Source organism: Streptomyces sp. NPDC001415 (genome assembly GCF_053597395.1).
On the sequence record NZ_JBSFIE010000023.1, the window covers coordinates 54,981 to 112,651 of the forward strand.

Annotated in this window: 48 protein-coding genes and 1 pseudogene (2 of these 49 cut by a window edge); 31 read left to right on the forward strand and 18 right to left on the reverse strand. The window is 71.7% G+C overall.

The window, feature by feature from the left end; all coding sequences use genetic code 11:
* From ACWC2B_RS26515 to ACWC2B_RS26550, 8 genes are all read left to right on the forward strand, one after another.
* Positions 1-3,324, forward strand: the 3' portion of a protein-coding gene (locus ACWC2B_RS26515) for an amino acid adenylation domain-containing protein (protein ID WP_450720731.1). Its footprint begins 1,764 nt before the window's first position; 3,324 of the gene's 5,088 nt are visible here — the last part of the coding sequence; its start codon lies off the left edge, out of view; it ends in the stop codon at positions 3,322-3,324.
* Positions 3,321-7,025, forward strand: coding sequence for a type I polyketide synthase (locus ACWC2B_RS26520; protein WP_450720733.1), 3,705 nt, complete (start codon positions 3,321-3,323; stop codon positions 7,023-7,025). The genes ACWC2B_RS26515 and ACWC2B_RS26520 overlap by 4 nt, the downstream gene beginning before the upstream one ends.
* Entirely contained in the window at positions 7,022-8,323 is a 1,302-nt protein-coding gene (locus ACWC2B_RS26525; protein WP_450720735.1) for an MFS transporter, read from the forward strand. The genes ACWC2B_RS26520 and ACWC2B_RS26525 overlap by 4 nt, the downstream gene beginning before the upstream one ends.
* 67 nt (positions 8,324-8,390) lie before the next feature.
* Positions 8,391-9,677, forward strand: coding sequence for a cytochrome P450 family protein (locus tag ACWC2B_RS26530; RefSeq protein ID WP_450720737.1), 1,287 nt, complete (start codon positions 8,391-8,393; stop codon positions 9,675-9,677).
* Between the two features lie 47 nt (positions 9,678-9,724).
* Positions 9,725-10,441, forward strand: a complete 717-nt coding sequence (locus ACWC2B_RS26535) for an SDR family oxidoreductase (protein WP_450720739.1) — start codon at positions 9,725-9,727, stop codon at positions 10,439-10,441.
* Positions 10,442-10,794: 353 nt separating this feature from the next.
* Positions 10,795-15,669: an amino acid adenylation domain-containing protein gene (locus ACWC2B_RS26540; RefSeq protein ID WP_450720741.1), complete on the forward strand. Its 4,875-nt coding sequence runs from the start codon at positions 10,795-10,797 to the stop codon at positions 15,667-15,669.
* Positions 15,670-15,753: 84 nt separating this feature from the next.
* Positions 15,754-16,590 (forward strand): patatin-like phospholipase family protein, encoded by an 837-nt coding sequence (locus tag ACWC2B_RS26545; RefSeq protein WP_450720743.1) that lies wholly within the window; start codon positions 15,754-15,756, stop codon positions 16,588-16,590.
* A 93-nt stretch (positions 16,591-16,683) separates the two neighbouring features.
* On the forward strand, positions 16,684-17,544 hold the full coding sequence (locus ACWC2B_RS26550) for a spermidine synthase (RefSeq protein WP_450720745.1): 861 nt from the start codon (positions 16,684-16,686) through the stop codon (positions 17,542-17,544).
* Here the strand turns inward: ACWC2B_RS26550 and ACWC2B_RS26555 are convergent.
* Together ACWC2B_RS26555 and ACWC2B_RS26560 are read right to left on the reverse strand one after the other, a co-directional pair.
* Positions 17,506-18,804 (reverse strand): MFS transporter, encoded by a 1,299-nt coding sequence (locus tag ACWC2B_RS26555; protein WP_450720747.1) that lies wholly within the window; start codon positions 18,802-18,804, stop codon positions 17,506-17,508. The two genes, ACWC2B_RS26550 and ACWC2B_RS26555, sit on opposite strands and share 39 nt — an antisense overlap.
* A gap of 105 nt (positions 18,805-18,909) precedes the next feature.
* Positions 18,910-19,956 carry a hypothetical protein gene (locus tag ACWC2B_RS26560; protein ID WP_450720749.1) on the reverse strand — a complete coding sequence of 349 codons (1,047 nt, stop codon included), beginning with the start codon at positions 19,954-19,956 and terminating at the stop codon, positions 18,910-18,912.
* A 110-nt stretch (positions 19,957-20,066) separates the two neighbouring features.
* Here ACWC2B_RS26560 and ACWC2B_RS26565 point away from each other — a divergent pair, with 110 nt between their 5' ends.
* The gene (locus ACWC2B_RS26565) at positions 20,067-20,513 is read left to right on the forward strand and encodes a DUF4442 domain-containing protein (RefSeq protein WP_450720833.1); all 447 of its coding nucleotides are present in this window, start codon (positions 20,067-20,069) and stop codon (positions 20,511-20,513) included.
* A 119-nt stretch (positions 20,514-20,632) separates the two neighbouring features.
* Here the strand turns inward: ACWC2B_RS26565 and ACWC2B_RS26570 are convergent, their stop codons facing one another.
* A complete protein-coding gene (locus tag ACWC2B_RS26570; RefSeq protein ID WP_450720751.1) occupies positions 20,633-21,217 on the reverse strand; it encodes an isochorismatase family protein in 585 nt (194 codons plus the stop codon).
* A gap of 182 nt (positions 21,218-21,399) precedes the next feature.
* Here ACWC2B_RS26570 and ACWC2B_RS26575 point away from each other — a divergent pair, with 182 nt between their 5' ends.
* The 3 genes from ACWC2B_RS26575 (at position 21,400) to ACWC2B_RS26585 (ending at position 25,546) form a co-directional block, all read left to right on the forward strand.
* Positions 21,400-22,068 carry a TetR/AcrR family transcriptional regulator gene (locus ACWC2B_RS26575; protein WP_450720753.1) on the forward strand — a complete coding sequence of 223 codons (669 nt, stop codon included), beginning with the start codon at positions 21,400-21,402 and terminating at the stop codon, positions 22,066-22,068.
* Positions 22,069-22,336: 268 nt separating this feature from the next.
* Positions 22,337-24,817, forward strand: a complete 2,481-nt coding sequence (locus ACWC2B_RS26580; RefSeq protein ID WP_450720755.1) for a beta-glucosidase — start codon at positions 22,337-22,339, stop codon at positions 24,815-24,817.
* A 75-nt stretch (positions 24,818-24,892) separates the two neighbouring features.
* Positions 24,893-25,546: a DedA family protein gene (locus ACWC2B_RS26585; RefSeq protein WP_450720835.1), complete on the forward strand. Its 654-nt coding sequence runs from the start codon at positions 24,893-24,895 to the stop codon at positions 25,544-25,546.
* Between the two features lie 93 nt (positions 25,547-25,639).
* Here the strand turns inward: ACWC2B_RS26585 and ACWC2B_RS26590 are convergent, their stop codons facing one another.
* The gene (locus ACWC2B_RS26590) at positions 25,640-26,083 is read right to left on the reverse strand and encodes an SRPBCC family protein (RefSeq protein WP_450720757.1); all 444 of its coding nucleotides are present in this window, start codon (positions 26,081-26,083) and stop codon (positions 25,640-25,642) included.
* A 106-nt stretch (positions 26,084-26,189) separates the two neighbouring features.
* On the opposite strand from ACWC2B_RS26590, the gene ACWC2B_RS26595 reads away from it, so the two are divergent.
* Positions 26,190-26,720 carry a gamma carbonic anhydrase family protein gene (locus ACWC2B_RS26595; protein ID WP_450720759.1) on the forward strand — a complete coding sequence of 177 codons (531 nt, stop codon included), beginning with the start codon at positions 26,190-26,192 and terminating at the stop codon, positions 26,718-26,720.
* 83 nt (positions 26,721-26,803) lie between these two features.
* Complete coding sequence (locus tag ACWC2B_RS26600; RefSeq protein WP_450720761.1) at positions 26,804-27,547, forward strand: acyltransferase; 744 nt, start codon at positions 26,804-26,806, stop codon at positions 27,545-27,547.
* A gap of 26 nt (positions 27,548-27,573) precedes the next feature.
* Here the strand turns inward: ACWC2B_RS26600 and ACWC2B_RS26605 are convergent, their stop codons facing one another.
* Entirely contained in the window at positions 27,574-28,440 is an 867-nt protein-coding gene (locus ACWC2B_RS26605) for an EamA family transporter (protein ID WP_450720763.1), read from the reverse strand.
* Positions 28,441-28,572: 132 nt separating this feature from the next.
* Here ACWC2B_RS26605 and ACWC2B_RS26610 point away from each other — a divergent pair, with 132 nt between their 5' ends.
* Positions 28,573-29,145 carry a helix-turn-helix domain-containing protein gene (locus tag ACWC2B_RS26610; protein ID WP_450720765.1) on the forward strand — a complete coding sequence of 191 codons (573 nt, stop codon included), beginning with the start codon at positions 28,573-28,575 and terminating at the stop codon, positions 29,143-29,145.
* A gap of 499 nt (positions 29,146-29,644) precedes the next feature.
* Here ACWC2B_RS26610 and ACWC2B_RS26615 read toward each other — a convergent pair whose 3' ends face one another.
* Positions 29,645-29,857 (reverse strand): hypothetical protein, encoded by a 213-nt coding sequence (locus tag ACWC2B_RS26615; RefSeq protein WP_450720767.1) that lies wholly within the window; start codon positions 29,855-29,857, stop codon positions 29,645-29,647.
* A 12-nt stretch (positions 29,858-29,869) separates the two neighbouring features.
* Between ACWC2B_RS26615 and ACWC2B_RS26620 the strand changes: the two genes are divergently transcribed.
* From ACWC2B_RS26620 to fxsT, 3 genes are all read left to right on the forward strand, one after another.
* Positions 29,870-32,299, forward strand: coding sequence for an FxsB family cyclophane-forming radical SAM/SPASM peptide maturase (locus tag ACWC2B_RS26620; protein ID WP_450720837.1), 2,430 nt, complete (start codon positions 29,870-29,872; stop codon positions 32,297-32,299).
* A gap of 194 nt (positions 32,300-32,493) precedes the next feature.
* The gene (locus ACWC2B_RS26625) at positions 32,494-33,903 is read left to right on the forward strand and encodes a TIR-like protein FxsC (protein WP_450720769.1); all 1,410 of its coding nucleotides are present in this window, start codon (positions 32,494-32,496) and stop codon (positions 33,901-33,903) included.
* Positions 33,896-37,870 carry an FxSxx-COOH system tetratricopeptide repeat protein gene (gene fxsT, locus ACWC2B_RS26630; RefSeq protein ID WP_450720771.1) on the forward strand — a complete coding sequence of 1,325 codons (3,975 nt, stop codon included), beginning with the start codon at positions 33,896-33,898 and terminating at the stop codon, positions 37,868-37,870. The genes ACWC2B_RS26625 and fxsT overlap by 8 nt, the downstream gene beginning before the upstream one ends.
* A 114-nt stretch (positions 37,871-37,984) precedes the next feature.
* On the opposite strand, the gene ACWC2B_RS26635 is transcribed toward fxsT, so the two are convergent.
* The 5 genes from ACWC2B_RS26635 to ACWC2B_RS26655 form a co-directional block, all read right to left on the reverse strand.
* A complete protein-coding gene (locus ACWC2B_RS26635) occupies positions 37,985-38,848 on the reverse strand; it encodes an alpha/beta fold hydrolase (protein ID WP_450720773.1) in 864 nt (287 codons plus the stop codon).
* Between the two features lie 100 nt (positions 38,849-38,948).
* The gene (locus ACWC2B_RS26640; protein WP_450720839.1) at positions 38,949-39,356 is read right to left on the reverse strand and encodes a CoA-binding protein; all 408 of its coding nucleotides are present in this window, start codon (positions 39,354-39,356) and stop codon (positions 38,949-38,951) included.
* Positions 39,357-39,463: 107 nt separating this feature from the next.
* On the reverse strand, positions 39,464-39,871 hold the full coding sequence (locus ACWC2B_RS26645) for a hypothetical protein (protein ID WP_450720775.1): 408 nt from the start codon (positions 39,869-39,871) through the stop codon (positions 39,464-39,466).
* A gap of 42 nt (positions 39,872-39,913) precedes the next feature.
* Positions 39,914-40,318, reverse strand: a complete 405-nt coding sequence (locus tag ACWC2B_RS26650; protein ID WP_450720777.1) for an STAS domain-containing protein — start codon at positions 40,316-40,318, stop codon at positions 39,914-39,916.
* A 183-nt stretch (positions 40,319-40,501) separates the two neighbouring features.
* The gene (locus tag ACWC2B_RS26655) at positions 40,502-41,155 is read right to left on the reverse strand and encodes a type III effector protein (RefSeq protein ID WP_450720779.1); all 654 of its coding nucleotides are present in this window, start codon (positions 41,153-41,155) and stop codon (positions 40,502-40,504) included.
* Positions 41,156-41,282: 127 nt separating this feature from the next.
* On the opposite strand from ACWC2B_RS26655, the gene ACWC2B_RS26660 reads away from it, so the two are divergent.
* The 4 genes from ACWC2B_RS26660 to ACWC2B_RS26675 all read left to right on the forward strand — a co-directional run bounded on the left by ACWC2B_RS26660 (position 41,283) and on the right by ACWC2B_RS26675 (position 43,128).
* Positions 41,283-41,714: an Hsp20/alpha crystallin family protein gene (locus tag ACWC2B_RS26660; protein WP_450720781.1), complete on the forward strand. Its 432-nt coding sequence runs from the start codon at positions 41,283-41,285 to the stop codon at positions 41,712-41,714.
* A 116-nt stretch (positions 41,715-41,830) separates the two neighbouring features.
* A complete protein-coding gene (locus ACWC2B_RS26665) occupies positions 41,831-42,226 on the forward strand; it encodes a DUF2267 domain-containing protein (protein WP_450720783.1) in 396 nt (131 codons plus the stop codon).
* A 64-nt stretch (positions 42,227-42,290) separates the two neighbouring features.
* A complete protein-coding gene (locus ACWC2B_RS26670) occupies positions 42,291-42,725 on the forward strand; it encodes a DUF2267 domain-containing protein (protein WP_450720785.1) in 435 nt (144 codons plus the stop codon).
* A gap of 127 nt (positions 42,726-42,852) precedes the next feature.
* Complete coding sequence (locus ACWC2B_RS26675) at positions 42,853-43,128, forward strand: isoamylase early set domain-containing protein (protein ID WP_450720787.1); 276 nt, start codon at positions 42,853-42,855, stop codon at positions 43,126-43,128.
* Between the two features lie 15 nt (positions 43,129-43,143).
* Here the strand turns inward: ACWC2B_RS26675 and ACWC2B_RS26680 are convergent, their stop codons facing one another.
* From ACWC2B_RS26680 to ACWC2B_RS26690, 3 genes are all read right to left on the reverse strand, one after another.
* Positions 43,144-44,091: an NmrA/HSCARG family protein gene (locus ACWC2B_RS26680; protein ID WP_450720789.1), complete on the reverse strand. Its 948-nt coding sequence runs from the start codon at positions 44,089-44,091 to the stop codon at positions 43,144-43,146.
* Between the two features lie 752 nt (positions 44,092-44,843).
* A complete protein-coding gene (locus ACWC2B_RS26685) occupies positions 44,844-45,314 on the reverse strand; it encodes a universal stress protein (RefSeq protein ID WP_450720791.1) in 471 nt (156 codons plus the stop codon).
* Between the two features lie 196 nt (positions 45,315-45,510).
* Positions 45,511-46,068: a hemerythrin domain-containing protein gene (locus tag ACWC2B_RS26690; RefSeq protein ID WP_450720793.1), complete on the reverse strand. Its 558-nt coding sequence runs from the start codon at positions 46,066-46,068 to the stop codon at positions 45,511-45,513.
* A gap of 242 nt (positions 46,069-46,310) precedes the next feature.
* Between ACWC2B_RS26690 and ACWC2B_RS26695 the strand changes: the two are divergent.
* From ACWC2B_RS26695 to ACWC2B_RS26720, 6 genes and pseudogenes are all read left to right on the forward strand, one after another.
* Positions 46,311-46,505 (forward strand): annotated as a pseudogene (locus ACWC2B_RS26695) (CBS domain-containing protein); the annotation flags it as partial.
* A gap of 25 nt (positions 46,506-46,530) precedes the next feature.
* A complete protein-coding gene (locus ACWC2B_RS26700) occupies positions 46,531-46,746 on the forward strand; it encodes a hypothetical protein (RefSeq protein WP_450720795.1) in 216 nt (71 codons plus the stop codon).
* A 61-nt stretch (positions 46,747-46,807) separates the two neighbouring features.
* The gene (locus tag ACWC2B_RS26705; protein WP_450720797.1) at positions 46,808-47,452 is read left to right on the forward strand and encodes a diguanylate cyclase; all 645 of its coding nucleotides are present in this window, start codon (positions 46,808-46,810) and stop codon (positions 47,450-47,452) included.
* Positions 47,449-47,952 carry a hypothetical protein gene (locus ACWC2B_RS26710; RefSeq protein ID WP_450720799.1) on the forward strand — a complete coding sequence of 168 codons (504 nt, stop codon included), beginning with the start codon at positions 47,449-47,451 and terminating at the stop codon, positions 47,950-47,952. The genes ACWC2B_RS26705 and ACWC2B_RS26710 overlap by 4 nt, the downstream gene beginning before the upstream one ends.
* Positions 47,898-48,347: a hypothetical protein gene (locus tag ACWC2B_RS26715; protein WP_450720841.1), complete on the forward strand. Its 450-nt coding sequence runs from the start codon at positions 47,898-47,900 to the stop codon at positions 48,345-48,347. Before ACWC2B_RS26710 ends, ACWC2B_RS26715 begins: the two co-directional genes overlap by 55 nt.
* 51 nt (positions 48,348-48,398) lie before the next feature.
* Positions 48,399-48,935: an isochorismatase family cysteine hydrolase gene (locus ACWC2B_RS26720; RefSeq protein WP_450720801.1), complete on the forward strand. Its 537-nt coding sequence runs from the start codon at positions 48,399-48,401 to the stop codon at positions 48,933-48,935.
* A gap of 46 nt (positions 48,936-48,981) precedes the next feature.
* Here ACWC2B_RS26720 and ACWC2B_RS26725 read toward each other — a convergent pair whose 3' ends face one another.
* Entirely contained in the window at positions 48,982-51,390 is a 2,409-nt protein-coding gene (locus ACWC2B_RS26725) for a polysaccharide lyase 8 family protein (RefSeq protein WP_450720803.1), read from the reverse strand.
* A gap of 568 nt (positions 51,391-51,958) precedes the next feature.
* Between ACWC2B_RS26725 and fusA the strand changes: the two genes are divergently transcribed.
* The 3 genes from fusA to ACWC2B_RS26740 all read left to right on the forward strand — a co-directional run bounded on the left by fusA (position 51,959) and on the right by ACWC2B_RS26740 (position 55,862).
* On the forward strand, positions 51,959-54,025 hold the full coding sequence (gene fusA, locus ACWC2B_RS26730) for an elongation factor G (protein ID WP_450720805.1): 2,067 nt from the start codon (positions 51,959-51,961) through the stop codon (positions 54,023-54,025).
* A 59-nt stretch (positions 54,026-54,084) separates the two neighbouring features.
* Positions 54,085-54,714, forward strand: a complete 630-nt coding sequence (locus tag ACWC2B_RS26735) for a YigZ family protein (RefSeq protein ID WP_450720807.1) — start codon at positions 54,085-54,087, stop codon at positions 54,712-54,714.
* An 872-nt stretch (positions 54,715-55,586) separates the two neighbouring features.
* Complete coding sequence (locus ACWC2B_RS26740; RefSeq protein ID WP_450720809.1) at positions 55,587-55,862, forward strand: hypothetical protein; 276 nt, start codon at positions 55,587-55,589, stop codon at positions 55,860-55,862.
* Positions 55,863-56,154: 292 nt separating this feature from the next.
* On the opposite strand, the gene ACWC2B_RS26745 is transcribed toward ACWC2B_RS26740, so the two are convergent.
* The 3 genes from ACWC2B_RS26745 to ACWC2B_RS26755 form a co-directional block, all read right to left on the reverse strand.
* On the reverse strand, positions 56,155-56,523 hold the full coding sequence (locus ACWC2B_RS26745) for a hypothetical protein (protein ID WP_450720811.1): 369 nt from the start codon (positions 56,521-56,523) through the stop codon (positions 56,155-56,157).
* 7 nt (positions 56,524-56,530) lie between these two features.
* Positions 56,531-57,133, reverse strand: coding sequence for a hypothetical protein (locus tag ACWC2B_RS26750; protein WP_450720813.1), 603 nt, complete (start codon positions 57,131-57,133; stop codon positions 56,531-56,533).
* Positions 57,134-57,311: 178 nt separating this feature from the next.
* Positions 57,312-57,671, reverse strand: the final stretch of a protein-coding gene (locus ACWC2B_RS26755) for an APC family permease (RefSeq protein WP_450720843.1). Its footprint extends 1,629 nt past the window's final position; 360 of the gene's 1,989 nt are visible here — the last part of the coding sequence; its start codon lies beyond the right edge, outside the window; it ends in the stop codon at positions 57,312-57,314.

Genomic DNA, 57,671 nt, shown 5'->3' on the forward strand with positions numbered 1-57,671 from the left:
CGCGGCGTGGGGCCCGGTGACCTCGTGGCCGTGGACCTGCCCCGCTCCGCCGACCTAGTGGTGGCGTTCCTCGGCATCGCCCGCGCCGGTGCCGCGTACCTGCCGCTCGACCTCAAGGCGCCGCCCGAACGGGTCGCCGAGCTGCTGGCCGAGTCGGGTGCGGTCGCCGCGGTGGCCGGTGAGCGGACGCGTGTGCCGGCCTCGACTCCCGTACTGCACCCGGACGGTGGGGACGACGCCGGACGGCCTCCGGTGCTCGCCACCCGGTCCGGCGAGGACCCGCTGTACGTCACGTACACGTCCGGTTCGACGGGGCGCCCCAAGGGCGTCGCCGTACCGCACCGCGCGGTCGAGCGCTTGGTGGAAGGTGCCGAGTACTGCCCGATCGAGCCCGGCGACCGGGTGGCGAGCACCTGCAACCCGGCCTTCGACGTGACGACCTGCGAGATCTGGTCGACGCTCTGCGCGGGCGGCACCGTCGTGCCGCTGCCCACCGTCACCGACCTCGCCCTGGACGAATGGGTCGCGCTCGTCCGCGACCAGGGCATAGCTGTCATGTTCCTGACCACGTCGCTGTTCCACACCGCCGCCTGGGAACTGCCCGACGCCTTCTCCACCCTGCGCACCCTCGTCGTCGGCGGCGAGCAGCTCGACCTGGCCGCCACGCGCCGGGTGCTCGCCGCGGGCGGGCCACGGCGCCTGGTCAACGGGTACGGGCCCACCGAGGCGACGGCGTTCGCCACCTGGTTCCTGTGCACCGAGGAGAGCCTCGCCGGGCGTGAGCGCATCCCGATCGGCGGCCCACTGCAGCGCACCACCGCGTACGTCCTTGATGACGAGCTGCGGCAGGTGTCGGCCGGCGAGCCGGGGGAGCTCTGCCTGGGAGGGCCGGGGGTGGCGCTCGGCTACCTGCACCGCGAGGAGCTGACCGCCGAGCGGTTCGTCACCGTACCCGGCACCGGCGAACGCCTTTACCGCACCGGCGACTTGGCGCGCCTGCTGCCCGACGAAGAGCTGGAGATGCTCGGCCGGCGCGACCGGCAGGTCAAGCTGCGCGGCTTCCGCATCGAGTTGGAGGAGGTCGAGCGCGCCGCCGTGGCCACCGGTCTCGTCGAGGCCGCCTTCGTCGAGAAGACCGACGACAGCAATCTGGCGGCCTGCGTCCTGCCCGACGCGAGCACCGCCGTGGCCCGCCAGGACCTGCCCGGCGCCCTGTCCGCCCGCCTCGCCGAGCGGCTGCCCGAGTACATGATCCCGGCGCGCTGGCTGGTCCTGGACGAGCTGCCGATCGGCTCCACCGGCAAGGCGGACCGGGCCCGCATGCTCGAACTCCTCACCTCGCAGCCGGAACAGGACGGCTCGGCACCGCAGGTCGAAGACCTGCGCACGCCCACCGAGCGGACGCTGGCCGCGATGTGGTCGGAGCTCCTGGAGGTCCCCGTGACCTCGCGGGACGCCTCGTTCTTCGATCTCGGCGGGCACTCGCTGCGCGGCGTCACGCTGGTCGCCCGGATCCGGGAACGCCTGGGTGTGCGGCTGAGGCTGCGGGATCTGTTCCGCGCCCCGGTCCTCGCCGATCTGGCCGCACGCATCGACACCGAGGCGGAGCCCGGCGAACAGAGCCCGGCCGCCCAGCCGGTCCCTGCTCCGCAGGAGATCGAGGCCACCGCGTTCCAGCAGCAGATCTGGCTCGCCGAGACCCTCGATCCGCAACCCGGGCTCTACAACGTGCCGTTCGCCTGGCGGGTGGACGGGCACCTCGACACGGATCGGCTCGCCGCCGCCCTGGAGCGGGTGGTGGCGCGGCACGAGGCGCTGCGGACCACGTTCGCCCGGCGCGCGGACGGGCTGCGCCAGCTCGTCGGCGGGCCCTGGCGGCCGGAGATCGGGACCCGGCGGGCCGACGGGCAGGAGCATCTCGCGGCCCTGCTGCGGGCCGCTGCCGCCGACCCCTTCGACCTCGTGGCGGGACCGCTGCTGCGCGCAAGGCTGATCGACGGTCCCGACGGACAGGTCCTGGCCCTGACAGCGCATCACATCATCTTCGACGCCGGGTCGTTGCCGGTCCTGCTGGAGGATCTGCGCGAGGAATACGAAGCGGGCGGAACCGGCCCGCTTGGTGCGCCCGGGCCGCAGTTCCGGGAGCTGGCCGCCGTCACCGAGCGGCCCGACCCCGAAGCGCTCGCCCGCTGGACCGACAGGCTGAGCGACGCCCCCAGCCGGCTCGCCCTGGCCGCACCGGCGGCGCCCGAGCCGCACGGCACCGTGCCGCTCGATCTGCCCGACGGCCTGCTGCGGCGGATGCGCCCCCTCCAGGAACGCCTGGGTATGTCGTGGTTCATGGTGGCCTCCGCCGCGCTCGCCGCGCTGCTGCACCGTGTCACCGGTGACACCGCCCTGACCTTCGGGTTCCCCGTGAACACGCGAGAAGGCGACGGATTCGCGCGGGTCGTCGGCCCTTGCCTCAACACCGTGGTCGTGCCCTCCCGTTGTGGTGAGGACACGACGGTCGGCGAGCTCCTCGAAGCGGTCCGCGACAGTGTCCTCGACGCCCTGGAGGACGCGAACGTCCCCTTCGGGCACGTCGTCGAAGCCCTCAACCCGCCCCGCAGCGCGGGCGCGACCCCGTACCTCGACGTGGTGCTCGCTCCGCAGACGCGTGCGGAGACCCCGCCGCGCATCGGCGACGCGACCCTGTCGGCCCTGGAGGGCACACAGGGCAGCGCGACGTACGGGAAGTTCGCCCTGACCGTCGGCCTGACCGTGACGGGCGAGCGGCTGAGCGGGGAGCTCGTGTACCGGGGCGACCGGCTCTCGGCCGACGCCGTACGCGAACTGGCGCGCCTGTACCCGGCGTTCCTCGCGGCGTTCGCCGAGCAGAGCGGGACCACCCTGGCGCGGCTCGCGGCATCGCTCGGCGTCCCGGAGGGCGCCATGCGGGCCGAGGAGACGACCGCACCCGCGGTCGCGGCCGATGCCCCCGGCACTTCCCCCGCCTCCGACGTCGAACAACGCGTCGCCGCGATCTGGGCGTCCGTCCTCGGTCTCGACCCGGACCGGATGCCGGGAGGCGACGCCAACTTCTTCGACTGCGGCGGCACATCGCTGAAACTCGTCACCCTGCACGCCGAGCTGTGCCGGGCCTTCGGCACCGAACCGCCCATCCAGCGCCTGTTCGAGAGCACCACGGTCGGCGCCATGGCGCGCCTGGTCGAACGCCGCGACGAACAGCCGGCGGCAGCGGCGAACGCCGCGAGCGACCTCGACGCCCGCGCCGCCGCCCGCCGACGCACCCGCCGCCCCGGCACGGGGGGCCGCATATGAGCACCCAGTCCCACCCCTACGACTCCGAGACCGCGATCGCGGTCGTCGGCATGGCCTGCCGCTACCCGGGCGCGCCGGACGTGCGCGCCTTCTGGGGCGGGCTGCGCTCCGGCGCCGAAGGGATCACCCAGTTCAAGCGCGACGACCTCGTCGCGGCCGGCGTGGACCCCGACCTGGCGTGGCACCCCGACTACGTGGCGGCACGCGGCGTGCTCGACGGCTCCCGCCGATTCGACTGGCGTGCCTTCGGCTACAGCCGCGCCGAGGCCGCGTTGCTCGACCCGCAGCACCGCGTGTTCCTGGAATGCGCCGCCGCGGCGCTGGACGACGCGGCCCTCGACCCGGCCCGCTTCCGCGGCTGGATCGGCCTCTACGCCGGATCCGAGGGGCCCGTCCTGCCCGAGCGCGACGACGTGGACGCACTGGCCCAGATGATCGGCCGCCGGCCGGACTTCCTGACCACCCGCGCCGCGTACAAACTGGGGCTGCGCGGCCCGGCCGTGACCGTGCAGACCGCCTGCTCCACCTCGCTCACGGCCGTTCACACGGCGGTGCAGAGCCTGCTGGCGTACGAGTGCGACGCGGCCCTCGCCGGAGGAGTGTCCCTGACGCGGCAGGGCGAATGGGGCTACATGTACCAGGAAGGCGGCATCCTTTCGCCGGACGGGCGCTGCCGGCCCTTCGATGAGGAGGCGCGGGGCACCGTGCCCGGCGAGGGGGTCGGCATCGTCGTCCTCAAGCGGCTCGACGACGCCCTGCGCGACGACGATCACATCGCCGGTGTGCTGCTCGGCACCGCCCTCAACAACGACGGCAGCGACAAGATCGGCTACACCGCGCCGTCCCTCGCCGGACAGCGCGACGCGATCCTGCTCGCGCAGAAGACGGCCGGTATCGACCCGGCCGAGATCGGCTATGTGGAGGCGCACGGCACCGCCACCAAGATGGGCGACCCGGTCGAACTCCAGGCGCTCACCGACGCGTTCCGCACCTCGACCGATGCGGTGGGCAGCTGCTGGATCGGAGCCGTCAAGAGCAACATCGGGCACACGGGCTCCGCGTCCGGCGTCGCGGGACTCATCAAGACGCTGCTCATGCTGGAACACGGCGAACTCGTCCCCACCCTCCACTACCAGCGGCCCAACCCGCTGCTCGGCCTGGACAAGACCCCCTTCAAGGTGTCCGCGCGGCACGCCCCGTGGCCCGAGCCCGAAGGACACCGGCCCCGGCTCGCCGCCGTCAGCTCCTTCGGGGTCGGCGGCACCAACGCCCATGTGGTGCTGGCCGAGTCCCCGGTGCGGGCCGTGCCCACCGCCACGCGCGGCGGGGCCCGGCTGCTCGCCGTGTCCGGCACCTCGGCACGCTCGCGTGACGCCCTGCGCGAAGAGCTGGCAGACCTCTTCGAGTCCGACGCCGCGCACGAGGAGAGCGCGAGGACGCCCACGCGGGACGGGGCGACCGGCGACGAGCTGTTCGCGCAGGCCGCCCGGACCCTCGCCGACCGTCCACGCCACCCCTGGCGCCAGGCTGTCGTCGCCGACAGCCCCGCGAGCGCGGCCCCCGCCCTGCGCGCGGCAGCACCGGCCGTACCGGGTGCGGGCCTCGACCGGGTCGCCTTCCTGCTGCCGGGCCAGGGCACCCTCACGGATGCGGCGGGCGCCGCCGCGTACCGGCTGCAGCCCTCTTTCCGTGCCGCCTTCGACACCTGGCGGGAGACGGTGCGCGACGTGTGCGGGGTCGACCTCGCCCCCGTCGTCGACGAACAGGCCGCACCGCCCGGGTGGTTCGAGGACACGGTGCACCAGCAGCTCGGGCTGCTCGCGCTCGGGCACGCGCTCGGCCGCCGCCTCATGGACGTCGGTGTGACGCCGAGCGCCCTGCTCGGCAACAGCATCGGCGAGTACACGGCCGCGGTCCTCGCCGGGGTGTGGACCCCCGAGCAGGGCGCCCGTCTGGTGCACGCCCGGGCCACCGCCATGCGGGACACCGCGCCCGGCCGGATGGCCGCCGTCACCGCGTCCGCCGCCGAACTGACCCACCGCCTGGGCGAGGCCCACGCCGGTGTCGAGGTCGCGGTCGCCGGGCCGGGCCGCACCGTCCTGTCCGGCCCCAGCGCCGCCATGGACCGGCTGCTGGACAGCGACACCCTCGCAGGGCTCGACGTACGCCCCCTGGAAGTGCGGCACGCCTTCCACTCCTCCGCCATGACGGAGGCGGCCGACGCCCTGCGCGCCGCCTTCGCCGCCGTGCCCGCCCAGCCACCGGCGCTGCGCATGGTGGCCAACACCACCGGCACCTGGGCCGACCCCGAGCACCTGCGCACGCCCGACTACTGGGCGGCCCAACTGCGGGGCACCGTACGCCTGGAGGACGGCCTGACCGCCCTCCTCGACGCGGACTGCGACCTGTACGTCGAGCTGGGCCCCGGAACGTCGACGATCGGGGCGCTGCGCCGGCACACCGCGTGGGACCCGGCACACACGACCCTGCCGCTCATCGGCGGCGACGCGGACCGCGCCGAGGTCACACTCCTGCGCGCCCTGGGCACGCTGTGGGAGCGGGGCGCCGACATCGACCTCGCGGAACTCGCCGGTACGCCCCGGCCCCGGCGGCGCTCGCTGCCCGTGCCGGCCTTCGACCCGGTGGAGCCGGACGACGATGCCGCTGTCACCGCCGACAGGGACACCTCCTCACCCGCCCCGCAGCAGCCGGCCGGACCGGGAGGGGACAGCGGCGGAGCAACGCGCACCGTCGAACGACTCTGGTGCTCCGCCCTCGGCACGACCGGCGCCCGTGCCGACGACGACTTCCTCGCGCTCGGCGGGGAGTCCCTCACGGCGGTGGTCCTGATGGGCGACGTACGACGGCACACCTCCGTCGCGGTCCCGGTGGCCGACTTCCTCGCGCGTCCGACCTTCGGCAACCTGCTCGCCCTCGTCGAGCGGGCCGCCGAGGCGGCGACGCCACCGGGAACGGTCCCGCTGCGGCGGGGCGCGGGCCGCCCGGTGTTCCTGGTAGCCGACTCGCTGGACAGCACCGCCGGATACCGGGAGCTGGCCGCCGCGCTCGACACCAGCCGGCCGGTGTACGGGCTGGAGAGCGAGCACGCTCTCGGCGCGTCCGTCGGGGAGATCGCCGAGCGGCACGTCGCCGCGCTGCGCGCCGTGCAGCCGGAAGGCCCGTACACGCTCGGCGGCTGGTCCTTCGGCGCCGTCGTCGCCCAGGAGGCCGCGCGGCAGCTCACCGACGCGGGGGAGCGGGTGGACGTGCTGCTGTGCCTGGACGGGTACGCGCCCGACCGGAAGGGACGGCCCGTGGCCACCGACCCGGCCTTCCTCGCCGCCCAACTGCGCCTCCAGGCGGACGTGTTGCTCGGACGCGGCACGTTCGGGGCGAAACTGGCCCGCGCGCCCCGGATGCGCCGGATCTTCCTCTCCCGTATCCGCGCGCTGCTGCGCCACCGGCCGCGGCCGGTGCCCTGCCCCGCCGTCGTCCTCACGGCGGCGGCGCGCCCCGCCGACGCGGCTCGAATCCGGCGGGGGCTCGCACCCCTGCACTCGTCCATCGAGATCAGGCCCGTTCCCGGCGACCACTGGTCGATGCTGACCGCACCCCAGGTCGCCGCCGTCGCCCGCGAGGCGGGCCGGGCGCTCGCCCGTCACGGGCACACCGGCAGCACAGAAGGCGAGACCCGCCCGTGACCCGATCCGAGACGCCGACCGAGCCGACCGCTGTCGGCACCGTGCCCGATGCGGACGTTCCCCTCATCCGCAACCGCGACTTCCAGGCCCTGTGGATCAGCCGCTTCCTCGCGTCCATCGGCAAGGAGTCCGTCGAGGTCGCCTACCCGCTGCTGATCCTCGCCATCACCGGCAGGGCGGCCTACGCGGGCGCCATCGGCGCGGTGCAGCTGCTCGTCGCCGGTGCCACTTCGATCTGGGGCGGAACGCTCGCCGACCGCATGGACCGGCGCCGCCTGATGATCCTGTGCGATGCCGGACGGGCCGTCCTGCTCGGCCTGTTCAGCCTGCTCGTCGTCAGCGGCCACGCGAACGTCCCCTCCGTCTTCGCCCTCGTCGGGCTCTCCGCGCTGTGCCTGGGGCTGTCCGAGCCGCCCGCACTCGCCGCGATCAAGCAGGTGGTGCCGCCCTCGCAGCTGACGAAGGCCACCGCGCAGAACCAGATCCGGCCGCTGGGCGCCACTGTCGCCGGTGCCCCGCTGGGCAGCTCGCTGTTCGGGGTGGCGCGTTCCCTGCCCTTCGTCGCGACCGGCCTGGCCTTCGCCGCCGCCGCCGTCTCGCTGCTCTTCGTGCGCAAGCCGCTCCAGGCCGCGCCTGTCGCGGGCGGTGAGCGCGGCAAGGCGAGGGAAGGGTTCCGGTTCATCCGGCGCACGCCGGTGCTGCTCGTCTGGATCGTGTGGATCATGGGCTCCAACATGGCGTTCAACCACACCGGCGCCTTTCTCGCACTGATCGCCGCAGGCAAGGACCGGGGAGCCTCAGAAGGCTCGATCAGCCTCATGCTCAGCATCGCCGGAGCCGGCGGCCTGGTCGGCGCGGCCCTGGCGACCTGGGCTCTGAAACGGCTGAAGCCCGCCACCCTGTTCCTCGCGGCGGCGTGGATCGGCCCCGTCGCGGCCGTCCTCCTGATGACCGTGCCCGGAGTGATCTCGCTCGGCGTCGTACTCGGCCTCGTCTTCCTGCGCGGTCCGATCGTGAACGCCCTGTTCTTCGCCTACGTCGCCGTGCTCGTCCCCGACCGGATGCAAGGCCGCGTGATGGGAGCCGTCACCTTCCTCGCCTACGTCGCCCAGCCGCTCGGCATCCTCGCGATCGGCACCATCTTCGACGCGGGCGGAGCCCCCTGGGTGTTCGCCTTCATGGGCCTCGTGTCGACTCTGGCCGCGCTGCCCACCCTGACCGGCCTGATACGGCGACTGCCCGCCCCCGAGCAACTGGCGGAGAGGGAGGAGGAGCACCCCGCTCCGGAAACCCCCTGACCGCCCCCCTGACGCCCCACCGACTTCCGCCGTACCAGGCACATCTGCCCTGACCGAGGAGTGAGCAGTGTCCGCCCTTCCCGAGGATTCCCGGTGCCCGTTCTCGGGTGACGAGCCCGTCGTTCCGGCCCAGTACGTCACCTGCCCCGGCTCCGATCCGCACTCCGCCGCCGCGCGGCTGCGCGAGCGCGGTCCCGTCCACCCCATCGACTTTCCGGCGGGCTCCGCCGACCACGCGTACGTCGTCGTCGACCACGCGAGCGTCCTGCACGCCTTCGGTGACCCGGGCATCTCCAAGACCCTGGAGGCGGCACCCGCCTGGTTCCGCGAACAGACCGTGCAGAGCAGTTCCGTGCTCACCAGCAACATGCTGCTCGCCGACCCGCCCGAGCACACCCGGCTGCGCAAACTCGTCAGCCGGGCGTTCCTGCCGCGCCGCATGGAACTGCTGCGCCCGCGCGTCCAGGAGATCACCGACGACCTCATCGACGCGTTCCCCGAATCCGGCGAGTTCGACCTCCTGGAGGCCTTCGCGCTGCCGCTGCCGATGATGGTGATCTGCGCGTTCCTCGGCGTCCCCTACGCCGACCGGGACCGGTTCATCGACTGGGGCCGGGTGCTCAGCCAGGACCCGAGCCAGGAGGGCGAGGCCGCCCTGGAGCGCAAGCGCGTCAACGACCAGGTCGTGGAGTACTTCACCGACGTGCTGGCCCAGCGTCGTGCCCGGCCGCAGGAAGACCTGCTCGGCGACCTGGTGCGCGCCGCCGACGAGGACGGCATGTTCACCGACGAGGAACTCGTCTCCACCGCCATCTTCCTCGTCATCGCCGGCCACAAGACCACCGCCAACCTCGTCGGCAACGGCGTCTGGGCCCTGCTCCGCCACCCCGACCAGCTCGAACTCCTCCGCGCCAGGCCGGAGTTGACCGACTCGGCGATCGAGGAGTTCTTGCGCTACGAAGGCTCGGTCGACCGCGGAACGCTGCGCACCGCCGCCCGGGATCTGACTCTCGGCGGACAGGACGTCCCGTCGGGCAGCTTCGTCCACCTGTCGGTGTCCGCCGCCAACCGCGACCCCGCGGTCTTCGCCGAACCCGACCGCTTCGACATCACCCGCTCGCCCAACCGCCACCTGACCTTCGGGTACGGCCCCCACTTCTGCGCCGGCGCACCGCTCGCCCGGCTCGAAGGGCGCATCGCCTTCGAGACGCTGCTGCGCCGCATCCCGGACATCGCGTGCACGGTGCCGCCTGAGACGCTGACGTGGGTCGCGGACAGTTCCATCAGCCGCGGCCTGGAACGGCTCCCCGTCCGCATCGCGGGCAAGCGGCCGCGCCACCCGGACACCTTCTGACACGTGATCACAGAACCGCAGAACTCGTAGAGCAGGAGCACCACTTCATGACTGACGAAGCCACCGCCCCCGTAGCCCTGATCACCGGCGGATCCAGCGGCATCGGCGCGGCCACCGCCCGCAGACTCCTCGCCGAGGGGCACCGCGTCGCCGTCACCGGCCGCAGCGGCGAACGGCTGCAGAGCTTCGCCGAGGAGACCGCCGCCAAGCCCGGCACCCTCCTCACGCTCCCCGGCGACGCAGGCGACCACGCCTGCGTCGAGGCCGCCGTGCGCGCCACCCTGGACGCGTACGGCCGCATCGACACGGTCGTCGCCAACGCCGGGTACGCCACGCACGACACGCTCGACGCCGGCGACCCGGCCGGGTGGCGCGACATGGTCCTCACCAACGTGCTCGGCCCCGCCCTCCTCATCCACTACGCGCTGCCCGCGCTCAAGGAGGCGCGCGGCCGGATCGTGCTGATCGGCAGCGTCGCCGGCGTCGTCTACACGCCCGGCAACATCTACGGTGCCACCAAGTGGGCGGTCACCGGCCTCGCCGAGAACACCCGCCGCATGGTCACGGCCGACGGCGTCGGTGTCACCCTGGTCGCCCCCGGACGGGTCGAGACCGGCTTCTGGGATGCCGCGGGCGGCGCACCTCAGGGCGGCATCAACCTCACCGCGGACCAGATCGCCGACTCGGTGGTGTGGGCCGTGCGCCAGCCCGCCGGCGTCGACATCAACTCCGTCGTGGTCCGCCCGGTCGGCCAGATGGTCTGACCCTCGGTCAGCGCGACGCCCGCCCCGCGTGGGTGCCCTGGACGAGGGGCGCCCACGCGGGGGGAGGGCCGCGCGAGGGAGGGCGGCCGTCATCGGCCACGCCCGTGCCGTCCTCCTCACCCCGCTCTCCTCCCGCCCTCTGCGCCCCGACCGCCGGGGAGGCGCCACCTCTCGCGTCCGATCTGCCCGCCCCTCGCCTTCCGCCTTCGCCCACTCCCGGCCCGTGGGCCGACGACCGCGGCCGCGCGAGTGCGGCCGCCACCCCGCCCTGCCAGGACGCCCGCACGCGTCCTCGCCCTTTCGCAGCCCCCTGCCCACATCACCCCGCCCCGCAGCACCCCAGGAGCGCAGTCATGTCCACCGAGACGTCCGCCACGGTCCCCGCCCCGGCACACGAAACCTCGGCCGGCGACCCGCACACCGCACACGACCGGCTCCGCGCCGACCTGGCCCGCATATGGGGCGACGTGCTCGGCACCGGGCCGGTCGACGCCACGGCCGACTTCACCGAACTCGGCGGCAACTCCCTGCAGGCCGCCCGGATCGCCGCCCGCGTCCGCACCCGCCTCGGCACCCACGTGAGCGTGGCCGAACTCTTCGAGCACGGCACCGTCACCGCCCTGGCCCGCCTGCTCGCCGACCGGCCCCGCGACACCGGTGACGCCCTGACCCCGGTGACCCCCGCTCCCGGCGACGGCCCGCTGCTCGCCCCGGCCCAGCGCCGCCTCTGGTTCCTCGACCAGCTCAGCCCCGCCGCGGGCACCGCGTACAACGTGCCCGCCCTCACCCGGCTGCGCGGCCCGCTCGACAGCACGGCCCTCTACGCCGCCTGGCAGGACGTGGCCGACCGGCACGAACAGCTGCGCACCGTGTTCACCTTCACCGGCGACGTGCTGCACGCCGAGCCGACCGACAGCCGGGCCGGACTCGACCTCGTCGACCTGACCGGCCAGCCCGACCCGTACGGTCACGGCCTGCGCGCGGCCGACGAACGCGCGGCCCAGCACATCGACCTCGCCAGTGGCCCCCTGGCCCGGCTCACCCTGTACCGGCTCGCCGCCGACGATCACCTGCTCCTCCTGGTCCTGCCGCACCTGGTCTCCGACGGCCGCACCCTGGACGTCATCGACCGGGACCTCGCCCACGCCTACCGCCGCCGCACGGGCGGCGCACAGGCGCGGGAGCTGCCCGAACTCACCCTGGAATACCGGGACTTCGCCCGCTGGTCGGCCGGCCTGGACGCCGAACGCCTCCTCGCGGCATGGCGCCCCCGCCTCACGGGCGCACCCACCGTCCTCGACCTGCCCGCCGACCACCCCCGCCCGGCGACCCGCTCACACCGCGGCCACCGGCTCACCCGGCACACCACCGGCGCCCTGCTCACCGCGGCGGGCCGGCTCGCCGCCGCCACCCGCACCACCCCGTACGCGGTGACCCTCACCGCCTACGCCACGCTGCTCGGCGAACTCACGGGCCAGGAAGACCTGTTGGTCGCGACCCCCATGGACGGGCGCCCCGATCCGGCTCTGGAGGACGTCGTCGGCTTCTTCGCCACCACCGTGCCGCTGCGGCTGCGCCCGTGCGGCGACCCCGGCCGTCCCGGCGCGTTCCGGCGGGCGGTGAAGGAGACGCACGGCGTGGTGCTGGACGCCGCGAACGACCAGCACGTGCCCTTCGAGCGACTCGCCGCCGAACTCACCTCCGCGGGCGACCTGTCCCGCACCCCGCTGACCCAGGTGGCCCTCGCCTACCAGGGCCGCCGCCGTCCACTCGCCCGGCTCGACGGCCTCGACGCCGAGCCCCTGCCCGTGGACAACGGCACCGCCAAATTCGACCTCACCGTCGAGATCCACGAGCTGGGCGACGAGTTCGAGGTCACCGTCGAATACGCCACGGACCTGTTCACCCGGGAGCGGGCCCAGCGGATGCTCGACCGCTATCTGGAGATCCTCGGTGCGGCGGTGCACGCGCCCGAGGCGCCGGAAGCGGCCGATCCCCATCAGGCACCGGCCGTACGGCAGTCCACTCAGGACGTGGCCGATCCGCGCTGCCTGCACGAGATCTTCGCCGAGACCGCCGCCCGGCACCCGCACTCCGTCGCCGTCACCGACGGCACCCGCAGCCTCACCTACGCCGAGCTCGACCGCGCCGCCAACCGGCTCGCCCACCGCCTGCGCGCCCACGGCGCAGCTCCGGAGAGCCTCGTGGGCCTGTGCGCCGAGCGGACCGTGGACCTCGTCGTCGGCCTCCTCGCCGTCCTCAAGTCCGGTGCCGGCTACCTGCCGCTCGACCCCCGGCACCCGGCCGCCCGGCTGCGCGACACCCTCGCCGACGCCGAGTGCCGCATCCTGCTCGGCGACTCGGCGTCCTGCGCCCCGCTGCTCGACGGCGAGGCCCCCGCCTTCGTACCGCTGACCGCCGACGGCGAAGCCGGACCGGACCAGGCGCCCGCGCCCCACCCCGGCGCCGGGCCCGACACCACCGCGTACGTCATCTACACCTCAGGCTCCACGGGCCGCCCCAAGGGCGTCGTCGTCACCCACACCAACGTGACCCGCCTGTTCACCGCCACCCGGCACGACTTCGGCTTCGGCGCCGACGACGTGTGGACCCTCTTCCACTCCATCGCCTTCGACTTCTCCGTGTGGGAGCTGTGGGGGCCGTTGCTGCACGGCGGCCGGCTCGTCGTCGTGCCGTACCTGACCAGCCGGGACCCTCACGCGTTCCTGGACCTGCTGCGCACCCAGCGGGTCACCGTCCTCAACCAGACGCCCACCGCCTTCCGGCAGCTCGCCGCGGCGGCCGAGGACGCCGGTCACCCCGAACTCGCCCTGCGTACCGTCGTGTTCGGCGGCGAGGCCCTCGACCCGGCCACCCTCGAAGACTGGGTCGCCGCCTACGGCATCCGCAAGCCACGCCTGGTCAACATGTACGGCATCACCGAGACCACCGTGCACGTCACCGTCCGCCCGCTCGCGCTCGCCGACCTCTCCGGTTCCCTCAGCCCCATCGGCCGCCCCATATCCGACCTCCGCGTCCATGTCCTGGACGCGGACATGAACGAGGTCCCGGACGGCACCGAGGGCGAGATGTACGTGGGCGGCCCCGGCGTCGCACGCGGCTACCTCAACCGCCCCGAGCTCACCGAACAGCGATTCGTGCCCGACCCGTTCGGCGCTCCGGGGGAGCGCCTGTACCGCTCCGGCGATCTCGCGGTGCGACGGGAGGACGGCGAACTCGAATACCGTGGCCGCATCGACCACCAGGTCAAACTGAACGGCTTCCGCATCGAACTCGGCGAGATCGAACGGGCCCTCCTCGACCAGCCCGGCGTCCGCGCCGCCGCCTGCGTCCTGCGCGAGGACACTCCCGGCCTGCCCCGCCTCGTCGGCTACGTCGTCCCCGCACCCGGCCACGACGACCTGCGGCCGGCCAGTCTGCGCGAGGCGTTGAGCGTACGGCTGCCCGCCCACATGCTCCCGGCCGCCGTCGTCCCCCTCGCCGAACTTCCGCTGACCGGCAACGGCAAGCTCGACCGCGACCGCCTGCCCGCCCCCGGGACCAACCGCGCCACCCCCGCCGAGCACCGGACGACCGGGCCCCGCACCCCCGCCGAGCACACGCTCGCCGCCGTCTGGCGCCAGGTCCTCGACGTGCCCGACCTGGGTGTCGACGACAACTTCTTCGCGCTCGGCGGCGACTCGCTGCGCGCCGTCCGGGTCGCCGCGCTCGCCCGCGAGGCCGGCCTTCCGGTCTCGATCGAGCAGATCTTCCTCCACCCGAGCGTGGCCGGCCTCGCCGCGGCCGCGGTCATACGGGACGAGCGCCCCGCGCCCACCCCGGCCGCCTGCTCGACGACCCTCGCCGACCTGGACCCCTCCCAACTGCCCGCCGGTACCGTCGACGCCTATCCCACCGCGGCGATGCAGCTCGGCATCCTCTACGAGTGCGAGTTCGCCGAGGACGAGACCCCCGGCCTCTACCACGACCTGATCAGCGTCCGCCTCGACAGCCCCTTCGACCGCACCGCCCTCGAACGCGCCCTGGCCACGCTGACAGCACGCCACGCCATCCTGCGTACCTCCTTCCTCCTCGGCACCTTCCGCGAACCGATGCAACTCGTCGCCGAGACCGCGCGGATCCCCCTGACCGTCGAGGACCACCAGGCGCCGCGACCGGACGCCAAGACCCACGAACACCTGCTCCGCACCTGGTGGGACGGGGAGAAGGCGGACCTCTTCGACACCGAGCACGCCCCGCTCGTGCGCTGCCATGTGCTGCGCACCGACCCCGACAGCTTCCAGCTCTCCCTCGCCGTGCACCACGCGATCCTCGACGGCTGGAGCCTCGCCCTGCTCGCCACCGAACTCCTCCTCGCCTACGACGACGAACTGAGCCCCGACACCACCGAGCCCGCCCTGCCGCCCGCGACCGGCGCTCGCTACCGCGACTTCGTCGCCGCCGAACAGCGCGCCCAGGCCGACCCGGCCGCCCGCACCTGGTGGGAGGAGCTGCTGCGGCAGGAGGGCGAGCCCGCCGCTCTCCCGCTCGACCCGGGCGGCGCCGCCGAGGACGAGTTCGCCTTCCACGTACCGCTGCCCGAGCACCTGGACACCGCCCTCGACGAGACGGCGGCCCGCCTCGGCCTGCCGGTCAAGAGTCTCTTCCTCGCCGCCCACGTCCGGGCCCTCGCCGAACTCACCGCGTCCGACCGCACGGTGACGGCCGTCCAGGTCAACGGACGCCTGGAAGAACCCGGATCGGACCGCGTCCTGGGTCTGCTCCTGAACATGGTGCCGCTGCACCTCACCGCCCGCGGCACCTGGGCCGAACTGGCCGGCGCCGCCTTCGACGCCGAACGCGAGCGCCAGCCGTACCGCCGCTACCCCCTCGCCGCGCTGCAACAGCTCACCGGAGGCGGCACCCCCCTCTTCAACGTCGCCTTCAACTACACCGACTTCCACGTCTTCGACGAGCTCGCCGAGCTGCGCGCGATCAGCCCGCGCGACTGGTGGTTCTCCGACCAGCACAGCTTCCCGCTCATGGTCGAGATCACCCGCACCCCGCACACCGGCCGGCGCGCCCTCGCCGTCACCCTCGGCGCCGGCAGCCCGTACGCGGCGACGGGCGCCCGCCTGGGCCGCCTGGTACTCCACGCCCTGCACGCCATCGCCGCGGACCCGCACGCGACGGTCTCTCCCACCGAGGTGACCGAACCTCGGCGATGAACCGCTCGGTGCCGCGACCGGCAGGCCCGCCTTCTCCAACACCCCGGGGGAGGCGGGCCGTTGGCGTTACGGCACACTGCGATCATGACGGACACTGCACTGGTACTCGGTTCGGGCGGCCTCACCGGAGTGGGCTGGGAGATCGGCATCCTGCACGGGCTCGCCGAAGCGGGCGTGGACCCGACCGACGCCGAACTCGTCGTCGGAAGCTCGGCGGGCGCGGTCGTCGGCGTGAACACCGCGGGCCAAAAATCCCTCGCCGAGCTCTACGAGCGTCAACTGGCCGACCCCAAGGGGGAGATCGCCGGCCGCCTGGGCGCGGGCAAGGTCTTCCGCTACGCCCGGGCCGTGATCGGCTCCCGTACGCCCGAGGACTACGGCGCGAAGATGGGCCGCATGGCGCTCGCCGCGGACACCCCGAGCGAGGCCGACCGGCGCGCGGTCATCGCCGGACGGCTGCTCACGCACGAGTGGCCCGAGCGGGCCCTGAAGCTCACCGCGGTCGCCGCCGACACCGGCGAGTTGAGGGTCTTCGACAAGGACAGCGGTGTCCCGCTCGTCGACGCGGTCGCCGCGAGCTGTGCGGTCCCGCTGGTCTGGCCCCCGGTCACCATCGAGGGGCGCAAGTGGATCGACGGCGGCCTGCACTCCACGGCCAACGCGCACCTCGCCGCCGGCTGCCGCCGCGTCGTGATCATCGCGCCCAGCCCGGCCGGCGGCGGCCCGCTCGATTCCCCCGCCGGCCAGGCCGCCAAGCTCACCGCGGCGGGCGCGAAGGTCGTGCTGATCACCCCCGACGCCGCGGCCAAGAGGGCCTTCGGGCGCAGCAGCCTCGACCCCGCGCGGCGCGCCCCGGCGGCCCGGGCCGGCCTCGCCCAGGCCCCGGCCCACGCCGCCGCCGTCAAGGCCCTCTGGGCCTGAGGGCCCGTGTCCGAACCCGCTCCGGGTCGGACACGGGCTCCGACATACGGGGCCCGGAGGCCAGTACCCGGCCGCACGGCGCACAATGGGACGGTGAACGACGACCCGCGCGCCGAACCGATACCCGTCATCCGGGAGGTCGACTGGGGCACCGCCAAGCTGCTGCCCGACGTCGACCGGGAGCGCGCCTGGCTCCTGACCGTGGACGGTGCCCCGCAGTCGTACGTGGACCTCGACGACCCCACGTACATCGAGTTCGAGTACATGCGCCGGCTCGCCCACGTCGTGGACTGCGCGGCCGACGAAGGTGCCCCGCTGGAGGTGCTGCACCTCGGCGGCGGGGCGCTCACCCTGCCCCGCTACGTCGCGGCGACCCGGCCGGGCTCGCGGCAGGACGTGGTGGACGCCGACCGCGCGCTCGTCCAACTCGTCCGCGAACACCTGCCGTTGCGCCCGGACGCCGGGATCACCCTGCACGCGGCGGACGCCAGGGCCTGGGCCGAAGGAGCGCCCGCGGCCTCCGTGGACCTGCTCGTCGCGGACGTCTTCGGCGGCTCACGCGTGCCCGCACACCTCACCTCGATCGAGTACGCACGCATCGCCCAGCGGGTCCTCAGACCCGGCGGCATCTACGCGGCCAACCTCGCGGACGGCGCGCCCTTCGCCTTCCTGCGCTCCCAACTCGCCACGTTCCAGGCGGTGTTCGCGGAGGTCGCGCTGATCGCCGAACCGTCGGTGCTGCGGGGGCGGCGCTTCGGGAACGCGGTGCTGCTCGCCTCGGAGCGCCCCCTGGACGTCGCGGCCCTCGCCCGGCGCACCGCGGGGGACGCCTTCCCGGCCCGGGTCGAACACGGCGACTCGCTGCGACGGTTCGTCGGGGACGCCCAGCCGGTGGGCGACGCGGACGCGCAGCCCTCACCCGAGCCGCCCGACGGCGCCTTCAGCATCGGCTGACACCCCGGGACCACCGGCGGCCACCGGCTCGGTGCGCCGGGTCAGGCCGCGTACCTCCGGCACGCACAGGACGGCGGCGGTGAGCAGCACGACCAGCGCCGAGCAGCCCCACAGCGCGGACGTGCGGCCGACCGCGCTCTGTGCGGGCCCGGCGAGCGCGGTGGCCAGCGGCACCATCGCGATCGAGCCCAGCCAGTCGTAGGCGGAGACGCGCGAGAGCTTCTCCTCGGGGATCTCCTGGTTGAGGGCGGTCATCCACGAGACGCCGAAGACCTCGATCGATACGCCTGTCACGAGCATGACCGCCGCGAGCGCGGGCACCGGCAGCGGCACCGCGAGCGCCGCCGAGGGCAGGGCCAGCGGGAAGACGCACAGGCTGCCCGCGAGCAGCAGCCGACGCGGCTTCCAACGCATCATCAGGAGCGCTCCGCAGAACGTGCCGACCCCGAACGCGGCGAGCGCCAGCCCCCACGGGCCGGGACCGCCCAGCTCGTCGCGGGCCACCAGCGGTCCGTACACCGCCTCGGCCGCCGCGACCACCGCGTTGACCACCGCGAACTGCACCACGATCGACCACAGCCACGGCCGGGTGATGAACTCCCGCCAGCCCTCGCGCAGATCGGAGATCATGCCGCCGCCGGCTTCGCGCGGCGGTAGGTGACTCACGTCGAGGAAGGCCCGCAGCGCGCCCGCCACCGCGAAGGCCGCCGCGTCGATCGCGAGCACCCAGCCCGCGCCGAGGACAGCGATCAGCGCGCCGCCGAGCGCGGCCCCGCCGATGCCCGCGCCGTGCATCGCCATCCGGTAGAACGCGAAGGCCCGGCCCGCCTCGGTGCCGCGCACGCTGGACATCAGCATGCCTTCGGAGGCGGGGCCGAAGAACGCCTGGCCCACGCCGCCGAGCGCGGTGAGCGCCATCATCTGCCACAGCCGGGCATCGCCGGTCAGGACGAGGAGCGCGAAGGCGCCCTGGGAAAGGAAGTTGAGGGCATTGGCGGCGACCATCACCCGGTGCCGGGGAAGCCGGTCGGCCAGCGCCCCGCCGACCAGGAGGAACAGCACGAGCGGCACGGTGCGGGCCGCCGCGACCAGGCCCACGTCGCCGCCGCTGCCGCCGGACTGGAGCACCGCGAACGCCGCCGCGATCAGCGCACCCTGGCTGCCCAGGTTGGTGACGACCGCGGCGGCGGTCAGCAGGGTGTAGTTGCGGCCCGCCCAGGACGGGCGGCGCGCAGGCGAAGGGGTGGCGGCGGAAGTCACTCAGGGACTATCGCCGCCGCCACCCCGTGGCGACAAACGGTTTGCGGCCTCGCCCGCATCAGGAACCCGGTCCCTTTCGGGACCGGATCGCAGCACCGGTACGCGTCAGGAACCGGAGTCGGTGACCGGGACGAGGCGGATGGTGCTGAGGATCTTCTGGATGGTTTCCTCGGGGACCGCGTCCGGCACGCCCGTGTTGGCGATGAGGCTCCACGCGGCGAGGTCGCCCTTGGCGGTCTTGAAGCCGAAGAGCACGGACTGGCCGTCGGTGGAGCACTTGTCCGTCTTCTTCACGCCCGTCGCCTTGGCGCGGACCACGCTGCCCTGAAGACCCGACTTGGTCGTGAACGGGACCGGCTTCTCGGAGGTGATGTGGGTCTTGTCCGGCTGGGTGTAGGCGTAGTACAGCCAGTCGTCGGCCTGCTCGGCCGCCTCGTCGGTCGACTTGGCGCCGTTCGCGCCCTTGGTGCCGACGCTGGCCAGCGCGGTGTTCTCGTCACGGCCGCTGCCGTTCTTGGCGGTGCACCACTTGGACTTGTAGTAGGCGGGGGCGGACATCATCATGCCGCCGAAGCCGTTGGGGTCCGCCTTGTCGGACCAGCCCACGCTCATGCCGGGGCTGTCGACCTCCCAGTCCGGCGGTACGTCGAAGGCGTCGCCCTTCTTGGGGTTCACCACGACCTTCCAGCCCGCGATCACCGGCTGGACCTCGGTGCCCGCGCCACGCGGGTTGGCGGCCGGGGAGGACGGCGCCGCCGGGGCCGAGGCCGGTGGCGACTTCTTGTCCTTGCCGTCGGCCTGTGGACTGCTCTTGCCGTCGTCGTTGAGGACCACCACGCCGGTCACGGCGGCGGCCACGACCACGGCGGTGGCCGCGATGATGGCGATGAGGGTGGTCTTCTTCTTGTCGTTGTTCTCCGGCGGCTGCGGCGGCCCGGGCGGGCTGCCCACCGGGTACTGCGGCACCGTCGGCTGCTGGTACGGGTTGGGCGTCTGGTAGCCCTGCGGCGGATATCCCGGCGGCTGCGTGGGCGGCTGCTGCCCCGGCTGCGCATAGGGATTCGGCTGCTGGTACCCCGGCTGCTGGTACGGGTTCTGATTCGGATCCTGCGGGTTCTGCTCGCCCCCGGGCGGCTGCTGTCCTGGCCACATGGCCAGTAACCATAGAGGGGCACTCCCGCTCCGGCTACGCCCGCCCCCGACAGGGGATGGCCAATGGCGGCTACTGATGGGTAACATCGGGCCCCATGAGCGCTGATCAGATGTCCGTGGGCGAGATGCTCGCCGCGACCGTCCCCATGGCCCGCACCCTGAACCTCGAATTCCTGGAGACCACCCCCGAGCGTGCGGTGGTACGGCTGCCGGACCAGGCCGAGTACCACAACCACGTGGGCGGACCGCACGCCGGAGCGATGTTCACGCTCGCCGAGTCCGCCAGCGGCGCCATCGTCATCGCCGCCTTCGGCGACCAGATGAACCGTGCGGTGCCGCTCGCCGTCAAGGCGGAGATCGGCTACAAGAAGCTCGCCATGGGCGTCGTCACCGCGACCGCGACGCTGGGCCGCCCCATCGCCGACGTGGTGGCCGAGCTGGACGCGGGGCAGCGCCCCGAGTTCCCCGTCGTCATCGAGATCCAGCGCGCGGACGGCGCCGTGACCGGCGAGATGACGGTTGTGTGGACGCTTCGCCCCCATGACCTGGGTAAATGAGCACCGTGGTGACGCGTGGGTCCCATAGGGGTCCCGCCTCCCTCTGATGACGTTCGGTCAAACCCCCGCCGGCAGGGCCGGCGGGGGCTCAGAGGTTTCTCTGCGGCGCGATGCGGGTGTTACGCGAGATCGGCAACCGTGGGGACGACGACGCCGTACAGCTCGGTGATCGTCGCCAGGGCGCCGTCGTGGATCTGCTGGGCGTCCATGTGGTTCTGGCCGGCGGCCGTCGTGGGCAGGGCGCGGGTGGCGCAGGCCTGGGCGACAACAGTGGGGCGGTGGCCGCTGAGGAAGGCGCCCTGGGCGGTGAACAGGACGCACATGTTGGTCATGAAGCCGGCGAGGACGACGTCCTTCTTGCCGGCCTTGTCGACCAGCTCGGCGAGGTCGGTGTTGTGGTACGCGTTCGGCGCGGACTTGATGACGGAGAGTTCGCCGTCGATGGGGGCGACCTCCGCGATGATCCGTCCGCCCTCGGAGTCGACGTCGTAGCCCTGGTCCTGTACGTGGATGACGGTGGCTCCGGCGGCGCGGGCGGCTTCGAGGAGCTTCTTGCCCTCGGCGACGGCGGCGGCGTGGCCGTCCAGCTCCATGGTTCCGCCGGTGTAGGTGTTCTGGAAGTCGATGAGGATGACGGTGGCGTCGGCGAGGGAGGCGGGCGTCTCGTCGAAGCTGTTGAGCTGGCGCAGGGTGGTCGTGGCCATCGGGTCCTCTTCGGGTAGGAGTGTGCGAGTCCTCGCTGGTGGGGACCTCGCGATGTTGACGACGCTAACACAGGACGTAATCAGTCTTTACGTAGACGGCGGGGTTCCGACTGAAGGGCTGGCTGGATTTTCGCAGCTCACGGCCGTTAGCGGGGTGTGCGTGAACTGTTAGCATTCGTTGCATGAGTACGGCGAGAGAGCGCATTTTGTCCGCTACGCACGAGCTGCTCCGGTCGCAGAGTGCGGAGGAGATCTCCACGCGTGCGATCTGCGCGAAGGCCCAGGTGGGGGCTCCGGAGATTTCCCGGCAGTTCGGGGGGAAGCAGGGGCTCCTGGCGGCGACGGCCGACGAGGGGTTCGAGAGGTTTCTGGCGGGCAAGCGGCGCAATCCCCGGACGGCGGATCCTGTGGCGGATCTGCGTACGGCGTGGGACAGCCACACGGTGTTCGCGCTGAAGAACCCCCATCTGTACCGCTTGATGTTCACGCCGGTGGGGGAGCCGAAGCCGCAGGCCGTGAAGGAGGCGAAGGCGTTGCTGCTGGCGGCGCTGGAGCGGTGTGCGGCGGTGGGGCGGCTGCGCATGACGGTGGAGGCGGCCGGTCAGGCGGTGCTCGCGTCGAATGTGGGGGTGTGCCTGATGATCCTGACGTTTCCGGATCTTTTCGGTGATGAACAGGTGTCGCACGTGGTGCGGGATGCGGTGATCGGCCAGGTGACGGGAGAAGCCGAGGAGGACTGCCGGCTCGGGCAGGCGGCCGTGCTGGCGCGGGCTCTCGCGGGAACGCTGACGGGGACGGTCACGGTGGAGGACGAGGTGGTCGCGGCGGTGGCGCGGTCGCTCGGGGGATGATTCTTGTCGGTGGTGTGTGGGGCCCTGTCCGTGCGGGACGGGGCTCTTTTGTTGCCGGCCGGGACACCTTGTCCATTCCCGACGGCCGCCCCGTTCACTCTCGTTGACTCTTCCACCGGACGGTCCTAGGTTTCCCGGCGCCTCGTGGCGCCTGACGGGTTGTCAACTCGGTCGTGACGCATAGTGCGTTCACAGGTCGAACGCCGGCCCGCCGCCTTTTGTGCCGCGGTCCACCACGTCGTGCCCGCACACAAAGGAGTGACGGTCCATGTCCGACACCGTTTCCCGAAGGTCAGCACTGCGTCTGCTCGGCGGCGCCGTAACGGTCGCGGCGACCGCGACCGGCACCCTCGCCAACTCCGCCCGCGCGCTCTCCGACACCCCGGCCTCCCGCCGGGTGGAAGCGCTGACCGCCCGCCTCACCCTGGACGAGAAGATCGGCCTCCTGCACGGCGCCGACGACCCCAGGAGCCTCGGCCAGGCCGGCTACGTCCCCGGTGTGCCGCGGCTCTCGATCCCCCCGCTCAGACTCGCCGACGGACCGGCGGGCGTCCGCGTCACCGCCCACGCGACCGCGCTGCCGGCTCCCGTGCTCCTCGCCTCCGCCTTCGACCCCGCGCTCGCCCGCGAGTACGGCGAGGTCATCGGCCGCGAGGGCCGAGCCCTTGGCCAGGACGTCCTGCTGTCGCCCATGGTCAACCTGATCAGGACCCCGTACGCCGGACGCAACTTCGAGACCTTCTCCGAGGACCCGCTGCTTGCCGCGGACCTGGTCGCCGCGGAGATCGACGGCATCCAGAGCCAGGGCCTCATCGCCACCGTCAAGCACTTCGCCCTGAACAACCAGGAGAAGGACCGCACGTCCATCGACGTGCGGATCGCCGAACAGCCCCTGCGCGAACTCGAACTCCGCGGCTTCGAAGCCGCCGTCGCCGCCGGGGCGGGCGCCGTGATGGGCGCGTACAACAAGGTCAACGGGACCTTCGCGTGCGAGAACAAGCCAATTCTCACCGACATCCTGCGCAACGGCTGGCACTTCGACGGCTGGGTCATGACCGACTGGTTCGCCGCCCACAGCACCGTCGCCGCCCTCACCGCCGGGCTCGACATGGAGATGCCCAGCGGCAACTACTTCGCCGCCGCGCTCAAGAAGGCCGTACTCGACGGCAGCGTCCCCGAGGCGCTCGTCGACCGTTCCGTACGCCGCGTCCTGTCCGTCATGGACCGGTTCGGGCTGCTCGACGGGAGCGCTCCCGCCCGGCCCGGCCGCGACCCGCGGGCCGGTGCGCGGACCGCGCTCAAGGTCGCCAAAGCAGGCGCCACCCTGCTCCACAACCGGCACGCCACCCTCCCCCTCACCGGCCGCGCCGCCCGCGGCATCGCTGTCATCGGGCCCACCGGAACCATCCCGTTCGTCAGCGGCGGCGGCAGCGCCCACGTCGTACCCGATCACGCGCAAAGCCCGCTCGACGCGCTCAGAGCCCGGGCCGGCCACGGCGCCCGGGTCGGTTACGCACTCGGCGAGGACCTCTTCGGCAAGCCGCTCCCCGGCACCTCCGCGGGCGCCGACTTCGAGGGCCAGCACGTCGCCCCGGGCGCCACCTGGACGTACGACGGCACGCTCACCGTGGCCGAGGACGACGAGTGGACCTTTCACATCCACTACTCCGGCGACCGCCCCAAGGTGTTCCTCGACGGCACCGAGCTCTTCCCGCCGGCGCCCGGCCTCGGCGAGTTCTTCACCGGGGGACTCATCGGCGCCGCACCCGACGGGCTCACCGTCCGCCGCGGCACCCTGAACCTCACCGCCGGGGAACACCGGCTCACCATCACCGCCAAGGGGCGCGACAAAGGCCAGCTCTTCCGGCTCCGGCGCACCACCGGAGCCACCCGCGCCGTCGACGTGGCCGACGCGGTGCGTGCCGCCCGCGCCGCCGAGAGCGTCGTCCTTTTCGCGTACGAGGACGCCACCGAGGGCGCCGACCGCACGACCCTCGGCCTGCCCGGCCACCAGAGCGAGCTGATCGAAGCGGTCGCGGCCGCCAACTCCCGCACCACCGTGGTGCTCAACACCTCGTCGTGCACCACCATGCCCTGGCTGGACCGCGTCGGCGCCGTACTGCAGATGTACTACCCGGGCCAGGAGGGCGCCGAGGCCACCGCGGCCGTCCTGTTCGGAGACTGCGACCCCGGCGGCCGGCTCACTCAGACCTTCCCCGTCTCCGACGACCGGCACCCGGTGGCGGGGGACCCCCGCCGCTACCCCGGCGTGGACGGCACCGAGGAGTACTCCGAAGGCATCCACCTCGGCTACCGCTGGTACGACGCCGAGGACGAGGAGCCGCTCTTCCCCTTCGGACACGGCCTCTCGTACACGAGGTTCGAGTACGCGGAACTGAGCGTGGTGCCCGACGGCGACGGCCTCGCGGTCGGCTTCACCGTCCGCAACACCGGCCGCCGCACCGGCACCACGGTCGCCCAGGTCTACCTCGGCCCCTCACCCGACCTCCCCCTCGACCAGGCGCGCCGCGCGCTGGCCGGCTACCGCCGCTTGGAGTTGGAGCCCGGCCGCGAGCAGCGCGTGACCGTACGCGTCTCCGCCCGCTCGCTGTCCTCGTGGGACCCGGAGCGGCACGGCTGGGCCCTCGGCACCGGAACCCGCGAGGTGAGCGTCGGCGTCTCGGCACGCGAACAGCACCTCGTCGGCCATGGCCGGGTCCGACCGCGCGCAGCGGCCGGCCGGCCCTGACCGGGTAGGCTTCCCGGCGTGCGCCAGGGGGGCGCACGCCGGGCTCCGGCCCGGTACGAGCGGGAGGAAGCGGCGTTGCACATCCAGGAGTGGCTGGAGAACATCCCCGCCGTCAGCGTCTATCTCCTGGTGGCGCTGGTCATCGGGATCGAAAGCCTCGGGATCCCGCTGCCCGGCGAGATCGTCCTGGTCAGTTCGGCACTGCTCGCCTCACAACAGGGCCACATCAACCCGGTCGTGCTCGGCGCCTGCGCCACGGCCGGCGCGGTGATCGGCGACTCGATCGGCTACGCGATCGGCCGCAAGGGCGGCCGGCCGCTGCTCGCCTGGCTCGGCCGCAAGTTCCCCAAGCACTTCAGCGAGGGCCATGTCGCCATGGCGGAACGGTCCTTCCAGAAGTGGGGCATGTGGGCCGTCTTCTTCGGCCGCTTCATCGCCCTGCTCCGCATCTTCGCGGGCCCCCTCGCGGGCGTACTGCACATGCCGTACTGGAAGTTCCTCATCGCCAACGTGCTCGGCGGCATCTGCTGGGCGGGCGGTACGACGGCCGTCATCTACTACCTCGGCATCGTCGCCGAGTCCTGGCTGAAGAACTTCTCGTACCTGGGTCTTGTGGCCGCGCTGCTGATCGGCGTCGTCTCGATGCTGGTGGTCAAGAACCGGGCGAAGAAGTCGATGGCGGAGGCCGAGGCCAAGTCCGCGCCGGATCAGGTGCCCGCCGCGGACTGATTGCTTCCGCCTGCAGTGGGTCGGCTGCGAGCCGTCGGGGCTGGTCGCGCGGTTCCCCGTGCCCCTGGGGGCGACGGCCTCCAGCCGCGGCTCTCAGGGGGTGCGGTCCCGCAGCAGTACGTTGATGGCCCGGCCGAACACCACCCGCCCCACCCTCGCCGTCAACCCGTCCAGCGCGCGCGGCAGTCCGCGTACGCGGAGGTCCTCCCGCCAGATCACGTACGACCCCGGCCCGGACCCGCCCACCTCGATCTCGGCCCAGCCCGTGATGGCCCGTCCGCGTTTTTCCAGGCGGCACACGCCCGGCCCGCTCTCGCTCGGCGGCTGCCAGCGCGCGATCTCCATCCGGTCGTCGAAGCCGAGGGGGCCGAGCCCGGTGCGGGCCACGAAGACCGTGCCGATGCCGGACGGTGGCGCGGTGTGCACGGCGATCCGGGTCAACGGGACGCTGTCGCCGTGCCGTTCCCATGCGGTGAGCCGTCGCCACGCCTCGGCGGGGGCGAGACGGGTGCGGCGGTCGATCCGGAAGAGTGCCATCGCGTGATCGTAAGCGGCCCCCCGGCCGAGCGGGCTCAGGCGCGGTCGCTTAGCGTGACACCCGGCGCGATGGAATCCCTCTCAGGGTCCGTACAAGGAGTGGCGCATGGCAGAGCAGGCGTTGGTCGTGGCAGTGGGCGGCAAGACGCCCGAGATCGCCCCGACCGCATTCACCGCACCCACCTCCGTGGTGCTCGGCGAGGTCACCCTCGGGGCGGGCGCGAGCGTCTGGTACCACGCGGTCCTGCGGGCCGACTGCGGGCCGATCGTCATCGGCGCCGAGAGCAACATCCAGGACAACTGCACCGTGCACGTGGACCCGGGCTTCCCGGTGACCGTCGGCGAGCGGGTCACCGTCGGGCACAACGCGGTGCTGCACGGCTGCACCGTCGAGGACGACGTGCTGGTGGGCATGGGCGCCACGGTTCTCAACGGGGCCCGGATCGGCGCCGGTTCGCTGATCGCGGCACAGGCCCTGGTGCCGCAGGGCATGATCGTGCCGCCCGGCTCCCTGGTCGCGGGCGTACCGGCGAAGGTGCGGCGCGAGCTGACCGACGAGGAGCGCGAGGGGATCAAGGTCAACGCCCTGATGTATCTGGGCCTGACCGAGGACCACCGCACGGCGCACGGCGGCTGAGCGGCTGAACCGCCGAGACTCTGAGCGGAAGATCACAGGCGTCGGCCCTGATCGGCCGGGTCGGCGATGAGTACCGTGTGCGGGTGCCCAAGAACAGAAACACGTTCTCATCGCTGACCGCCTGGCGGCGCAGGATCGCCTCCCGCGCTGTCCACGGCGGCTGGGGCTGGATCAAGGAGGCAGGCGCGGTCACGGCCGAACACCCGGGGAAGCTGCGCTTTCGCCGGATCGGCTCCGGAACCCGCCTCGCCTTCCCGCAGGGCACGGTCTTCGGTGAGCCCTGGATCGAACTGGGCGACCACTGCATCATCGCCGAACAGGTCACCCTCACCGCCGGGATGATGCCCGGCCTCGACCTCGGCGCCGACCCGATACTGACCCTGGGCAACGGGGTCGTACTCGGCCGGGGCAGCCATGTCATCGCCGACACGACGGTCACCATCGGCTCGGACACGTACTGCGGCCCGTACGTCTACATCACCTCGACCAATCACAGCTACGACGATCCGCACCAGCCCGTGGGCAAGCAGTGGCCGCGCATGGAGCCGGTCGAGATCGGCCCGGGCTGCTGGCTCGGCACGGGCGCCGTGGTGCTGCCGGGCGCCCGGCTGGGCCGCAACGTGGTCGTGGCCGCGGGCGCCGTCGTACGCGGCGAGGTGCCCGACCACGCGGTGGTGGCCGGGGCGCCCGCGAGGATCGTCCGCACCTGGGACGAGGAGAACGGCTGGCAGCCGCCCCTGCGCACGCCGGCACCGGTGCCCATCCCGGAGGGCGTCACCCCTCAACAGCTGCTCGCCATCGCGGAGTTGACGCCCGAAGAGGCTTGATCCGGGCGGGGTTTAGACACAGGCTCTCAGCCGGTCGCCAGCAGCACGGTGCCCACCAGGGCCAGGCCCGCGCCCGCCGCCTGCACCATCCGCAGTCGCTCCTTGAGGACCCCGCGCGCGGCGAGGGCCGTGACCACCGGGTAAAGCGAGGCGAGCACGGCCGCCATGGTGACGGGGCCCTGCTGGGCGGCGATCGAGTACGTGCCGTTGGCGGCCACGTCGGCGAGGCCCACGAAAGCCAGCGCGGGCAGCGAGAGCCAGACCAGGCGAAGGCCGCCGTCCTCGGGCAGCGCGCGGGCGCCGCGCCGCACCGAGACGAACAGGGCCGTGCCGCCGACGGCGACATTGGTGACGCGCTGCACGAAGAGCGCGAGGAAGAGCCCGGTGACGGTTGTGGAGGCCTCGGAGATCAGCGCCATCACCGCGCCGAAGCCGAAGGCGGCGAGCAGCGTGAGCAGGATGGCCTGGCGGCGCACGGCGGCGCCGCGGAACTCCGGGCCGCCCGCCAGCAGGATGCCCACCACGGCCACGGCGATGCCCGCGAACTGAAGGATGCCGGGGCGTTCGCCGAGGACGAGCCCGACGCCGACCGGCACCGCGACGCCCAGCGAGCCGAGCGGCGAGACGACGCCCATCGGGCCAAGCGCGAGGGCCTTGTAGAAGCTGAGCATGGCGACCGGCCCCACGGCGCCCGCCGCGACCGCGAACCAGAGCTGCGGGCCCGCCTCGTGCCGGCCGCCGGTGGCGACGACGACCGCGCCGAGGACGACCACGGCCACCGACTGCGAGGCCACCACGACGGTCAGCGCGGGTATGCGCCGGGTGAGGAGCCCGCCGCCGAAGTCGGCCAGGCCCCACAGGAGGCTGGTGGCCAGGGCGAACAGTGCTGTCATGAGGGAGCCTCGCAGTACAGTGCAGTGATGCAGAGGATTCAGTGGGGTGCACTTCACCGTAGTGCAATATATTGAACTCTGTCATCAAAAATATTGGCTGGCCTCTCCGGGGGCCCACCTCATGGACGGAATGTGTCGGACCTCGAACTGCTGACCCAGTCACTGGCCCGCAACGTCAAGCGCTGGCGCAACGAGCGCGGCTTCACCCTGGACGCGCTCGCGACCCGCGCCGGGGTCAGCCGCGGCATGCTCATCCAGATCGAGCAGGCGCGGACGAATCCCAGCGTGGGCACCGTCGTGAAGATCGGTGACGCGCTCGGCGTGAGCATCACCACCCTGCTCGACTACGAGAGCGGCCCCAAGGTCCGCGTCGTTCCGCCGGAGCAGGTCGTCCGGCTCTGGTCCACGGAGCGGGGGAGCTACAGCGCGCTGCTCGCCGGGACCGAGGCGCCCGGCCCGCTGGAGATGTGGCAGTGGCACCTGATGCCGGGAGACAGCAGTGCTTCCGATCCGCATCCGGCGGGGACGTTCGAGCTCATCCATGTGACGGAAGGCACGCTGACCCTCGCGGTGGACGGCGTCGACCACTCCGTCCCGGCGGGTCATTCGGCATCGTTCGAGGCCAACGCGGCGCACACGTACGGGAATCAGGGCTCCGAGCCGGTCGTGATGACGATGGCGATCTCGGTCCCGTTCGAACGCTGAGACGCTCAACCGCCTTGCGAGTAGGGCCTGTTAGCGTTCGGGCCTTACGCTTGTCAGGGGGGTGGAACGGGGAGCCCGAGCCCGAATGTGAGCCGGTGTATGCCCCCGGGGCGCGCACCGTGATCGGTTCGACCTCGCGTTCTGGACGATTTTGGCCTTGTGCCTGGTGTTCAGGGCCGAGTCGGGTGGAGGCTGACTATCGTCACTCTCGCGACTGAGGGGGGCGACGAAAGCGGAGTTCATCTCGGACGAAACCACTCGTGCGAGTGGTTTTGGCGCCAACGCCGAACCTGGGCACGGGCCAACGCAGTTGTGGTGTCCCGGGGAGGCGGCAGTGGTCGGACCAGTCGCTCGTGGCGCATGAGCGCACATGGGCACGGCGTGCGGCCGAATTGCACGACGCAGGAAAAGCCCATGCAATGTTCTGTGAGCCGTGTTTCTGTGCAGTGATCCAGAAAGACCTTGCTGCGAAAACGGCGCGCTACGATCCGAAAGGCGCTCACGTGGAAGCTCTCGTCTCGGCGGCCGAACGGCCCGGCCCCGCCCCCCACAGGCCGGCCAGCAGGCGCTTGCCACTGGTGAAGCGGGCAGCGGCGCAGAGTGCCGGGAAGGTTCCGGCGAGCCTGACCAGGGTGATGACAGCGGGCGGGAGCCCCGGCGTTCCCGGTACGTCCGCCTTCCAGTCGGCGCTCTGACGGGCGGAACGACTCACCCCATGGACGGGATGGACGGGACCCACCGGCCGAATCAGCCTGCCCTGTCGCAGTTCGTGCTGAAGGTGCACAGCCGCTGCGATCTGGCATGCGATCACTGTTACGTCTACGAACACGCGGACACGAGCTGGCGCGGGCGCCCCCGGGCCGTGTCGGAGGAGATCCTCGCCCAAGTGGCGAACCGCATCGCCGAACACGCCAGGCGCCACCAACTCCCCATGGTCCACGTCGTTCTGCACGGCGGCGAGCCGCTGCTCGCCGGGCCCGACCGGATCCGGCGCGCCGCCGAGGAACTCCAGCGGGCCCTGCACGGAGTGAGCGCCCTCGATCTGCGCATGCACACCAACGGTGTGCTCCTCGACGAGAAGTTCTGCGAGCTCTTCCTGGAACTCGGCATCAAGGTCGGGGTGTCCCTCGACGGCGACAAGGTCTCCAACGACCGTCACCGCCGGTATGCAGACGGCCGCAGCAGCCACGCCAAGGTGATCCGCGCGGTGGAACTGCTGAGCCGCCCGCGCTACCGGCGACTGTTCGCCGGCCTCCTGTGCACCATCGACGTCGAGAACGACCCGGTCGCCGTCTACGACGCCCTCGTCGAACTCTCGCCGCCCCGCATCGACTTCCTTCTCCCGCACGCCACTTGGGACACCCCGCCGCCCCGCCCCGGCGGCGCGGCCACGCCGTACGCCGACTGGCTCGACGCGATCTACCGGCGCTGGGACGCGGCGGGCCGCCCCGTGCCGGTCCGCATCTTCGACTCCGTGCTGCGCACCCTGCGGGGCGAGAGCAGCCTCACGGAATCGCTCGGACTCGCCCCGGCCGACCTCGTCGTCATCGAGACCGACGGCACCTTCGAGCAGGCCGACAGCCTCAAGACGTCGTACGACGGGGCCCCGGCCACCGGTATGGACGTCTTCACGCACTCCCTCGACGACGTGCTCCAGCACCCCGGCATGCTGGCCCGCCAGCAGGGCGTCGAGCAGCTCTGCGACCAGTGCCGGAGCTGCCCGGTCGTCCAGTCCTGCGGCGGCGGCCTCTACGCCCACCGCTACCGCACGGGCAACGAGTTCGACAACCCCTCCGTGTTCTGCCCCGACCTGCTGGCACTGGTCACCACCATCCGAGACCGGGAGGCGGCCGTGCCCGCACCGATGCCGACACCCGCCGAACTGCCCCTGGAACAGGGAGACTTCGACGCGCTGGCCGCGGGCTTCGGTGGGGCGGACACCGTCACGCGCCTCGCGGCGGCCCAGCTGGAGATCAACCAGGACCTGCTCGCCGCCGTCAGCGAGCACATCGCGCTCTCCGACCGCGAGGGCGCCGAGGCATGGGAGCTCCTGACCCACCTGGACGCCGAGGTGCCCGACGAACTCGACGCGGTCCTCGCCCACCCCTACACCAGGCCGTGGGCCCTGAGCGTGCTCGAAGGCCGGGCCGCGCCCGCGGGCGGCCTCGCCGAGATCGCGGCCGCCACGGTGCTGCGGGCCCGCCTCGGCCAGCGCGTCACGGTGCCGCTGCGCGGCGGGTCCCTGCGACTGCCCGGGCTCGGCAGCGTACGGCTCGACGGCGGGACCGCACACGCCGAAGTGGCCGCGGGCTCCGACGGGTTCACGGTGCGGGCCGGGTCCCGGCGGCTCGACATCGGCTGGCACGAAGGCCTGGACGGGCCGACCCCGCACTGGCACCCCGTGCGCCTCTTCGACGGCGAGGGCTGGACCGTGGCCATCGAGGACACCGACCCGCTGCGGGACTGCCACAAGTGGCCCGTCTCCGAGCGGCTCGCGGCCGACGAGGCCAAGCTGTGGGCCGAGGACCTGACCGGCGCCTGGTCCCTGATCCGCCGCGAACTGCCCGCCTACGCCGACGGCGTGGCCGCCGGACTGGGCCTGATCACCCCGTTGCACGCACCGGCCGGCACCAACGTCAGCGCCGCCTGCAAGGAGGCATGGGGTGCGATCGGAGCCGCCCGGCCCGCCTCGCCCGACCAGCTCGCGCTGTTGATCGTCCACGAGTTCCAGCACGTGAAACTCGCCGCGGTCCTGGACGCCGTCGACCTGTACGACCAGGCCGACCGGAACCTGTACTACGCCCCCTGGCGCGACGATCCGCGGCCGATCGGCGGGCTGCTCCAGGGAACGTACGCCCATATCGCGGTGACCGACTTCTGGCGGGTGCGTCGCGAGACCGCGCAGGGCGCCGGTGAACGCGGCTCGGCCGAGGCGCAGTTCGCCCGCTGGCGGCAGCAGACGGCGGAGGCCGTCGAGGAGCTGCTCGGCTCGGGATCCCTCACCGACCTGGGACAACACTTCGTCGGGAGCATGGGCGAGACGGTGCGCGGCTGGCGCGACGAACCCGTTTCGGGGGCCGCGCTGTCCGCCGCGGTCGGCTCCGCGGAGCGTCATCGCGCCGAGTGGAAGGCCCGCGTCGAAGCCACGCGCTGAGCGAATTCCCCATCGAATTGAGCGAATTCTCCCCCTAATTGGTTGATCCACTCGACGGGCGTCGCATGATTTCGGTCATGATCTGATCGAAAGTCCGCGAGTAGATCGACCAATGGGTTTGTTCGTTCTGTTCCGCCGGAGAATCCTCCGTTCCTACACTGAGGGCCCATCCACTTGGACCGGGGGAGACAGTGGTGCAGGGACCAGCGGGGACCGGGGGCGACGAGAAGAAGAGGGAGCCGTACTTCTTCCTCAGTTACGCGCACACGCCGAAGAGCGACCCCAAGGAGCGGAACCCCAACCTCTGGGTGGAGCGGTTCTTCCGGGACCTCTGCGCCCATGTGATGCAGCTGACGTCCCTGCCGGCCGGCAGCGCCGGGTTCATGGACCAGCAGATGCAGCCCGGCGAGGGGTGGCAGGAACGGCTCTCGGAGGCTTTGGCGTTCTGCAAGGTGTTCGTGCCGCTCTATTCGCCGCGCTATTTCCTCAGCGAACAGTGCGGCCGCGAGTGGTTCGCCTTCTCCAGCCGGGCCGCCGCTCAGAACCTCCGTAACAGCCACAACAACAGCAACCCCGTCACCGGGATCGTGCCCGCGCTGTGGGTCCCCGTGCCGACCCGACAGCTGCCGCAGCCCGCCGAGCGGCTCCAGTTCAACCACGCCACCTTCGGCGACGAGTACGCCGACGAGGGCTTCTACGGCCTCATCAAACTCAACTACCTGCGCGACCAGTACGAACGCGCCGTCTACCAGCTCGCCAAACGCATCGTGAGCGTCGGCCAGCAGATCCGCCTCGAAGCCGGTGACCCGCACCAGGACTACGCGAAGGTGCCGCCCGCCTTCGGTCCGACCGGCGAGCCCGCCCGCGAACTGGAGGTCTCCGTCCTGGCCTGCTCGCGCTCCACCCTCCCCACCGGACGCAGTCCGGACTGCTACGGATCCGAGGCCCTCGACTGGAACCCGTACCATCCGGCCTCGTCCAGACCGCTCGCCGACCATACCGTGGACGTCCTGCGCAGCCTGGACTCCACCGTGCACGTCCACCTCAGCGACTTCGAGGCCGAGCCCCAGCGGCTCCTCGACTCCGACCCGCCCACCGGGCCCGGTCTGCTGCTGCTCGACCGCTGGGCCCTGGACGCCCGGCACCGCCGCGACCTGATGACCCAGCTGTGCGCCTCGCCCCGGCCGTGGATCAGCGTCATGGTTCCGTGGAGCCAGGCCGACCCCCAAACCCGGTCGCGCGAGGAGGAGCTGTCGCGGCACACCGACGACGCGCTCGCCCCCCGGGTCGACGAGAGCCACGGACACCGCACTCCGAGCGCCGGACTGCCCACCCTGGACGCCTTCAGCAAGGCGATCCCGGGGGCCGTGAGGGCGGCGGTCAGACATTACGAGGCCCACGGGCCGACCTATCCACCGCCCGGAAGCGGCGGGCCGATGCCCCGGGTGCTTCCGGGCGGCCTCGGCTACGGCGTCAGCGGCCCGGGCGGCCGCGGTCCGAACATGGACGAGAGCCCGGACGAAGACACGGACGACCAGGACGACCAGGCCACGGACCAGGACAAGAACAACGGGGATAAGGCGGAGGGCTCATCAGATGACTGAGAACCGCAACGGGACCGTCGTCACGTTCTATTCGTACAAGGGCGGCACCGGACGGACCATGGCGCTGGCCAACTGCGCATGGATCCTGGCGGCCAACGGATACCGGGTACTGGCCGTCGACTGGGACCTGGAGGCGCCGGGACTGCACCGGTTCTTCCACCCCTTTCTCGACCTCGCCGACCTGGAGGCGACCCCCGGCCTGATCAACCTGATCACCGACTACCAGGACGAGGCCCGGCGCCCCGCCGACCGCGACCCCGACTGGCACCGCGACTACGCCCGGGTGCGCCCCCACGCCACCTCCCTGAACTGGAACTTCCCGCAGGGCGGCAGCCTCGACTTCCTCTCCGCCGGGCGGCGCAACCGCGACTACCCGTCCATCGTGGGGAAGATGGACTGGGACGACTTCCACGAGCGGTTCGGCGGCGGCCAGTTCTTCGACGCCATGCGCGACGACATGCAGCGCCACTACGACTACACCCTGATCGACAGCCGTACCGGCCTCAGCGACATCGCCGACATCTGCACCGTCCAGATGCCCGAAGTCCTCGTCGTCTGCTTCACGTTGAGCGACCAGAGCATCGACGGCGCCTCGGCGGTGGCCCGCGACATCGAGGAGCGCTACCACGAGCGGCGCATCCGCATCCTGCCCGTCCCGATGCGCATCGACGACGGCGAGAAGGAGAAGGCGGATGCCGGCCGGGCGCTGGCCCGCGAGAGCTTCCCCGGCTTCCCCAGCGGACTGAGCACCGAGGAACTCGGCAACTACTGGGGCACGGTGGAGGTTCCCTACCGCCCCTTCTACGCCTACGAGGAGATCCTGGCCACCTTCGGAGACGCGCCCAACGTCAGCAGCTCCATGCTCAGCGCCTGCGAACGGCTCACCTCAGTCCTCACCGGCGGCCTGGTGAACTCCCTGCCACCCATGGACGAGGCCGACCGCCTCACCCATGTCGCCGCCTACACCCGGCGCCGGCCCATGCCGCCGTCCAATGTGGTCCTCACCCATGTCGCCGAGGACCAGATGTGGGCGGACTGGCTGGTGCACGTGCTGACGGTCGGCGGCTTCCACGTCGTGCCGATCGAGGTACGGACGCCCCAATCGGCCACCGTGGAAGCCGAGTTCACCTCCGGCGCCGGATACCGCGTCATCCCCGTCGTCTCGCAGGCCTACCTCAACACCGAACGCGACCGGAGCTTCTGGGAGACCGGGGCCGGGCTCGACGCGGCGGGCGGGCGGCGCCAGATACTGCCGATCCGCGTCGGCGACGTACGGCTCGCCCCGCCGCTCAGCAGCCGCGGTCTCATCGACCTCGTACGCCTCGACGAGAACGAGGCGGGGGCCGCCGTGCTGCACGCGCTCGACCGGGCCGAGGCGGTCACCGCCCTGACGGCCGGACCGGCCGGGCCCCGCTATCCGGGCAGCGTGCCCAAGATCTGGAACGTACGGCCCCGGCACGCCTGGTTCACCGGCCGCACCTCCGTCCTAGAGAAGCTCCGCGACCAACTGCGGGGCGACGGCCGCTCCGCACAGCGCTTCCCACAGGTCCTGTACGGGCTCGGCGGCGTCGGCAAGACGCAGGTGGCCCGCGAGTACGCGCACCGCTTCCGCGCCGACTACGACCTGGTGTGGTGGATCGAGGCCGAGCAGCCCGACCGGGTGGTGTCCTCGCTGGCCGAGCTGGCCGCCGAGATGGACCTCAGGGCCGGCGACGTCGTGGCCGAGGCGGCCAGCGCGGCCATGCAGGCGCTGCGGCGCGGCGCGCCCTACTCCCGCTGGCTGCTGATCTTCGACAACGTCGAGGACCTCGACCGGGCCCTGAAACTCCTCCCGGAGGACACCGAGCCGATCTCCGGCGAGACGTACGGCCACATCCTCGCCACCTGCCGCAACAAGCCCGCCTCGACCAAGGTGGAGGCCCTTGAGGTCGAGGTCTTCACCCGCCCCGAGAGCGTCGAGCACCTGTGCCGCCGGGTCACCAAGCTCCCGGTCGCCGACGCCGACCGGGTCGCCGACGCCGTCGGAGACCTTCCGCTGGCGGTCGAGGTCGCGGCCGCCTGGCTCGCCGAGACCGCGACCCCCGTCGACGCCTATGTGGAACAGCTCAGGGAGCAGAGCACCAAGGTCCTCTCGCTCGGCAAGCCCGAGGACTACTCGGAGCAGATCGGCGCGACCTGGAACATCTCGATCAGCCGCCTGCGCGACGAATCCAAGGCGGCGGTACGGCTGTTGGAGCTCTGCTCGTTCTTCTCCGCCGAACCCATCTCGATGCGTCTCATCGGCAGCGACTCGATGTTCGAGTCCCTCCTGCCGTACGACCCCGACCTGCGCGAGCGGTACATGCTGGGCAAGGTCATCCAGACCCTGAACCGGTTCGCGCTCGCCAAGGTCGACCCGGCGGACAGCAGCATCCAGGTGCACCGGCTCGTCCAGGCCGCGGTGCGGGCCGGCCTCACCGATGAGGAGGTGGACACCGCCAAGCACGAGGTCCACCGGATCCTCGCCGAGGCCCGCCCCGTCGAGGGCGTCGACCGCGACAATCCCGTCAACGACCCCAAGAGCTGGCCCAGTTTCGAACTCATCTGGCCGCACCTCACCGCGTCGGGCATCGCCGACTGCGACGAGGAGAAGGTCCGCCAGCTCATGGTCGACCGCATCCGCTATCTGCTCAAGCGCGGTGAACTGGAGAGCGCCCGGGTGCTCGGCACCCAGCTCAACAAGGTCTGGACCCGCGAACTCGGCGAGAACGACCTCCAGACCCTCAACATCCGCTTCGAGCTCGCCAACGCGCTGCGCGCCCAGGGCAAGTACCAGGAGGCCCGGGCGATGGACGAGGACACCCTCGCCCGTCAGATCAGCGTCCTGCACAAGGACCACCCCAACGACGACCACCCCAGCATCCTCATCACCACCGGCAGTCTCGCCGCCGACCTGCGCGCGCTCGGCAGGTTCGACGAGGCCCTCACCCGCGACCTCAGGATCTACCACGGGCTGCGGCAGATCTTCGGCGAGAACCACCCGCGCACCCTGATCGCCGCCAACAACCTCGCCATCGACTACCGGCTCAGCGGCGACAGCGAGGCGGCCCGCAGGCTGGACGAGGAGACGGTGGAGCGCCGCAGCGCCTTACTGGGCGACGAGCACCCCTTCACCCTCACCACCAAGGGCCACCTGGCGCGGGACCTGCGCGAGAGCGGCGAGTACGCGGCCTCGGTGCAGGTGCTGCGCGAGGTGGTGTCGGCGTTCGAGCGGGTCCTGAACGCCGATGTGCCCGAGGCGCTGCGCACCGCCAAGAGCCTCGCGGTGTCCCTGCGCAAGGCGGGCCACCCGCACGAGGCGAAGCGCCTGACCGAGGAAACGTACAACCGCTACCGCGGCCGGTACGGGACCAAGGCGCCGGACGCCCTGGCCTGCTGTCTCAACCTGGCCGCGGACTTCTCGGCGACCGGCGACAAGCAGGCCGCCCTCGACCTCGCCGTCCAGGCCCTGGAGGGCTATCAGAGCACGCTCGGCGAGGAACACCCCTTCACGCTGGCCTGCCGCAACAACGTCTACATCTACCAACGCGGACTCGGCGCGGCGGAGGAGGCGGTGCGGGGCGGCGAGGACGTGCGGGCGGCGCTGGAGGAAGGCCTCGGCGCGCGCCACCCGTTCACGCTCTGCGCGGCGATCAACCTCGCCAACGCGTACGGCGACATGGGCCGTCCCGACCTCGCCGAACGCTGGGAACGGACCGCGCTCAAGGGCCTGTTGGAGCGGTTCGGGCCCACCCACCCCGATGTGCTCGCCTGCCGCTCCAACCTGGCGATCACCCTGCGGGCGGCCGGCCGCGAGGAGGAGGCCCAGCGGCTGCGGGCCTCCATCCTGGAACCGGCCGCGAAACAGTTGGGCGTGGACCATCCGATCGCCGAGGCGGCCCGCGCCTGGCGCCGGATCAACCGGGACCTGGAGCCGCAGCCGGTGTGAACCGCAGGGGGGTGCCCGGGCCCGAAGGCCCGGGCACTGCCCCGCACTTGGCCTGGGCTCCGGACATCGGGAGCCCGAGCGCCGCCCCGCGTCAGGCCAGCGGGATTCAGGCTTTCACCAAGTCGCCCAGCTCAGCACGCGGGTGAGCGCACGCAGCGCCCCGAAGTGCGCCGCGCCACGCTCGACGATCATCTGTGCGCCGGGGATCCGCTCGGCCAGCCAGCGGGTGTGCTGCACGGGCGCGAACACGTCCTGCTCGCCGTGCCACAGAAGTACCGGCGCGTGGATGTCCTCGATGCGGAACTCCCAGTCGGTGCTGAACGCCATCACATCGTCCACCCAGCCGTCGGCCGAACTGCGCAGCGCCTCCTCGAAGTTGCGCTCCAGCATGACCCGGATTCCGGCGTCGGCGACGATGCCCCGGTCCGGCTTGGGCAGCCCGTGCCGCATGTCGTTGACCGAACGCCGCGGATCGGCCCGGATCGTGATCGACCGCATCTCCAGAGAGGTCGTCAACTGCCCTTTCCCGGCAGCCGCGTTGATGTACTCCCGCACATTGGACTCGGTCATCCCCTCGAACCAGTCGAGCCCCTGGGCGTCGCGCGGCGCGAGCCCCACCAGTGCCGCGGCACGCGCCGTACGGTCCGGGAGGAGTGCCGCGCAGGCGAGCGCGTGCGGGGCGCCGCCGGACCGTCCGACGACCGCGAACTCGTCGATGTCCAGCGCGTCGGCGATCGCCTCCACATCGGCCGCCGCGTGTGCGACCCGCCGCCCCGGCAGCCGGTCCGAATCCCCGTACCCCGGCCGGTCGAACGTGATGAGACGGACGCCGAGGCGGTAGAGCACCGCACTGCGAGGCGCCGGGCCGAGCCGGCTCCCCGGCGTGCCGTGCAACAGGAACACCGGCCTGCCCTGCGGGTTCCCGTAGTCCTCGACCGCTAAGTCCCGCCCGTCCCTGGTACGAATCAGCTCCCCCAACTGGTGCCTCCCCGTAGGTCTGGTAGGCGACAGTATGAGCGTGTGCCATTCAGTGGTACATACCCGCACTCATCGAATGCGGGGCCGGAACCCGGCCCGCTCAGCCGAGCCGGGGGATCTCGATCGCCGGGCAGCGGTCCATGACCATGTCGACCCCGGCGGCCCGGGTGCGGCCGTACGCGTCCTGGTCGATGACCCCGAGCTGGAACCAGACGGCCTTGGCGCCGATGGCGACGGCCTGGTCGGCGACGGCCCCGGCGAGCTCACTGTTGACGAAGACGTCGACGACGTCGACCGGGAAGGGGATCGTATCGAGGGTGGGGTAGCCCTGTTCGCCGTGGACGGTCTCGGCTTTGGGGTGCACGGGCACGATGCGCTTGCCGTACCGCTGGAGCACGTCGGCGACGCCGTGGGCCGCCCGGCGCCGGTTGCTGGAGAGACCGACGACGGCCCAGGTGTCACCGGTGGCGGTGAGGATCTTGCGGATGGTTTCCTGCACGGACTGCACGGACTGCACGGACTGCACGGACTGCTCGGACTGCACGGGGGTCTCCTGGGGTGGGCGCCATCTGTGCCGGGGTAACGCGTAGAGCCGTCGAGGGCATTCCGGTGCCTCTACGGCGTCTCGCCGGTGACGTGCCCGGCCAGTCGCAGGCAGACCGACGGAAGCTCGGGGGCGCAGCGCGCCCAGTCGGAGGTGTCGATGCCGCCGACCACGCCCGCGGCCCACATCGTCGCCAACAGCCGGGTGGCGAACTCCTGTTGGTCGGCGGGGGCCGCGGGAGCCAGGCGGCGGATCGCTACGGTGGCCTGTTCGATCAGTGCGGGTTCCAGCAGCCAGCGGATGCCGACACCCGCCTCGATGAGAAACCCGCAGTACACGGACAGAAAGACGCGGGCGGTCCTGGAGTCCTGCTCCACCCCGGCACGGGCCTGCTCGGTGAACTGGGTGATCAGGGCCAGGTGGTCTCCGAGATGGCTCGCGGGGGTGCCGCGGCGAGGGCGTCCCGCCCCGTTGGTCATGATCCGCTCCCGGCTCGGCCTCGCGGTCGGTCTTCTTCGGTTTCACTCCTGACGCCGCTGGCGCGTCCGGCGGGGCTGTGTCCTCTGGTGCCGCTGGTCGGCCAGGGCCTGGTCCAGGGTGTCGTGCACGGTGAGTGCTTCGTCGACACCGGTCAGCCGCAGCACCGCACGCGGCCACCGTCCGCAGGCCACCAGATGGACGGCGACGCCCTGATCGGTCGCCCGGCGCCGGAAGTCCTCCAGTACGGCCACACCGGCCATCGTCAAGAACGGGGCCCCGGCCCAGTCCACGACAACCTTGCTCACACCGTTACGGGATTCCGGCTCCAGCCGGGTGCGGCACAACTCGTGCAGATCGGTACGGACCGACTCCGCGTTGCCGATATCCACTTCCGGGGGCAGCACCACGACCAGAGCGTCCTGCCTGCGGGAGATCCGAAGTGTCATCCCCGACCGCCTCCTCACGGCCAACTCGGCTACAGGTGAGGCCACTTCTCGGCTCGCCAGCATTATGACCGGCCCGCACCCGAGTTTCACCCCCGTTCTCGCCCTCCTGCGAAGCCGGATCGTTTCAGCTCAAGCCTCGCCCCGTGCCGCTCTCTCGCGGGGTTCTTCGGAGGCGGGCGGGGTTCAGGGGGGTGTGAGCCTGTCGAGTTGTGCTGCGAGGTCGGGGCGGGTGGGGGCCAGGTGGGGGCGGGTGGCGTTGAGGGGGCGGACGAGCTCGGCGGGATCGTCGTGGGCCAGGGCCGCGTGGAGCTGGCTGAGCGGGATGCGGGCCGCGGTGGGCAGGTCGGTGAGGGCGGTGATCTGGCCGGCGATGCTGCGCAGGGCGGCCGCGTTGCGGCGGGCCCAGGTGGCGGTGGCGCGTTCGGCGGCGCGGCGTTCCCGGGTGGCCTGGACGCGCTGTTCGCCGGTCGTTCCGGTGGGGCCGGGCCGGTTGCGCAGGTAGCGGCGCTCGGCGGCCTGGCGGCTGGCGACACCGAGGGGGTGGGCGAGGTCGGCCCAGCTGGCGCCCGCGTCGCGGGCGGTTTCGATCAGGCCGGTCTCCCATCCGGCGAGCTGCTCGCGCACCTGCCGCAGCAGCAGAAGCGAGGCGAGAGCCTGCTCCGGACCGACGTCCTGGGTCTCGGCAGTGCCGACTTGACTCTCGGCACTGCCGACGGCTTTGTGCCGGGCGGCATGCAGGGCGTCGTCTATGGCTCGCAGCGCTGCCGCGGCGGCGAGGAACGACGCCGGGCTCTGTGCGTCGGCGCCGGGTGATGCCGACTGGTCGGCCGGGGGCATGGACACCTCCCTCAGGTAGTCATCGTTTGGCTGACACCATGTTTGTCATCCATTGGATGACATGCTACAACGGATTCAGTGAAGCGCATTGGCAGCAACTGCCCGAACCTTCCGGAGGTGTATTCCGATGTTGATGCGCACCGACCCCTTCCGTGAGCTCGACCGCCTGGCGCAGCAGCTGGTGGGCCCCGGCACCTGGACACGGCCGTCGCCGATGCCGATGGACGCCTACCGCGAGGGCGACGAGTACGTGGTGGCCCTCGACCTCCCCGGCGTCAGCGCGGACGCGATCGACATCGACGTCGAACGGAACATGCTCACCGTCAAGGCCGAACGCCGACCCGTGGCGAAGAGCGACGACGTACAGATGGAGCTGTCGGAACGGCCGCTGGGCGCGTTCTCCCGCCAGCTCGTGCTGGCCGACACGCTGGACACAGAGCGCATCCAGGCCGACTACGACGCAGGCGTCCTCACCCTGCGCATCCCGATCGCCGAGCGCGCCAAGCCCCGCAAGATCGCCATCGGCGTCGGATCCGACCGCAAGGAGATCTCCGGCTGAGACGGCCGGACGGGCAAGGGCTGAACGCGGAGGACGGCTGACTGATCTCCCCTCTCAGTCGTCCTCCGCACCCCGCGCGCCGTGGCCCGTGGCCCGTGGAAGAGGAGGCAGCTGCCGTGACTGTGCGACGGGAAGTATTTCTCGACCATGTCAAGGAACGCGGCGAGTACGACACTGTGGCGGAAGCCGAACGCGCGGCCCGCGTGGTGCTCGCCCTGCTGGGCGCACACCTGGTCGGGGAGGTACGCGCCCAGCTGGCGGCGCGTCTGCCCGAAGGCTTCGCCCTGATCCTCCTCAACCCGCTGCAGAGCGCGGAGCCGCTCTCACCCGAGCGGTTCGTGCGGGCGACGGCCGCCTGGATCGAAGGGGCCACCGAACAGACCGCCGCGTGGGACGTCAGCGCCGTCCTCAGCACCGTCGCCGACGCCACCGGCGACGACCTCCTCAAGGAGATCCTGCTCCAGCTCCCCGCGGGCTACGACCTCCTCTTCGGCCGCCCCCAGCCAACCTGACCAACCCTGGTGACCGCACGCCGGCCACCACGACCTTGGTGACAGAAAGGGAACCACCGCAGTGATGTCCGACCAGAACGCGCCGACCCAGCAGCCCTGCGGGAGGGCGTACGAGCAGATGCTGGAGAAGGTCCGCTACGACGGCGCCTACCCCACGCGTGAGAGGGCCGACGAAGCCCTCCGCCTCGTCCTCGCGGGACTGGGACGCCAGCTGACCGGCGACGAACGTGTCGAACTGGCCGCCTGCCTGCCCCTGGAAGCCGCACGTGTCCTCACCGCCCAGATCCCCGACCCCCGGCCGCTGACCGGCTGGGCCTTCGTCAAGGATCTCGCCGTCCGCACCGGCGCCTCGCTGGCCACGACCCGCTGGGACACCGGGTCCGCCTTCTCCGCCGTCGCGGCTTACGCCGGACCCGACCTCCTGACCCGCATCCTTCAGCAGCTCCCTCCCGGCTACGCGCTACTGTTCGGCCGCGCCGAACTCACCACCGCCGCGTAGATCGCGACGTACGTGCCCGCGCGGGCGCGAACTGTTCCCGCTCAGGTTGGCGGTGTCGACATGCGGAGGGGGGTGGCGGAGAGCAGGATGGTGGCGCTCCCCATCCCCATTCCGGCAGGAGACACCCGTGCTCGAACGCAAGCAGCGCAAGGACCGGACCGAGGTCACCTTCGTCCTCCCGGCGGACACTCCGCCCGGGCCGGTCAGCGTGGTCGGTGACTTCAACGGCTGGAACCCCGGCGCCCACCCCCTCATGCCGCGGAAGGAAGAGGAGCGGGCCGTCACGGTCGCCCTTCCGAAGAAGACCAGCCACTCCTTCCGGTACCTGGCCGCCGGCGACTACTGGTTCAACGACGAGTCCGCCGACGGGCGGGAAGGCCTCAACAGCCGCCTGCACATTTGACGGCACTCGCAGTACTCAGTCCAGGTGGAACTTGTCCCTGTTCGCGGCCAGCCAGGTGGAGAAGTCCTGCAGGGCCGGGTTGAGGGCGCGTACGGCGTCGAGGTCACGGGCGCTGGTGAAACGGGCCTCGCAGTCGGCATAGAACTGGAACATGTTCCCGGCCTCGTCCGCGCCCGGGAAGCCGAGAGCGCGGAACGCGTCCGGCGTCAGAGGCCGGTAGCGGACCGGCTGGCCGAGCGATTCGGACATGGCCGCGGCCATCTCGGCGACGGGCAGGTGCTCGCCGGCGATGCTGACGGTGGCGGGGATGAAGTCGGTGCCGCGCTTGAGGATGGCGAGCGCCGTCTTGCCGATGTCGTCGACGGCGATGCCGGAGAGCCTGCTGTCGCCCATCGGGAGGTTCAGCTCGAACGTGCCGTCCTCGCCGCGCTGCGGTGCGAACGTGCCGAACAGGTTCTCCCAGTAGAAGGTGCTGCGCAGGAAAGTGGTCGGTACGCCGTCGTCGGTGAAGTAACGGTCGGCTTCCGCCTTGCCGTCGAAGTGCGGGACCTTGTACGAGCCCTGGAGCGTGGGCATCCGGTCGTCGTCCAGTGGAATGCACTCGCGGGTGTCCTCCAGGGTGGACCAGATGGCGTGCTGCACACCCGCCTGTGACGCCGCCCGAGCCAGGGCCGCCGCCTGGGCCTTCTCGTGCGCCGCGTCCATGTCCTCCCAGAAATTGGTCACCAGGTACGCCCCGTACGCGCCGTCGAGTGCCGCGACCAGGCTCTCCTCGTCATCCAGATCGGCCCGGACCACCTCGGCCCCCTGCTGTTCCAGCTCCTTGGCCCGGTCCGAGTCCGGTCGGCGGGTGACCGCGCGGACCGCGAAGCCGCTGTCCCGGTCCGCGAGGATGGCCCGGACGACGGAGCCTCCCTGGTTACCCGTCGCGCCGAAGACGGTGACGGTTCGCTGTTCGGTCATCGCGGGCACTCACTTCCTGTTTTCCTGGGGCGCCTTCCGCGCCCGGCCAGGCACATTCGGGGCACATTCGCTGGGGGAACCTATGCCCGCGGGGCCGACCCGACCGGCTGCCCGCGCCGACTCCCGCCCGGATGGACGTACCTTTCCCGGCGGCCGTCCGTGCGTGGTGCGGGCAGGGGAAGGCGCACAGGGCTGCGGTGAGGGTGATGCGCGCGGGGCAGGGAGCTCGGTCCACCGCCCTTCGGCCGACCGCCCTTCACGTGACCGGTTCCGGCGCCGGCACCGGCCCTGGAAGGGGCCCGGGCTGAGGATGCGGCTCGGGCCGCGGTGCGGGCGGCGGCTGGGGATCCGGTTCCGGCTGCGGCGGTGCCGGGGGAACCGGATCCGGCCCGCCGGGCGCGGGTACGGGACCTGGCACCGGCCCGGGACGCGGACCAGGGCCGGGGCCCGGCGCCGGAGTCGGGCTCGGCGGTACGGGATCGTTCGGCGGAGTCCCCATGGCGGCCCCCTTGAGGTCATGGGGCGCGGGGGCAGCCTGGACGGGCGGCGGCCGCGGCGGTTCGGGCACCAGTTCCGTGTCCGGCGCGGGCTTCGGAGCCGGCCGCGGTGCCTGGGGATCTTCCGGCCAGGGGCGAGTCGGAGGCGCCGGATGCGGATCCCCCGGGTCTTTGGGGAAGGGATGGGTGGGCGGGCCGGTGATCGAATTTGTCATGGTGCACGTCCGGTTGATCGTGAGTCGGCGGCACTGCTGGTCAGACACGGTCGGCGTCGTCGTCATCGCCGGTCGTGTCCGGGCGGACGATGACGACCGGACAGGACGCGTGTGTCGCGCACTGCTGGCTGACCGAGCCGAGCAGCAGGCTGGCGAAGCCTCCCCGGCCCCGGTTGCCGACGACCAGCAACTCGGCGCCGGCCGACGCTTCGATCAGCGCCTGCGCCGCGCCGCCCCGGACCAGGTGCTGTTCCATGGGTACGTCGCCGGTCTGGAGGACCACCTTCCGGATCTCGTCGTCCAGGTCTTGCCTTGCCAGGGTCTCGTCGAGCTCGGCGTCGACCGCCGGAGCGGACCAGCCCGCGGCGCCGGGTATGTCGTAGGCGGCGACCGCGTCGACCGTCGCCCCGATCAGACGGGCGTGCCTCACCGCCCACCGCAGTGCCTCGTACGAGGCCGGTGAGCCGTCGACGCCCACCACCACACGGGGAGTCGCACCGCTGGTGTCCATGGCCGTATTCCTCTGCTGACGATCTCGGTACTGCGGACCTCACTCACCGTCGTGCGCTCGGAGCCCCGTCCAACGGCCATCGCCCGCACGACGCGGTCCCGGTCGGTGAGCACATCGGCGAGGTCACGCTCCTCCATCACCAGGATGTCTCCGATGCCGACGTCCCGCATCCGGCGTGCCGGCTCACGCGGAGCGGCTACTTGCCGCGGCCGGTGACGAAGTCGCGGGCGCGGTCGACCAGGCCGATGCCTGGCGCGAGGAGCTTGTTGCCGGGAGGGCTGCTCGGGGTGCTGGGGTGCGGCCGGGTGGGGGCGAGCTTCTTCGCTGTGCGGATCTTGTCGCCCAGCTCTTCCAGGTCACCGGGCGGGCAGACGGCGCGCAGCCGGACGAAGAGGTTGTTCTCCTCGTCCCTGACGTGTGCTTCCACTTCGGTGCGGAGCTTGACGATGACGTGGTTGAACTGGGGATCATCGGCGGCCAGCCCCTCAAGGGACTTCAGGACCTCTTCGACCCGTCCGTGATCGGCGATCTCCTTGTCGGCGAGTGCGTCGCCGCCCGGCACGTACTTGCGCACCGCGGGGTACAGGTGCTGCTCTTCGGCCACCGAGTGCCGGACGAGTTCGATGGTCAGCTGGTCGGCCAGTCGCTTGCGCTCGTCGCTGCCCGGAGTGGCTTTCTCGATCTCCAGGAACAGGTCGTCGACCTCCCGGTGGTCGGTGGTCAGTTCGCTGATGACGTCTCCGCCGTGGCCCATGATCCAACCTTTCGTCGCGGGGGCGGCCGCCTCTTTGCCCGGCCGCACGGCGACGGGTTCCCGCCGACGGCGGTCGCTAACGGTCCACCCGTCGGGTTGAGCCGTACATGAGCGGGCCGGCGGGTTGATGTGCACCGGATGCCGTTATCCGGTGCGGTCAGGGGGCACCCATCCAGTGCCCGGGTCCCGCCGTTCCAGTGGCGGGACCGTACTCACAGGCGAGACAGAAGGAGTGCTGCGGGATGACGAAGGCTCGCGAGATCATGACAGCGGGTGCCCAGTGCATCGGAGCCAACGAAACGGTGCTCGACGCCGCGAAGAAGATGACCGAGCTGGGGGTCGGCGCCCTGCCGATATGCGGCACGGACGAACGGCTCAAGGGCATACTCACCGACCGGGACATCGTGGTGAAGGTCCTCGGCGCGGGCAAGGACCCCCGGACCGATTGACCAAGGGAGTGACATGACACGCCCCCAGCAGCACGACCACGACGACGACCAGGACTCCCGAGAGCCGCGCCCGGACACGGCGCTCGACGAGGTCCTCAAGGAGTTCGAGGAGGCCGAGACCCGCGATGTGGGCAAGCCGGAACCGGACGAGGACCCCCATGGCGGCAGCGGGGGAGGGGACGCCCTCACCCCGAACGAGGAGGCCCAGGAAAAAGGGGCCCGCGACTGAGAGCGGGACCACCTTCCGTCCCCCCACATCTTCCGCTCGCTTTCCCAGGAGGCTCCCGTCCATGACGCTCCCCGGTAGCACCCTCGTCCGCAACTGGCAGCACTGGAGGCGCGGCCGCGACCTCTCGGTCCCGTCCGGCTCCACCGATGTCGAGGACGTCAACCGGCGTTTCCTCCTCTACGGCGTCCTGCCCCTGTGGGTCGTCCCGGGCGTCGCCGACTGGTGGATGCACCGGCGCACCCGTATCGAACACACCACCGGCGTCAAGGAATCCGCCGTGCACGCGCTCATGATGACCGAGGCCGGACTCCCGGTCGCCATGGGGCTGCTGGCCAAGATCAACCCGGTGGTCCTGTCCACCATGGGCACGGCCGCCGTGGCCCATGGGGCGACCGCCCTGTACGACGTGTCCATGGCCACCGAGAAACGCGAAGTGCGCCCGCTGGAGCAGCACATCCACAGCTTCCTCGAAGTGCTCCCGCTGGCGGGCCTGGCGTTCACGGCGTGCCTGCACGCGGACGAGGTGCGTGCCGCGCTGCGCGGCGGGCGCGGCCCCGAGGACTGGATGCTCCTGCCCAAGTCCCGGCCGCTCCCGGTCAAGTACCTCGTCGGTCTCGGCGCGGTCATCGGCGCCGGTGTGATCCTTCCGTACGCGGAGGAGATGACCCGCTGCCTGCGCGCCCGGCGTCAGGTGTCCGCCGCGTGAGGCCGCCGCAGCGCGCGGCCACGCCCCTGCCGCCGCTCGCCCTTGTCGGGATCGGCGGAAGAGGGCCGGAGGACGTCGTCGTCGACGCCGCCGGGCGGGTGCTGACCGGCACCGACGACGGCAGGATCCTACGGATCACGCTGCCCGCGCCCGGTGCCTCCGCCCGCACAGAGGAGATCGCCCGCACCGGCGGTCGCCCGCTCGGCCTCGACGTCCTGGCCGACGTCCGCCTGCTGGTCTGCGACGCCGAACGCGGGCTGCTGCGTATCGCCCCGGGGTCGGCCGGGCCGCCCGAAGTGCTGGCGGGGGCGGTGCGGTTCTGCAGCAACGCGGCGAGCGTGCGTGCCAGACGTCACGGGCCCGGGCGGGGTTCAGACACAGGCTCTTACCCGGCGGCTCTCCTGAAGTCCTGCTCGACGGGCTGCATTTCGCCAACGGCGTCGTCCTGTCCGCCGACGAGTCGTATGTGGCGGTCGCCGAGACCGGCGCCCACCGCCTGACCCGGCTGTGGCTGACCGGCCCGCGCGCGGGCCGGCACGACACGCTGGCCGGAAATCTGCCTGGATTCCCCGACAACCTCTCCCGAGGCGCCGACGGAACGATCTGGACCGCCCTGGCAGCACCCCGACAGGCGCCGCTGGAGTGGCTGCACCGCGCACCGGCCGGAGTGCGGCGACGTGCCGGCGCCGCGGCCACCCGGCTGCGCCCGCCGGCGCGCAGAGGGGTCCGCATCCTCGGCATCGACCCCGCAGGCCGCATCACGCACGACATCGGACGCCCTCACGCCCGCTACCGGATGCCGACCAGCGTGTGCGAACACCGTGGACGGCTCATCCTCGGCAGCCTGGTGGAACAGGCCATCGCCGTCTGCGACCTGCCGCCCCGCCCTCGCTGACCGCACATCCCGACAGGCGCCGCCCGGCCTGCCGGATGCAAGGTGGAAGGCATGGACAAGACCGCGGTCATCGTCATCGACATGATCAACACGTATGACCACGACGATGCCGACCTCCTGCTCCCGGCCGCCGAGGCCGCGCTGCCCGCCATGGTGGACCTGGTCGAACGGGCTCGGCGGCACGATGTCCCCGTCATTTACGCCAATGACAATTTCGGGCAGTGGAGGTCCCACCACGGCGAGCTCCTGGAGACGGTCCTCGCAGGTCCCCACGCCGACGTCGTACGCCCGCTCAGCCCCGACGAGAACTCGCTCTTCGTGGTGAAGGCGCGGCACTCCATCTTCTACGAGACCCCGCTCAGCTATCTCCTGAGACAGCAAGGGATCACGCATGTGGTGCTGTGCGGGCAGGTCACCGAGCAGTGCGTCCTCTACTCGGCGCTAGACGCCCACATCCGGCATCTGAAGGTGACGGTCCCTCACGACGCGGTCGCCCACATCCATGCCGACCTCGCCGATGCCGCCCTGCGGATGATGGAGCGCAATATGGGGGCTCGCATTCCGCTTACCGCCGACCTGCGCTGGTGAGGCGGACCGCCGACCAGCGGCCGGCTGGCGGCGAGGGTGGTGCGGGTCAGTCCGTCGTGAAGGTGTGGGTGGCGCCGAACGACCCGGCGACCTTGATGTCCACCACCAGCCGAGGGTGGGTGGCCACCACGGTGACGGAGGGGTCGGTGCGCAGGACGCGGTGTGCGGGCGCATCGACCGTGACGCGCACGGTATCCTGTGTCTGTGTGGGGTCGGACAACGCAAACGTCCATCCGTGTGTGGTGTGGCCCCACATCGTGGCGGCAGGTCCGGAGACATGGACCCGTTCGACGGCACCGGCTGTGAAGAAGGACGCCGCGATCAACCGGCCGTCCAGGCGCACCGCTTGGAGCTGCGCGGTGTTGGCCAGGACGGTCCAGCGTCCGCAGGCCCGGCGGGTCCGGTCCGCCGAGGCGCCGGGCAGCACCGCGTAGGCGTAGCTCGCGCCGGTGGGGTGGGTGCCGTGGTCGAGGACGATCTTCTGGTAGCGGCGGGTGTACGGGTCCGTCGTGCCATGGGTGTTGGCGCCGGAGTCGATGCCGAGCCAGGTGCCGGTGCGGTCTTCGCGCAGCAGGGTGACCGGCTGCCGGACGCCCCCGTCGAGCAGGACGTATCCGGCCGTGCCGTCCAGGTGCAGCCACCGTGCCCGGGGCACGACGGCGGTGTGGCCGGGCGGGGTGCGGTCGAGCCGGTTGTCGACGAGGAGTCGGGGGGTGCCGCGCTCGCCGAGGTTGCGGTTCTCGATCGTGGTGCGTACGTGGGCGCCGGTGGTGTCGGTGATGGCGGCGCCGAGGCAGATCACGGCGTCGGGTGTGAAGAACCAGGACTTCTTGGCGGTCAGGGTGGCGTCCTGGGAGATGAAGTCGAGTCCGTGGGCGCCGTGTTGGGCGTCGAAGCGCACTCCGCCCGCGTACGAGGTCGTGGTGCGCGGCGGGTCGGCGAGGAGGGCGGGCGGGGTGGTGTCCTTCTCGGTGGTGCCCGGCAGCAGGGTGGCGTCCACGGTGGGCCAGTAGGCGTCGCTGTAGTGGCCCTGCTGTCCGGGCAGGAAGGTGTACAGGACGCCGTCGCCGGTGTACCAGCCGTGCTGGTTCATGCCGTTGATGGACTCGTACCGGCAGATCCGCGTCGAGCCGACCCCGAGCGAAGCCGACCACCCGCGCGCCGTGTGCACCATCCGGTCCATCTGCGGGAACACCCGGTGCGCGAGCGGGCCCGCGGATCCGTCCCGGGGAGCGGGGAGTTGCTCGGCGAATTCGACCTCGGGCACGCCGACCGGCTGGAGTCCGCCCGAGAACCGCACCAGGTCGGACACGTCGAGGTACGGAGCCCAGGTGCCCTCCGCGATCCAGCGCGCGGCCAGCCCGGCGAGGCGGGAGCGGGTGGGCTCGGCGGCGGTCCTGGCCAGGAGCACCACGGCGGCGATGAACTGGTGCCCCGCGTCGTGCCCGGTCTCGCCCTGCCGCGACAGCATCCGGCCGCGGACCGGCTCCATCATCGACCCGGCGAACAGGAACGGCGCGTACACATTGGTGACCGTCCGGTCGAACATCTCCCGTACCGACGGGGCGAGTTGAGCGGAGGTTCCGTCGGTTACGTATGTAAGTGCGGCGATGGCGCTGAGCAGGACCAGGCCGTAGTGGCCGGAGTAGGGGACCACCTCGTGCTGGATGAAGGAGCCGTCAGTGCGGTAGCCGTCGCCCTGGGTGGAGCGTCTGGTGAGGTCCGCCGCGCCGTGGCCCGCCGTGTCGGTCACGGCCGCGAGGCCTGCGGCGACGCGTGCGGCGTCGCCCGCGAGCGCGCCGGACACCACGGCGATGAGCGCCTTGTCGGCCCGGTTGGCGCCGGTCTCCACCACCCCCGCTGTCGCGGTGCGCCGGTTGGGGTCGGCGACGAAGCGCAGGACCGGACGCAGCACGCGTTCCCGGTCGGCGGCGGGCAGCCGATCACCGAGCGCGACGACGGTCTGCAGCAGCCAGTACGGCACGCCTATCTCGTACGAGTACCAGTTGCCGAGCTCGGAGGTGTGCTCGTTGTACTGGGTCCGGTAGAGGGTGTTGAGCGCGGTCACGAGGCGCTCGGGCATCTCCGGGCGGGCGGACAGCGCGGATCCGGGCGTGGCCCAGTCCACGGCGACGGTCCTCAACCGGTAGTACATCGTGGGGAAGTAGGTGCTGCCGGGGCCGGTCGGCAGGTCCGGCCACAGTCGGTCGGCGGTCACATCCATGGCCGCGTCGTAGGCGAGCGCCACCTTGTCCAGGGCGGCCGCGGCCCGGTTCCGCTTCGGCGAGAGGCGACCGTCGCCGATCTGGAGCTCGCGGTACGCGCCCACGATCTTCGCGTGGTCCGACGGGAGCGCCGACGCGGCGAAGCCGGACCCGCCGAGCCGGAGGGAAGCCGCCGCGGTCACGGCGGCGGTGGCTCCGCACCGCAGTACATCTCTGCGATCAAGCGACATCGCACGTCCTCACGTCAGGTTCTGGGGTACGTCAGGTTCTGGGGTGGTCGGCCCATTCGGTTCATTTACGTGAACGACACCCGCATATGGGAACTGCATGAGCGGGGCTCAAGGTAGCCCCGGTGCGGAGAGCGAGTCAACGAGTGTGCGGACACCGCCCCTTGGCTCCCCGCCCCTTGAGCTCCCCGCGCCGCGGAAAACCCCGTGCCATCCCTCCGCGCCTCTCCCTACACTCGCCATGCGCGCCGCCAACAGGGCGTTGCGCGCCTCATGTCGAGTGACGAGCGTCGAGTGAAGAGAAGGGGAGCCAGGTCATGCGTACGCACCACACCGCGGCCTTTGCTCCCGCGTCCCGGTACGACGTGATTTTGGTGTCTCTCATCGCTCGGTGACGGCTGCGCGGCCTTCACCGAATTCTTGTGACGTAACGTCAAATCCCTTTGTCGTCAGCCGTGTTGCCGTGTCATCACGGCTCTGCGGGCGGGGTTGTCGTCGTCCTGAATCGCGCCGCCACCTGCCCAGTTCTCTCTGGGCTTCCTCAGCGAAAGCACTCGAAAGGCCTCAGGCCATGCGCACCAACAGGCGACCGCTCGCCGCGACTTCCCTCTCCGCCGTCCGTAACCTCGGCATCCTCGCCCATGTCGACGCGGGCAAGACCACCGTCACCGAACGGATCCTGTTCGCGACCGGTGCCGTCCACAAGCGGGGCGAGGTGCACGACGGGACGACCGTCACCGACTTCGACGCGCAGGAACGCGACCGCGGCATCACCATCTTCGCGGCGGCCGTGAGCTGCCGCTGGGACGGGCATCGCATCAACCTCATCGACACCCCGGGCCACGTCGACTTCGCGGACGAGGTCGAGCGGTCCCTGCGGGTGCTCGACGGGGCCGTCGCGGTGTTCGACGCCGTCGCCGGAGTCGAGCCGCAGAGCGAGTCCGTCTGGCGGCAGGCCGACCGGCACGGTGTGCCCCGGATCGCGTTCGTGAACAAGCTGGACCGGGCGGGCGCCGACCTCGACAAGGCCGTCGCCTCGATCCGGGAGCGGCTCGGTGCCGTACCCCTGGTGGTCCAGCTGCCCATCGGACACGAGGACGGGTTCACCGGCGTCGTCGACCTCGTGCGGATGCGCGCTCTGCGGTGGCACGACGACACCTGCACGAGCGAGCCGGTCGACGAGGCCCTGCTCGACGAGGCGACACGAAGGCGCCGCCTCCTTGAGGAGACAGTGGCGGAGCTGCACCCGGACGCCCTTGAGGAGTTCTGCGCGGCTTCGGCGCTGAGTGAGCAGACCCTGGTCCGCGTCCTGCGGGAGCTGACCCTGAGCGGGGACGCCGTGGTGGTGCTGTGCGGCTCGGCCTATCGCAACCGTGGGATCGAGCCGCTCCTGGACGCGGTCCTCGCCTACCTGCCGTCGCCCGCCGACATGCCGCCGGTACGGGGGATCACGGACGGCGTCGAGCGGGAACGGGCGCCCGACCCGGCGGAGCCGTTCGCGGCGCTGGCCTTCAAGGTGGCGGCCACCGCGCGCGGGCGCCTGACCTATCTGCGGGTCTACTCGGGCACCCTGCTCAAGGGCGACTCCGTACGCGACGCGGCGACCGGCCGCATCGAACGCGTCGGCCGGATCCTGCGCGTGCAGGCCGACCGGCACGAGGAGAGGGAGGAAGCGATGGCAGGCGACATCGTCGCCGTGGTGGGCCTCAAGGCCGCCCGGCCCGGCGCGACGCTGTGCGCGCCGGACGCACCCGTGCTCCTCGAACCGCCCTCGGTGGCCGAACCGGTGGTGTCGGTCGCCGTCGAGGCCAAGCGCGCCACCGACACCGGCCGGCTCGCCGCGGCGCTGGCACGCCTCGCGGAGGAGGACCCCTCGCTGGTCGTGCGGACCGATGAGGAGACCGGCCAGACCGTGCTGTCCGGCATGGGCGAGCTCCACCTGGAGGTCGCGGTGGAGAAGATCCGCCGCGACCAGGACGTGGAGGTCACCGTCGGCCGCCCCCAGGTCTCGTACCGCGAAACCGTCGTGCGCGGCGTGACCGGTCTCGTATACCGGCACGTCAAACAGGACGGCGGGGCCGGGCAGTTCGCGCAGGTCGTCCTCGACGTGGAGCGCTTGGAGGAGGTGGGATTCGAATTCCGGTCGACGGTGGTCGGCGGCCGGGTGCCGCAGGAGTACGCGCGCGCCGTGGAGGCGGGCTGCCGCGACGCGCTCGCCGAGGGCCCGCTCGGCGGCCACCCGGTCACGGGCCTGCGGGTCACGCTCACCGACGGAGCGACCCACGCCAAGGACTCCTCGGAGATGGCGTTCCGCACCGCGGGCCGGTTCGCCCTGCGCGAGGCGCTGCGGGCGAGCGTGATGGGGCTCCTCGAACCGGTCGTCGAGGTCACGGTGACCGTCCCCGATGACGGCGTCGGCGCCGTCCTCGGCGACCTCGCGGCGCGCCGCGGCCAGGTGTCGGCGTCCACCACCCGGGCCGGTTCCGCGGTGATCACGGCGGCGGTCCCGCTCGCCGAGTTCTTCGGGTACGCCTCCCGGCTGCGCGGCCGGACCCAGGGCCGGGGCACCTTCACCACCCGGCCCGCGCCGCTCGCCCCCGTACCGGCCGGGGTCGCCGACGCGCTCCTGACACGGTAGCCGCCGCTGCCTGTCCCGCCCCGGTCAGCCGGGGCGGGACAGGCGCATAGGGTGGGCGGATGCAGGAGCAGTACCGCACCATCGCCCGAGAGGGCGTGCACGAGAGCGAGATCAACAGGTCGCGCTTCATCTGCGCGCTCGCGCCCGCCGCCACCGAAGAGGAGGCGCAGGCGTTCGTCGCCCGCATCCGCAAGGAGCACCCGACCGCCACGCACAACTGCTTCGCGTACGTCATCGGGGCCGACGCCTCCGTACAGAAGGCGAGCGACGACGGCGAACCCGGCGGCACCGCGGGCGTGCCGATGCTCCAGATGCTGACCCGGCGCGAGGTGCGGTACGTCGTCGCCGTGGTCACCCGCTACTACGGCGGGGTCAAGCTCGGCGCGGGCGGTCTGATCAGGGCGTACGGCGGTGTCGTAGGCGAAGCCCTGGACGCGCTCGGCACGATCGTGCGCCAGCGGTTCCGCCTCGCCACCGTCACCGTCGACCACCAGCGCGCGGGCAAGCTGGAGAACGACCTCAGGGCGACCGGCCGCGCGGTGCGCGAGGTGCGGTACGCGGAGGCCGTGACCATCGAGCTCGGCCTGCCCGAGGCCGACATCGAGCCCTTCCGCGCCTGGCTCGCCGACGCCACCGCCGGCACCGCGACGCTGGAGCTGGGCGGCGAGGCGTACGGCGATGCGCTCTGAGATCGGCGGCAGCCGCGTGGGAGAGCTGAGCCGGGCGGAACAGCCGGATATCCCGGTTACCGCCCGTGTTGTCAGACCCCACCGTTACCCTCGGGGATCATGAGATTCCTGCACAAATTGTCGCCGGTGATCTTTATCATGACGGGTCGAAATTGGCAAATTTGCAGGTCAGGCGCCTAGGTGTTGCCAACTAGAGGGGCCATTTCGCGTGCTCGTGCTGGCTTCGTGCTGACCTCTCGGCACCTGTTGGCACCTCTGCGAACCCCGACCGTGCTGGATCTGTGCTGGACGCGTCTGTCGTGGCTCGGCTGGACCCTCTATGTGCGTAAGGCCAGCGCGGAATGGGCGGTGCCAGAACGTGCACGCGATCGCGGAAGTGAACCAGGAGCTTACTACCTTCACTCCTCCGAAGCCCCTCGCGGAAACAATCCCGCACCCTCATCGGCGTTGGTGATCTCCGAGTCGAGGAGGGGAAGGTGCCGGGCCTGAAGCTGTTCCATATGACCCACCATGTTGATCTTGGGCGGCGAGAGAGATCTGCTGCGCCGCATGGCTTGTTAACGCGAGAAGCGGCTGCAGTTGCGAGAGGACACAGGAGGTGCGACGGCCATCGGCGCGGGGTTCGTAGCCGACGCATAGGATCGAGCGGTCCTGCGAAACACTGTACGGAGGCGTGAGCGTGGCAAACCTGGTGCGGCAGCAGACCCTTGATGTTGAGGTTGCGTACCGCGGGTTCTGCTTTCAGGAGTCCGACGACAGCGCGGTGCCCGTCCCGTTCAATGACGGTTACGAGTGGGGGGTGTTCCTCACCCCCCCATGTTCGGCGCTTCGACCTGTTCAGCGCCGGACACACGCACACTGCCGCCGTCACAGTGAAGGTCTGGGGCGCGGAGCCGCCCCTGGACGACTGCAGCGCGTGGGATGAGCAGGGTGAGGTCGATTTCGAGACCACAACTGGCGAAGTCGCCCTGTGGACGCTCACTCTAGGGCGCGCCAAGGACGTGATCACCCTTGCCGAGGCGGGCGGACGGTGGCGGGTGCGGGTCTCTTGCTCGGGCCGTGCCGAGGTGGAACGAATCACGCGGACCGAGGGCGTCGCCCACGGGGTGGAGCGATACCTGGTGGAGTTCTGGCCCCAAGAAACCTGAGGAGCGGCGGGTGCGGCCCGATTCCTGCGCGCCGCACCCGCACTCCGGTCTTGGTAGAGCCTGCGCCGTCAGTCTGTTCCGCAGGGTGAGGAGCCCTTCAGTCAGCTATCGCGCCTCAACTCCTCGCAGGCCGCCCTTCGCGCGTACCGGCAATGCGTTGACAGGCTTGGCCAGATGGGATCCTGATCGGCTCGTATGGGCCGCAGCAGCCGCAAGCCGGCAATGGACCGGAGGCCGTCGCTGGGAGGAACCGCTCACTCCCAGGCGGGAACAGGCGGTTGAAGGGAGCGCGTCAGGTGTCGGTGGGCACGCGCAGCGTCAGCTCGTGCGGGAATTCCTTGCCGGCCTGGAGGAAGGTGAGCCGGACGTGGAGTTCCCCGGCCTCTGTGGGAAGGGCCGGCTGGCCGGTGATCGTTCCTTCGGTGTGGGTGCCGTCGGGGGCGAGGCCGAACGCGCCGCCCCAGTCGGTGTATTCGTTGCCCAGGTCGTCCTCGGCCTCCAGAGTGAGGAGGATCGGGTCAGTGCCGTCCGGGTCCTCGGGGAGGGGTGGGGTGATGGAGTACGCGATGTCGAAGGAGTCCGGTGCCGGGGTCACGGCGTGGACCGTCAGCTGGTGGCGGCCGTCCAGGACCGGGACGGTGGTGCGGGCGTTGTCGGTCATGCTGTGATCACGCGCTTCCGGGCTTGGGGACCTGGCAGGTGATGTAACGGTCGGCGGCCGTGTTCGGCTTCGACCCCTTCAGGAACCAGTAGAACGTCACCTTGTTGCCGGTGGCGATCGTGCCGCCCCCGCCGCCGGTGAACTGGTACTTGTTCATGCTGCCGTGGAAGTTGTACGTGCTGATCGCGGTGTGCGGACCGTACGGCGGGTTGATCGACTTCCCGTTGACGTACGCGTACGGCATGGTCACCGTCACCGTCGGGCCGAGGTTGGCGCGGGCGGTGTTGGAGAGCTTGAAGCCCCAGGCCAGCGTGCCGCCGCTCGCACGCTGGAAGGTGACGGTCGAGACCGGGTGGGTCCAGGCGCCGGTGCACAGCTTGTTCGCCGGCGTACGCAGGTGGACCTGCTCGGCCTTCTCCTCGGCCAGCTTGGCTATGGCGGCCTCGTCCTTGGGCTGCACGGTGGTGAGGAAGCCGCCGCCGTTGTCCTGTGAGGGGGCTTCGTCGGCGGAGGCCGGCGCGGCTGCGGTGGCCAGCAGGGCACCGCATGCGGCGACCGTCGCGATCGACGTGAGACGGCCGGTGCGACGGGTTGCGGGACGGACACGCATGGAATCTCCCCCAAGTGGCTGTGGTCGGCGTGAAGGGCCCGCTCGGGGGACGGCCGGTCGGTTCCGTCTCCGTTGGCGCGGACCCGACCGCAGTCTTGCCGGATCTCATCGGCAGTCGCAACGCTCCCGGCGTATGTGTTGCGCTAAGAGACGTAGCAGGCACGGCAGTTGGGCGGGATCAGCTGCGGCGGGCAGGCGGATTCCCGTGGTGGGGAGTCGTTGGTTCGCCGCGGCGGACGGAGCCGGGGGCGCGGGCGGCGGGGTGGTCGGCGTGGGCTGCGGAGGTGAGCTGCCAGGGGACGCTGGTGACCATGACGCCCGGAGTGAAGAGCAGGCGGCTCTTGAGCCAGAGGGCGGACTGGTTGTGCAGCAGGTTCTCCCACCAGTGGCCGACGACGTATTCGGGGATGAAGACGGCGACCACGTCGCGGGGGCTCTCGCGGCGCATGGTGCGGACGTATTCGACGACCGGCTTCGTGATCTCGCGGTAGGGGGAGGCCAGGACCTTCAGGGGGACGTCGATGTCGAGTTCGGCCCA

Excerpts from the sequence above, each read along its gene's own strand:
- ACWC2B_RS26520 (WP_450720733.1), top strand. The coding sequence starts at position 3,321 with ATGAGCACCCAGTCCCACCCCTACGACTCCGAGACCGCGATCGCGGTC.
- ACWC2B_RS26535 (WP_450720739.1), top strand. The coding sequence starts at position 9,725 with ATGACTGACGAAGCCACCGCCCCCGTAGCCCTGATCACCGGCGGATCC.
- ACWC2B_RS26540 (WP_450720741.1), top strand. The coding sequence starts at position 10,795 with ATGTCCACCGAGACGTCCGCCACGGTCCCCGCCCCGGCACACGAAACC.
- ACWC2B_RS26545 (WP_450720743.1), top strand. The coding sequence starts at position 15,754 with ATGACGGACACTGCACTGGTACTCGGTTCGGGCGGCCTCACCGGAGTG.
- ACWC2B_RS26560 (WP_450720749.1), bottom strand. The coding sequence starts at position 19,956 with ATGTGGCCAGGACAGCAGCCGCCCGGGGGCGAGCAGAACCCGCAGGAT.
- ACWC2B_RS26565 (WP_450720833.1), top strand. The coding sequence starts at position 20,067 with ATGTCCGTGGGCGAGATGCTCGCCGCGACCGTCCCCATGGCCCGCACC.
- ACWC2B_RS26570 (WP_450720751.1), bottom strand. The coding sequence starts at position 21,217 with ATGGCCACGACCACCCTGCGCCAGCTCAACAGCTTCGACGAGACGCCC.
- ACWC2B_RS26575 (WP_450720753.1), top strand. The coding sequence starts at position 21,400 with ATGAGTACGGCGAGAGAGCGCATTTTGTCCGCTACGCACGAGCTGCTC.
- ACWC2B_RS26580 (WP_450720755.1), top strand. The coding sequence starts at position 22,337 with ATGTCCGACACCGTTTCCCGAAGGTCAGCACTGCGTCTGCTCGGCGGC.
- ACWC2B_RS26590 (WP_450720757.1), bottom strand. The coding sequence starts at position 26,083 with ATGGCACTCTTCCGGATCGACCGCCGCACCCGTCTCGCCCCCGCCGAG.
- ACWC2B_RS26595 (WP_450720759.1), top strand. The coding sequence starts at position 26,190 with ATGGCAGAGCAGGCGTTGGTCGTGGCAGTGGGCGGCAAGACGCCCGAG.
- ACWC2B_RS26605 (WP_450720763.1), bottom strand. The coding sequence starts at position 28,440 with ATGACAGCACTGTTCGCCCTGGCCACCAGCCTCCTGTGGGGCCTGGCC.
- ACWC2B_RS26620 (WP_450720837.1), top strand. The coding sequence starts at position 29,870 with ATGGACGGGACCCACCGGCCGAATCAGCCTGCCCTGTCGCAGTTCGTG.
- fxsT (WP_450720771.1), top strand. The coding sequence starts at position 33,896 with ATGACTGAGAACCGCAACGGGACCGTCGTCACGTTCTATTCGTACAAG.
- ACWC2B_RS26645 (WP_450720775.1), bottom strand. The coding sequence starts at position 39,871 with ATGACCAACGGGGCGGGACGCCCTCGCCGCGGCACCCCCGCGAGCCAT.
- ACWC2B_RS26650 (WP_450720777.1), bottom strand. The coding sequence starts at position 40,318 with ATGACACTTCGGATCTCCCGCAGGCAGGACGCTCTGGTCGTGGTGCTG.
- ACWC2B_RS26655 (WP_450720779.1), bottom strand. The coding sequence starts at position 41,155 with ATGCCCCCGGCCGACCAGTCGGCATCACCCGGCGCCGACGCACAGAGC.
- ACWC2B_RS26660 (WP_450720781.1), top strand. The coding sequence starts at position 41,283 with ATGTTGATGCGCACCGACCCCTTCCGTGAGCTCGACCGCCTGGCGCAG.
- ACWC2B_RS26670 (WP_450720785.1), top strand. The coding sequence starts at position 42,291 with ATGTCCGACCAGAACGCGCCGACCCAGCAGCCCTGCGGGAGGGCGTAC.
- ACWC2B_RS26680 (WP_450720789.1), bottom strand. The coding sequence starts at position 44,091 with ATGACCGAACAGCGAACCGTCACCGTCTTCGGCGCGACGGGTAACCAG.
- ACWC2B_RS26685 (WP_450720791.1), bottom strand. The coding sequence starts at position 45,314 with ATGGACACCAGCGGTGCGACTCCCCGTGTGGTGGTGGGCGTCGACGGC.
- ACWC2B_RS26690 (WP_450720793.1), bottom strand. The coding sequence starts at position 46,068 with ATGGGCCACGGCGGAGACGTCATCAGCGAACTGACCACCGACCACCGG.
- ACWC2B_RS26700 (WP_450720795.1), top strand. The coding sequence starts at position 46,531 with ATGACACGCCCCCAGCAGCACGACCACGACGACGACCAGGACTCCCGA.
- ACWC2B_RS26705 (WP_450720797.1), top strand. The coding sequence starts at position 46,808 with ATGACGCTCCCCGGTAGCACCCTCGTCCGCAACTGGCAGCACTGGAGG.
- ACWC2B_RS26720 (WP_450720801.1), top strand. The coding sequence starts at position 48,399 with ATGGACAAGACCGCGGTCATCGTCATCGACATGATCAACACGTATGAC.
- ACWC2B_RS26725 (WP_450720803.1), bottom strand. The coding sequence starts at position 51,390 with ATGTCGCTTGATCGCAGAGATGTACTGCGGTGCGGAGCCACCGCCGCC.
- fusA (WP_450720805.1), top strand. The coding sequence starts at position 51,959 with ATGCGCACCAACAGGCGACCGCTCGCCGCGACTTCCCTCTCCGCCGTC.
- ACWC2B_RS26735 (WP_450720807.1), top strand. The coding sequence starts at position 54,085 with ATGCAGGAGCAGTACCGCACCATCGCCCGAGAGGGCGTGCACGAGAGC.
- ACWC2B_RS26745 (WP_450720811.1), bottom strand. The coding sequence starts at position 56,523 with ATGACCGACAACGCCCGCACCACCGTCCCGGTCCTGGACGGCCGCCAC.
- ACWC2B_RS26750 (WP_450720813.1), bottom strand. The coding sequence starts at position 57,133 with ATGCGTGTCCGTCCCGCAACCCGTCGCACCGGCCGTCTCACGTCGATC.